This window comes from Salibacterium qingdaonense (assembly GCF_900114715.1).
Classification (GTDB): domain Bacteria; phylum Bacillota; class Bacilli; order Bacillales; family Marinococcaceae; genus Salibacterium; species Salibacterium qingdaonense.
In genome coordinates, this window is the sequence record NZ_FOTY01000006.1 from 57672 (window position 1) to 115342 (window position 57671).

Below are 57671 nucleotides of genomic sequence, written 5' to 3' on the forward strand. Positions count from 1 at the left end.
GAGCTGGAGTCGCTGACATTCCAGCTTCAGATTGACAAGGAAACGTTCTACCCGAAAAAACTGAAAATGAACCTCGACATGAACATGAATAACGCAGAAGGAGAGCCGGATGCCTCGGATCACCTTGTTGTCGCCCGTTATTCTGATTTCAATGAAACAGAACGTGTCGAGATTCCGGCCGACGTCCTGAACGTCGCCGAGGGCATGGAACTGGATGAATTCACCGGATTTGAGCAGATGGAGGAATTTGATTCGGTAGACGGGATGGAAATGGAACAAATTTACGGAGACGACACCACAGAATCCCAGGATGATCCCGCGCTTGACTTCGATCTGAGTGAACACCTGAACGATGGCAGCGGCGGTGGAGAAAGGGAAGATACGAACGAGCAGCCAGCATCCGGAGATTCCTCCGGGTAGGAAGCTGTCCTTTTAAAAGGACGGCTTCTTTTTTTATGGGACGTGGCGCAGTTGGGTGCAGGGACCGGTGTTTCTTGATCAATTTTCTGGATTTCTTGATCGATCCGATGATTTCTCGATCGATTTCCGGCACGTGCGGGGATTTCTTGATCGTTTCTCCGGATTTCTCGATTGTTTCTCCACTATTATCCATCGATTCTCTACTTTTCTCTATGGATTCCGGTAAAAATGGTCCACGATGAGCCTCCAGCAGCGCTGAAAAGCGGGACGCTGCGTTTCTCGATCGCTTCTCCCGATTTCTTGATCGATCCGATGATTTCTCGATCAATTTCCGGCACATGCGGGGATTTCTTGATCGTTTCTCCGGATTTCTCGATTGTTTCTCCACTTTTATCCATCGATTCTCTGCTTTTCTCTATAGATTCCGGTATAAATGGTCCACGATGAGCCTCCAGCCCCGCTGAAAACCACGGCGCTGCGTTTCTCGATCGATTCTCCCGATTTCTTGATCGATCCGATGATTTCTCGATCGATTCCCGGCACGTGCGGGGATTTCTTGATCGTTTCTCCGGATTTCTCGATTGTTTCTCCGCTTTTATCCATCGATTCTCTGCTTTTCTCTATAGATTCCGGTAAAAATGGTCCACGATGATCCTCCAGCGTTGAAAGCCGGGGAGGAAATCCATGGTCAGCGCTGACAGTTTCCATGTCGCAGAGTCCATATCAGGAATAGCGCGGGCTTCTCCCAATTTTTCGTGGAAAGCGTCCATCTCTGCGCCGCGGTCTGCTTTCTGCCCAAACAGATGCATCAGCGTGACGTTACCTTCCGCCAGAGGCGTGAATCCGTCCAGCATCTGCTGCAGCAGACGATCTCCATTTTCGTCCAACCCTTCCCGGTAAAAATATGCGACCGACGCAATACCTTCCTCGACCGTTTCCAGATAGCCGAGATACTGCTTGAGAAAATCCTGTTCTGCCTGATCGAGCAGCATATGCCTCACCAACCCTTCTCTCGTTTTGAGAATAACACAACGATAATACAAAAAAACAGCCGCACGAGGCGGCTGCCCACTTCAATTTTTCTTGTCAAAAAACACACCGTCCACCGTCGTCCCGGAGTACGGACGCGCATAATGCCGGGTAGACTTCTTTTTCTTGTTCAGCTGCTGCATGACAAGCCGCAGTTCTCCGCGCGACGCCTCCATCCAGCGCTGAATCTCCTCATTCATTTTGAACATCTCCGCGCCGAGCTGTCGTTCTTTCTCAGAAAACGACGTCTGCTCTCTCATCTTCTCCAGCAGTTCCGACCGCTGCGCCAGATACTGTTCCAGCTTTTCCACGTACGTATCGCGTTCTTCAATACGTTTTGGCATCGGTTCTGCCATATGATCGTACAGGGCTTTCGTGACATCATACAGCTCTTTCACGACAGCCATATCAAGCCTGGCCTCCGCCGCCGAAGCGCTCCTGCCGGTCCTTCTTAATAACTTCTTTCCACGTATCACGGAAGTCAACGACAAGATCCCGCGCTTCCTGCAGCACATCACGATCGTTCTGGACGTTCGCGTCAATCAGCCGGCGGTGGATAAAGTCATAGAGACTGTACATGTTCGCGCCAACTTCCGTATCAGTCCGAAGCGTCACCATCAGCTCGCGGATAATATCCTGCGCCCGTTTAATGAAATTGTTTTTATCTTCAATCTGCTTGTCCTGCATCGCCTGATCCGCTTTATCAATAAACTTCACGCATCCGTTGTACAACAGCAGCGTCAAATCCCCGCTGGACGCGGTTTCGAGCGCATTCTGCTGATACGGATTGGCCGCTGGTTTCTGCTGCGCGCCCGGCTTCACACTGCCGATTGCTGCGCCCCCGGAGGACGCCGATCCCGGCGTAAACGTCTGATTTGTATTTTTCCCTGTCGATTTTCTATGGTCTTCCGCCTGTTTCATCGTCTGTTGGTAGGCCGTCTGTGCGTTTTGAAAGGACATGATGCCGTTCCCCCATTTTCTTAATGAAAAAATGTTCTAAAGCTTATATCGGCGGGAATCCGTAATGCTTTAGGAGAAATTTTCGCAAAAGACGGGCCGCCAGATAGAAGCATACAATTTATTGCTCTTCCCACTGCTGCCGGGCAAGCATGGGGAGCAGGTTGTCAAAAATATGGGTGTTATCGTCATGGATGGAATATCCGCCGTAATACAGGCTCGTCCGGCGTGTCACCTGAAATGCTTCCATCCGTTCATACAGCGTCTCCGCCAGCTCCGTCTCGCCGATTTCAATCGCATACAGGACAAGCAGCGCGTAAATCGCAGGAGATTCGTAAGAAACGACCGGTTCTGCTGTGTCCAGGTCATACATCCCGTGGACGAGCCCGCGCTCTTCCAGTTCCGTCTCCACAAACGCGAGAAACGGTTCCGATACAGTGCCTGCTTCCGCCTGATGCAGCGCCGCAAGTGCCTGGTCGAGAATATTCACCTCTTCATCATACTCATATTCCCCGCGTTCCACGTTGTACGCTTTTGGATAAAACGGACCGGACAGCGGTGCATCCATCAACAGCGCACCAGTCGCTGCCGCCGGTCCGGCCGACAGCATGTCCGCTTCAGCAAGATCCTGAAGCAGCGCGGCATCAATATAGGACAGCGTGATGGTATCTTCTGCATACTTATCCCGTCGCTCATAAAAATCGGTCAGCACCCCGTCATACATGTTATGGGTCTCCACAAACGTCAGTATCTCCCGGGCGGTTTCTTCATAATAGTCCTTACCCCAGCGTTCGGCCGCCTTCATCAAAACCCCGGCAATCCGGATATCATCAATCAGAGCATTCGACGTCACCTCCGCTGTTCCGTCCTCCTCCAGTTTCCAGTACACAAACCCGTCTTCAGCGAGAAACAGACGGCGGAACTGGGAATAAGCACGGTCGAACCGTTTGTCGTCCTCTTTTTCATACACATACTCCATCCATAACCCAAGCGTTTCCGCCAACGCTTCACGTCCCCTCACCTCATCTTCTTCTTCCTCTCCGCCTTCCTGGATATAGGTCGCAAGCGTCCCGTTCTCATTCGTCAGCCACCGCGTGAGAAAACGTTCCGCTGCTTCTTCCGGGAGGCTGCGTGTGTTGTCATAGAGCCGGTACAAGCCCGCCGCTGCCGCCACTACCAGCACCAATACAAGGAAGAATACCGTCACCTGCTTCACCCCCGCTGCCTCCTGTTTCTACCTGGATACAACCTTCTGTCCTCCGCTTGCTGCGGCTTGACCCTGCAGCACATCAATAATTCGGCGCGCGGCGTCTCCTTCGCCAAACGGATTGCGCACTTCGGCCATGCGCCGGTACGCCGTTTCATCCTCAAGCAGCGTGCTGCATGCTTTAACAATCCGCTCTTCCGATGTGCCGACAAGTTTCAGCGTCCCGGCTTCCACTCCTTCCGGCCGTTCCGTTGTTTCCCGGGCGACAAGAACAGGCTTGCCAAGCGCCGGAGCTTCCTCCTGAATCCCCCCGGAATCGGTCAAAACGAGAAAGGAATGCTTCATCACGTGCACAAATTCCGCGTAGTCGAGCGGTTCTACCAGGTGAATCCGGTTCCGTCCGGTCAACAGCTGCATGACGCTGCGGCGGATAGCCGGATTTTTATGCACAGGGAAGACGACCTGCACATCGTCATACTGATCTACGATCCGCTCCAGTGCCCGGTAGATGTGCTGCATATCCTCCATGTTTTCACGCCGGTGCGTCGTGACGAGAATCGTCCGCCGCCCGTTTGCAAAAATCTCCTCCAGCTCCGTACGGCACCGGACCGGACGCTCCGAAATTTCAAGCAGGGCGTCAATAACTGTATTGCCGGTGACCGTGATCGAAGCGGGATTAACATTCTCGTTTATCAAATTCTGCCTGTTTGCCTCCGTTGCCGCGAAATGATACGCCGCCATCCGGCCGACAAGCTGCCGGTTCAGTTCTTCCGGAAACGGGGAGTAAAGGGTGTTCGTGCGCAGTCCGGCTTCCACGTGACCGACGGGGATCTGCTTTAGAAAGGCAGCGTACGCACCGACAAAAGTGGTGGTTGTGTCCCCGTGCACGAGCACAACATCCGGTTTTTCCTGCTCCAGTACAGGCTGCAGCCCTTCAAACAGACGCATCGTCAGTTCCTCCAGCCCCTGTCCCGCCTTCATCAAATCGAGGTCGTACTGCGGTGTGAGACCGAATAATTCAAGCACCTGATCGAGCATCCCGCGGTGCTGGGCGGTATTGATGAATACACTTTCCATACCGGGAGTGTCCTGCAGGCCTTTTATAACCGGTGCCATTTTAATGCCTTCCGGTCTTGTACCGATAATCGTCATCACTTTCATAATTAAGAAACCTCCTTCGATTAAGATGATTTGGCCCGTTTTTCTTTTTTTACCGTTTCACGTCCGCTCGTCTGAAAACGCTGTGTCTTGTACCAGGTCACTTCCTGTTTCGTAAGCATCCGTTTCGCTTCAAGAAAAGTGGCGTGAACAACGAGAGCGAGCCACAGCTGCGAGTAGGTGAAGTACATGAGCACCGCGGTACCGGCGTTTTTCAGCGTCAACTGCCCCCGTTCAAGACTCAGCGCCAGCAGCACTTCTACAAGAAAGAGCAGAAAACCGGTGACAAGCAGGACGTAGGACACCATGCCGATCGTTAAATCAAGATCAACAAACAGATTCGTAACAAAAATCGCATGTGACAGCAGAATACCTGTGAAAAACAGCAGATACGTGAACAAAAAGTAGAACAGATCAAGGGTGATTTTCCTGTGTTTCAGCCGGTGCAGACCGAGCAGGTATTTCCCGATCACGTATTCATTGCCCCTCGCCCAGCGCATCCGCTGCTTCCACCATACGTTCAGGGTTTCCGGCTCCTGCTCCCACGTCACCGCCGCCGGAAAAAAGCGGATGTGCCAGCCGAGGTTGTAGACGCGGAAACTGAGTTCTGTATCTTCGGAGAGCGCCTTTTCATCCCAACCCCCGAGTTCATCGAGAATCTCCCGGCGGATCGCAAAGTTCGTTCCCGGGATCGTCGCCATGCGGAACCAGAACCAGCGCCCGGCCTGGGCGAGCCACTGAAAGGTCAGGGTTTCCATATTAATAAGACGGGTGAGCAGATTCCGGCCGCCGTTTTGTACCCGGAACTTGCCGACAACTGCGCCGGCATCCGGATCCTTGTTCAGACCAAGCGCGAGATACCACACCGCGTCCGGCTCCGGCGTGTTATCCGCGTCATACACGGCAATCACATCTCCGCTGGCGCGCTTCAGGCCCTGGTTCAGTGCTCCAGACTTCCCTTTTCCACCCTCGGGCGGACGCGTATGCACCGCGTGGATAAATGAATAGCGCGCTGCAAAGCCTTCGACAATCTCTCCCGTCGCATCGCTTGAGTTATCATTTACCACGATCACTTCCAGTCTGTCTTTTGGATACTGCAGCGCCGCCATCGCTTTCAGTGTGTCGGCGATAACCATGTCCTCATTATGCGCCGGAATGAGGATGCTGAAGGAGGGGAGTTCCCCGGGATCTTTTTCCCATGCTGCTTTCAGCTCCCGGTGCCGCCGGTGGTGAAGGTAACCGCCCTGCATAAGAAACATGTGGTAAAACAACATGAACCATATAATGAAGAGAGACATATACAGGAGAAAATCAGCCATGATGAATGTCCTCCTCCTTTTTACGCTGCCGGACGGCATAGACACCGAACAGCAGCACCGCCGACATGCCGACCCCGGCTATGCCCCACATCGACTTCTGCACCAGAACTTTGGCGTGGTACGCGGGATAGTCGAGGGACGCTGTCATCAATCCGGTTCGGTCAATAGTGGTATCAATGGTTCCGTCTCCGCTTGAGATCACGACGTTCTCCGCACTCGTCGTATTCTCCATCTCTTTCAAATCCATCCATTCCACATTCGGAATCTGTTCCATTTCCCCCAGCAGCTTCTCCAGCCGCTCCACCCCGAGATAAGGATGGTAGAAACCACCTGCCATTCCGCCATCTGTAACCTGATACTGATGCGCGCGGTCCATCATCTTCTGCACCGCCTGCTCATCGTCCGGGTGCACGTAGCTGAGCGTTTCCGGCAGCAGGTTCATCCCGTGGAAAAACGTAGGATTCGAGGCAAGCGGTGTCGTTTCCATCGTGCGCCAGTCCTTGTCATGCAGCTGCACCTGACCGACGTACGTCGAAAAATAATCAGATACAACGTTATAACCATTCTGCGACATCGTATAATGCGGCGCTTCAAACGCAAGCGGGTACAGCCCGTAATTCGCAAGCTCCTGAATGCCGCGGGTCAGGCGTTTTTCAATATACTCCCGTTCAAAAGCAAGGTTCTCTTCCTGCCACGCTTCATAATCCTCCGGGCTGTCAAAATCCGCTTCCGTCCGCATATCCGGCGTTTCCTCCTGCCCGTGGTAAATCGGCATATCGTGCTCCACGTCCCAGAATTCAAAGCCTTCCCCGGTTTCACTGTCACGGAACTGATGGGTATAGCCGTGCAGCACGACGCTCCCGCCGTTGTCCTGCATATACCGAATCGCCTGCAGCACCTTCGGAGAATCGCTGAAATGCAGTTCCTCCCCCGTCTCCGGGTGCGTATACACCGGGATAACCGCCATCATATACGGAATATTACGCTCTTTCAGCAGCTCTGCCACATCCATCAGCTGCTCTGGATCCGCCATCGGGTGAATATCTTCCAGGCGGATGAACGCCGGCGTGTCGTCCGGTGCCTCTTCATCAAATATTTCATACAATACCTGGCTGAAATACGTCGAGAACGGCGGCACAAGAGAATTAACGGCTACATGATAATGACCCTGGTTTTCCACGATGACCGGCTGCTCCGTCTCCGCTCCGAGTCCCTCCACAATCACCCGGGTTCCTTCCTCGATCGTGATCCCATCCAGTTCATGCGGCTCAATCTGCCGCGTTTTATCCGGCTTCCCGGGCATCGACAGAGCCGTAACCGTTCCACATATTGCCGGACCGACAAAATCAAATCCTTCTCCAAGCCCCGCCGTGTTATAACCGATGGCCGTGACCGGTCCGTTAAAGGTGTCGATTACCTCCGCCGTCCGGCCGGGAAGTGTTTCTTTTGTGACACCGTAATAAAAGATGTGCGACTTTCCTTCAGTGTCCCCTGCTTCAACGTCCGCAGCGTTCTTAAAAGTAATCGTGTCAGCAAACGCCCCAAGCGCCATATCGAGAAGGCGCACATCCGCATTCACTTCTCCATCCGTCGTCGTATACAGAACCAGTACGTCCTTTTCCTCCGCCGCCTCTGTTAAAGCTGGTTCGATCCATAACATGATAATCATTGCAAAAACCATCAGACGTGCCTTCCCCTGCATCATGCTCCTCCTCCGTTCTTTGACGTTGTTTTTGTTCTTAATAAAGAACATAAGATATTTGTATATAGAACACAAATCCCATAGAAACCGCCTTGCTATGTTTATTCGCTATTAAGAACATATATGCATCGAATTTCGTCGATTTTCTTTTATTTTTAAAATAATTAAAAACAGACCGCTCCTTATACAGGGGAAACACCCGTAAAATGGCTTTTTGCATATGTTCACTATAACGCACATGAAACATAAAAAAAGAAGCCTTCCGATGCGTTCTGTCATCGAAAGGCTCCTTTTTCATGGATGGCAATCCTATTACATCATTCCCATACCGCCGAGCTGCTGCTGGATCTGCTGGGCCTGCTGGTTGGCTTCGGCGATCGCTTGCTCCATCCGGGTGAACTGATCATAATACCGATTTTCGGTACGTGTCATACGGCGTTCAAAATCACTGATTTCGTCGTCCATCTGATTCATTTCCCGGCCTATCGTAAACTGACTCGGATCAAGTGTCGACGGCCCCCCGGCGCGCTCAGAAATATTATCCACTGTCTTGTCCACTTCTTCCCGGAGACGGCGGGCCAGCCCTTTATCTTCAGCATTTTCGCCGTCCGAGGCAAACAGCTGATACACCGATTCCGCATCCTCGGAAATGGCCTGCTCCAGCTGATCTTCATCCACTTCAAGCTTACCTCCGTCCTGGTAGTTGCTCGTTGTCGTAATCCCCAATTGTGTCAGCTGGTTAAAAGAACCACCGGTATCTACTGTGTCATAAAGACTGCGCCGCATCGACGTAGTTGCATTAGACAAAATGTCATCACTGCGGAGATACCCGCTCTGGGATTTTTCCTCCCAATTGGAGATTTCTTCGTCGCTCATCTCACTGCGCTGGTCATCGGTCAGCGGCGGATACTCCCGGTCCCGCTCTTCCGACAACTTGTCATTTGTTTTTTCAATCAGACTATTATACTCATCCACGAAATTCATAACCGTTTCCTTGATGCCCTCTGTATCCGGACTGACCTGCAGGGAAGCTGAATTACCGTTTTCCGCACTTGTTCCATTCAAGGTAATTTCGATGCCGTTTTCTGTAAATGTATTGGATCTTCTATTTGTTTCAATACCATTCAATGTAAATTCAGCATTTTGTGCTCCTGTGTATTCTGTATCAGCAAAGGAATTGAGGTTCAGTTGATTAGTTAAAAAATCTCCTTCGAATGCCATTTCATTGCCGCCCTCATTGAACACTCCCGTTTCACTGCGGGTGACGGAAATATTCCCCGTCTGTTGATCATAGAAAGCACTTACTCCGGCATCAGACCGGTTCACCTCTGACAGCACATCATTCAAGGAATCGGATCCCTCGAAGCTGAATTCTTTTTTCTCTGCTTCACCATTTTCGTTGTACGTTGTGATACCGAACTCAATGGTTGAACCTTCATTGTAATCGTCAAACTGGTCTGCCAGCGATGCTTCAGGGTCAACATTTCCATCGCTGCCACCAGTTATAGATGAACTTGACTGTACAGAAGCCGCCTCCGCAAGCTGGGTGACATTGGATACCGTGAAGGTCCCACTTTGTGCATCCGACGCCGCCGATGCCGATACCAGGCTTTCGTTAGTGCTGGTAGTCTGTTTGGCGGACAAGCTCGACCGCATAAACATATTATCAAAAATCGAGGTGCTGAAGGAGCGGTACTCCCGGTTCATCTCCCGGTAATCTTCCATTTTATACTGCATTTGCATCTGTTCCTGCTCCATCTTAATCAGCGGCTGACGCTCCGCCCGCATCAAATCGCTCACCGTCTGGTCAATGTTCATGCCGGATGCAAAACCTGTAATTCGATTCGTATTGCTGCCCATACCACTATCCATGATTGGTTCCTCCTCTTGTGATAGAGAACATCATATCCCGAGTTCATTTCTGTAAGTAATATCGGATAAATCTTCATAAAATGAAGAGAAAACTGGAAAATAGGTAGAAGGTCGGAACGAAGAAAGAGGAACAGCTTTAACACTGCTCCCCTTCTTCTCACCGGTCAGGCTTTTTCGTCCACAATCAGTCCAGCCTGCTGAAGGATTGCTGCCTTCATATCCAGAAACTTTTCCGGAGGCACTTCGCGGATGACTTCATCGGTGTCCCGATTAAGTACTTGAACATACACCTGTTCCAACTTATCGTGAACATTGAACTTCAAGTCGGTAAACGTCGTCTCAAGCAGTCCATTCATCTCATCGGCCTGCTCCTGCAGCGTTTTCATATCGGGCATCATCGAAGACTCATCCTGCGCTTTCTCCGAGACCGTTCCTGAAACGGAGTCACTCATGGACACCTGTCCCCCGGCAGCCTGACCGGCCCGCATCAGATCGGATACTACGGTACCCGACACATGAGCACCCATAACCCTTCCTCCTCCCTATACAGGCTCATGCATTATATCGGATAATTTTTGAAAAATTGCACGTCTCCATACAAAAAAAGCCTCCCCTTTTTGTAAGAGAAGGCTTCCATCATTCCATTAGACGGAAAGATCAACTGATGCACCTTTGTGCGGCTGGGCCGCCTGTTGAATAGCCTGGGCACCAGACTTGTCCAGCATCTCGTTCATCAGATTATTCTGCTGCTCACTGGTGTCCATCGCTTTCTTCATGATCGACATACTCGCCTGTTGCTGCACCTGCGCCTGACTCTGCGCAATCGAAGCTCCTGCGATATCCATTGAAACACCTCCTAGATATAGAGAATTCACTGCTAATATCGACAGATTAATAAAATATTACAAGATAACGATAGTAAAACTTATAAATTTTATTTTATTGGGGGATTGATTTTGAAATCAATCCCCCTCATTAATAAACACTCATGACACTTTATATTAAAAAATTCGTACAATAAGTAAAAATACTACAATAAGCCAATACGTCACAAACAATAGTTTCATTAATAATACTATAGTTTTTGTTAGTTCTTTGATGACTACATCTAGTCCACGTTTGAAACGGTTCAAAAATCTTGACATTTTACATAAAAATCTAATATTCTTCGCTCCTTGAATGCATGTCAAGGGGCTATATTAATGAGAGTCTATTTCTGATAGCCTATAATAGCACATTCTAATATATTATACAAGATTAGGTCTTCGTCGGTATGCGTCAAGTTTTTCTCGGTAAGACTGAAAGAAGGCAGTTCCCGGACCTCTCTTGTTGTACACCGTGAATCTCCTACCGCGCTCCGCTTGGTGGCCTCGCTGGAAGGTCAGGAAAGGCCCTTTACCATATGGCTCTGTGGAATGTGCGGCATGTAGCGGTATGGCCCCGGGGGTTGTCTCGTTGGATGTCCGGGTCGTATTCAGGAGAATTTCAGTCATCCGCATCATGCGGGCCCATTGGCGCTGCTGTCTCACCGATCGTGGCTGATACCGGTTCAGGTACGCCGCCCGCAGGGTTTGATTCAGAAGACCCTGTTTAATTTTCACCATGGCCTCTGCACCCCGGGTGCTCCAGTGCATTCCCCTTCTTTTCATCCGGAAGGTGACATGGCGCTGGTTCGACTCCATAGCCCCCCAGAGGGCAAGCTCCTTCCGGCGGCTCTTCCAGCGTGCTTTCAAACGTCTCCAGCCAAAACCGGAAATACGTTATGTTAGGCTGAAAAATGTCGGGAATATTTCCACGTCATCATGCCGCTTATTTGTTACACTTAAAAACGCCTGACGGCAAAGAAAAAATTCAAGATATACATTCGAACACGTGATAAACAAGCCCCGTTGGAGAAATCATCCGGAAATAAGGCGTGCATACGACAAATCTGCGGTAAATCGAAAAATCCGTGGAACATTAGTCGATTCACGGCCGAGCATATGCTGCTTAAACAAAGACATACCGGAATAACAGGTAATCTCACGAATCAGCATGTGAGCGGAGAAGATCGCGCTCCCCTACTGGACATCATCGCCTGGGCGTGAAACGAAGGACTCCCTCAATACAAAGCATGCGAGGTCTTAGCCCTGCAGAAAAACGCATACAGCGCTGGTGCCGGCAGGAACAGGAAGAACCGGAAAACCCTCATGAACGCCGGGCCTATACAAAGTGGAAAGCCCCCCCTAAAACAGTCTAACGCCGGAAGAGCGCGAGCTGATGGACGATATAATCGCTTCCCGCGAACACGCCGATAACAGTTGTCGGGTTCTTCGTACCGAAGCGATCGATTAGCACAGGGTCTCTATCTCCCACGTTACTTTTTAGGTAACGATAAAAGCAAAGAATCTGAACGGTCCGGGCGGTGTACAGGCCCGTCGGAAAGCCTCCCATAACAGGCCGTATATAGGAGAAGTAACGGAACCGAATCAAGTGTGGTTATAGGAAATTTCGATCCTGTGTACGGTGCGACCCTATGAAAAATACTATCTCTATGCGCTCTTAGACCGTTTCAGCCGCAAGTTCGTAGCCTGGAGAGTTAGTGCCTCCCTGGAGAGTGACGAAGTCCAGTCTCTCTGGGATGAAGCTCTGTTAATCGAAAAGCTTCTCTATTAATCGCAGAGCGAGCTTCCTGTATCGCTTAGTAATTGCGGTACGCAGATGCGTTCCCACAGCACCGAAGCTTTTTTCGCAACGCTCGGGATTCAACAATACTTTTCCTGGTCGCTAACGCCGAACGATAACCCGCAGATCGAAGCGTTGTTCAGCACGGTGGAGAACGTGCCGGACTATCCCGGGCGTTTTGAAAGTTTCGAGGAAGCTGATCACCATTTTCAGCGCTTCTTTGCCTGGTATAACCAGGAGCACTATCATACGGGGTTGAACATGGTCCAGTCAGTCCGTGTGCACGCAGGAGAGCGGGAGACGGTGCTCGATGAACGATATCGGGTGCACGAGCAGACAATGGCCGGACATCGAGCAAGGAACGTCTTATCGGAATCCTGAGGAATCGCCGAAGGGCTACCCTGGACAACTGCGCCCACACCCGGCAAGCGGTTAAAGGGGCGGGGTCCCGGCTGCCGAGATGCGGTAGCCTCGTGAGACCATGAGTTGGCGGCCAGCTTCCTTCGGGAGGGAGAGACATTTCCCGCCCCCCAGCCGCCCTCTCTGCTCACGAAGTCAAGTAGCTGCCCAAGGCGACATCGAAAAATCATCACGGTTTCATCACTTATTTGAACGACATTTATTGACTAACTGAACCAGACCTCCCGCCCAGATGGAAGTTACGCGGCTTCATCCAGCTCGGTAACCAACCCTTTGTCTGCTTCAGTCAGAGCCTTTCCGACCCGTTTCACCATAGCTCCCACCGTTTAGTGAGAGAGGCACACCGGCGTCCATTCCTTCAAGAACCTTTCTACTTCCCGATAGAGGCTATCAGCCGCCATTTCCGCCATCTTCACCTCCATCAAAGGGATGTACCGCTGATTCGGCTGGAGGCCAGTCGTTCATCCAGCGGATAATGAGAAGTCCCTTCCTGATCGGTCATCAGGGTGCGCAAGTACTGAACCGGCCCGAATAAAAACAGGACGGTCCTCGCATCGCGCTTCTCAACGTCCCATCCTTCGTCCTTTTTCGCTTCTCCCACCAAATCACCGAACCAGCTGATCATCAGTTGCTACAGCTTTTCTTCCATGGCCAGGACATTCGTTGTCTCTTTCACTATCTGGGGCATTTCTGTTATAATGATTGTTATGATAAGATTTCTTTTCACTTTGTATTTCCTCGTTAGGCATACATTGATAATAGAGGATCTTCTCTTTTTTGCCACCAATCAGCTCCCATTACTATCGAGAACTATTTCACACATACCATCACGAATTTAGGTATGTATTTTGGTGGATATTTATGTAAAATCAACAGCCATGGTTCTGCATATAAGTAGCACCTGTTTTCATCATTCTATATGTATAAATCAATGTCCAAGTTGCACTGCCCCCTTAAAGGATAAAATTTTATTGTTTTTCACCATACACTTAATCCGCCGTCCACAATAATATTTTGACCCGTGACATAAGATGACGCATCAGAAGCTAAATATACTACTGCTCCGACCATTTCCTCCGCTTTTGCCATTCTCCCTAACGGAACCCTTTCGCTATACTTGTGTTTGAATGTATCATTCTGACCACTTTCAATCCCTCCTGGAGTAATAGCATTAACTCTTATGCCACTTTTTCCCCAATAAGCAGATAAATATTTGGTCAAGCCAATCACACCGGATTTGGCTGTGGAATATACAGCAGGAGTATTAATTTCTCTATCTAGATAATAAGAACCTTCATAAATTCGTTGATCCGGCGCTACCACTGCGTAAATTGACGCAGTTTGAATAATTGACCCTTTTATTTCTTGTTGTTTCATCACTTTTCCGACTTCCCTGGCCACTAAGAACATGCTGGTTAAATCTGCGTCCATAATATCTTTCCATTGCTCCAGATCATATTCTTCGAATTCTTTAAAAAAGGCATCCAGATCATTAGATTTACCTGCAGCATTATTGTGTAAAATATCAATGCTGTTAAATTTATTTTGGACATAGCTCACCATATTTTGTACCGATTCCTCTGATGTAACATCAACAAAGCAGGAGTAGGCTTTATTCGCATTTAATTCTATATTTAACTCCTGCGCCAAAGATTCTCCCTTGTCTTTATTAATATCTGCTATGATTACGACAGCACCGAACTCCGCAAGACCTCTAACCACTTGGCTTCCAATTATGCCAGCTCCTCCTGTAACAAGAGCTATTTTGCCTGTTAAATCAAATATTTGTCTCATCAAAGAAAACCTCTCTTATTGGCAATAAACTCTACAAATTCAAAATCCAATGGTGAATCTATATCAATAGATCGTTCCTCCGGCATTTCATATAATAGTGTTTTCGATTGAAAAATAGAGTTTTCATTTACAAAAGACCCCCGTTTCCAAGCATATATGGAAGCATTCATGTCAAAACACTCGGGGGCATCCTGTCTTCGCGTCACAGTTTCAGGCAATGACTTTGATAAATAAACATAACCTTCATCATTTCTTTCAACCAAATTGAAATATGGATTTCTACGAGCAGGCATTCCTGTGATCACATTAGAAGCGGTAGTGGTTTTTAATAAGTCCACCGTATTTATGATATCTATATCTTCTCTGAGCGGGGAGGTGGCATCTAAATCAACGATTATTTCCGCTTTGCTTCCACTATTTCTTTCTATTTCTTGTACACAATGTTGAATAACAGGGAGCTTTGCTGATTTGTCATCAGCTAACTCAATGGGTCGCTCAATTAGAAAATCAGCACCCCATTCTTCTGATATTTTTAGTATCTCTTCACTGTCACTACTAACTGCTATATGTGTGAAAATACCGGCTCTTTTGGCTTGTTCAATAGAGTGGGCTACTAAAGGTTTATCTAATAGCATTTTTATATTTTTATTTTTAACTCCTTTTGAACCCCCTCTAGCACATATGGTACATATATTACTCATTTTTAATCCACTTCCCTTCTCTATTTGATTTTTCGATTTTATCGATTAAATTCACACTTTGCACTGCTTCATCAAATGTGCACAAATACTGTCGTTTATTTACCAGATCAAGCAATTGATCTTCATATGTTTTATTTCTAGTAATATGAACTTCTTGGATGATTTCCCCATTTTTTAATAATTTTCCTCGAATCAAATCCAGTTTATAAGTATCATGAAATGTATTAACAATAAGAAAACGTTCGGTAGACCGATCTAAATAATTCAACATAACTTGGACCTGGGGTACCTTATCCATTTTTAATAGTATAGATACAGAGTCTTCTGTCTCAATGTCTAAATCACCTATTTGACCAGTATTTGAGACTACACTATTCCAATCTCCAAACAACCATAAAATATAATCTAATTCATGACTCAAGTCTCTTAATACCCCGCCTCCTTTTTGCCGGGATGCTGAATAACTTTGAGTATAGTCCGTACCCGGTCGCCATTCCGGTAAATACTGGCCTGCATATACATTCACAGTCAGTACCTTTTCTTTTTGAATCAATTTATAAAGTTCCATCATCAACGGATGAAAACGCAGATTATAACCTACATACACTTGAAAACTTGAAAAGTTATACTTATATGAAACCTCTGAAAATAAAGGTTTTTCTACCAATACTGCTCCTTTAAAATTCTCGTTATCGATAATGCGTAAGGTTTGTAAATGTTTATTGGTTTCGTTAGCTATAATAATTACATTTGGTGTTAACGTTCGAATAGCCTCTTCTATATTATAAAAAAAGTTTTCATAGGGAAATTCTCTTTTTGTGACTACTCCAACACCCCACTCTTTACTTTTAATTAAGTTATAGTGTCTTTGTCCAATAGAACCATATCCTATAATCAAAATCATTCAAATACCTCATAAAAATCATTATTTGCCTGCTGATAATCATCGTACCTTCCAATATCCAGCCAGTATTCACGCAAAGGAAAAGCAGATAACGAATAATTTTGCTCCATCATTTTTCTAAAGAGCTCCGGCATGTCATAAAATTGGTTGTAGGGGATAAGATGCAGTAGTTCAGGATCAAGCACATAAATTCCTGCATTTACGAATTCTTTGTGTAGAGGTTTCTCTTCTATACTTGTAAGTTGATCACCATTGGTCCGAATAACCCCATACGGCACCTGATATTCATATTCTCTGACACACATCGTACCGTAGGATTGATTATCTTTATGGAAGCGGAGTAGCTGCTCAAAATTAATCGTGGTTAATAAATCCGCGTTCATAACAAAGAAAGGTTCATTAATTTCATCTTCAAGTAACGATAAGGGACCGGCTGTGCCGAGATTTATCGATTCATCTATGTATGTGATAGAAACTCCAAACGACCGCCCGTCCTGAAAATAGTCTTTAATTAATTCGCGTTTGTAATTAACGCATAGATATATGTCTGTAAAACCATACATTTTAAAACTTTCAATAATTATTTCTAAAATCGGTTTTTCGCCTATTTTTAAAAGCGGCTTGGGCATTGTTTCTGTTAGAGGACGCAGGCGTGTTCCTAATCCTCCAGCCATTAGTACTACTTTATTCGGTTTTTTCGGAGCTTTTTTTACTTCTTGTTTAGAAATAACTTTTATTAATTGGTAATCATCGTTAACAACAGGAAGATGCTCCACGGTTGAATGTTGAAAAATAACTGTTGCATTTTCATCATTTACAGCAATAGTCGGGTTTGTATTCATGACTTGATCCACTTTTTCTTTAAGACTAACACCTTTAAGAAGTCCACGTCGCACATCACCATCTGTCACTGTTCCTAATAAATAATTGTGTTCATCTACTACAACTGTGAATTGACTTGCTTCTTGATCTATTATCTTCATTGTTTCCAATATTGTTTGGTGTTGGTTTACTACAATTTTCTCCCAATTTTGCACTACAATCATCCTTTGAAAATAACTATTGAAACGATGGATTCACTTTAAAACGATCTCCAATAGTTAACGCGCGTTGCTCGGTTTCTTTTTGAAAAGCATATTCAGTTACCTTGAGCATTGTGTCTTCAGTTTTCACAAAAAAACAGTAATCCTTTTTATTAATAATTTCACCTTCTTGTCCAATATATTGAACGGACTCTCTTATTAATTCTGCGTAATTTATAATTAATGTTTCACCCGTGGTTAAAACTGCATGTGCACCAGGAGCCGGTGGGGCAATGCCACGGATAAAATTATAAATTCGTTCACTAGACCAGGACCAGTTAATAAATTCATCACCTTCCCTTCTTTTGGTGCAATAGGAACCAATAGGATGGATACTTGTTTGTTTCACAGGATTCTCTGTACCAGAATCAATCTCATTTATTGCTTCGACCAATACTTCCGCACATAAGATATGGGCATTTTTCAACACCTCATTGTAAGTGTCCTCGCGTTCTATACTACAGAATTTTTGTTTTATAATATCTCCTTCATCAACAGCTTCTTCCATATAGTGTGCTGTTACACCAAAACGTTGTTCGCCATTAATAATAGCCCAGTTTAATACATTTCGCCCTCGATAAAAAGGGAGTGCTCCGGCATGACAATTAATAGAACCAAAAGAGGGTAATTCTATCAGCTCTTTTTTAAAAATTTGGTCAAACGACATAGAAACGTTTAAATCTAATTCATATGATCGAAAGATAGACATTGAATATTTATCATTTACATTTTTTAACGAAAAAACCGGGATACTATATTGATTTGATAGTTTTTCCAGATCCTTATCTGGTGTAGAGTATCGTAAGACAACAAACGAAATGGAAAAATTGCTGCGAATGAGTTTATCAAATGCTAATTGCGCCCACTCACCATCGCCAAAAAATCCAATTTTCAATATAATAAATCTCCTTTTCTAAAATCTGAGTCAGAAACAGCATATAAATATTTATAATAGTTGTTAGGTTTTATTCCGTTTCCCGGTCTTTTGACAGCCATATTTTCTGAGGTTAATCTTTCTCCTTTTTTTATATCTGTTTTAGCTACCAAGCTTTTCATAGCAGGGTTTTTATTTTCCTTTTCTAGACTTGTCAATGCTTTTTGATAGTTTCCCTGTGCTCGTTCAGCTAATCGAACTCCTGTTACCAAGTCCTTCAATTCGTTTGGTTCAAGAGAAGCTAAATGGTCAGGACCAGGCAGATTTCTGTCTAATGTGAAATGTTTTTCAATTACCGCGGGGTAATAAGATACTGATGCGATCGGTACAGCTGTTCCTTCAGAATGATCGGAAAATCCAGTGTCAAGACCAAACGTATCTCTTAAATAAGGTATAGATAGCAAGTTCACACTTTCAGGCGGTGTGGGGTAAGCTGTTGTACAATGAAGAAGAGTCACATAGTCTTTTAATAACTGCTGGGCTTCTTGAGTGTGATAAAAATCGGCGATTTCCTCTGGTTCCATATTTATTTCCCCTGCGTATCCGTAAGCAATATAAGAGAGTGCTTCCTGAATTTCATGAATTTCGGCCATACCTGTTGATAAAATAATCGGTATTTGTTTTGTTGCAATATGATACAAAAAGGGCACATTGGTTAAATCGCCGGATCCGATTTTGATTCTCTGCACCCCAATATCTTCAACCAGAAAATCCACACTGTCTTCATCAAATGGCGTAGATAGAAATTCGATCTCTTTTGAATCACAATAGTTTTTTAGATGTACGAAATGATCACGAGTAAGTTCAAGCTGTTTCAGCATCTCATATTGCGATAACGTTTCACCCATGTTGTCTGTTTGATATGATGCCTGTTTTGCATCCCTCGTCACCAGCTTTTCAGCTTCAAAGGTTTGGAATTTTACCGCATCAGCGCCTGCTTCTGCAGCAGCATCTATCAATTTTTCAGCAATATTTATATCACCGTTATGATTCACACCGGCTTCGGCAATAATCTTAATCATGTATTGGACACCTCATGAAACGATTTTTTTAATAAAAAGGAGCATTTATCGTATTTTTTTATGAAACTATAAATTTTTTGAGAACTGTCTCCTTCACCATATGGGTTTGTCACGTTTCTACAATCCAATCTTTTAGCATCTTTTATAGACTTATGAATAGAATCTGCTGAAGCATCACAATCTAACACAGAAAGTGCTTTCAGCCGTCCTTTTTGTCTATCCCCTATGTTTACCGTTGGTTTTTGAAATGAAGGAACTTCGTATAAACCGCTGGAAGAATTTCCAATAACCACGTTTACCTGTTGAATCATACTGAGGTACTTCAACTGCCCCAATGACTCAAACAAATAAGCATTGCTTCGATTCAAGCAATATTCTTCAATCATATTATTGATGATTCGCCCCTCGCTATCTGCATTTGCCTTTGTGAAGATAAGAGTAATAGATTCATAGCTACATTCCAAATCTAAAGCCGTCAGTAGACTCTCACATTGTTCTTCTGCTTTTCCTGGAGCCAACGTGGCAGGATGCAGTGTAATCAAAAACGATTGATTTCCAATTGAAATTCCCAGGTTATTTTCAAGTTCTTCCCTACTTAACAGAGATAGATTCTTTATATTATCAATACCAGGACTTCCAACATTATATACGTGCTTAGGGTTTTCACCCATTTGTATAACATTTTGATAGGATTTATCATTAGTTACAAAATGTAGATGAGACATCTTTGTAATGGCATGACGTATACTTTCATCTATCGCGCCTTCTGTTGTATCTCCACCAGCTATATGAGCAACCGGTATATTAGCCGGTAAAGCTGCCTGGACAGCTGCCAGTATCTCGTAACGGTCACCTAAGACTACTATAAGATCCGGCTGCAGCTCTTCATATGCGTCGGCAAAACCAATCACTCCCAGTCCGATTGATTTGCTGATGCCTGCCGGGGTATCACTTGATAACAGCATTTCCACTTTTCTTGTAATAGTAAATCCATCTTCTTCAATCATTTGGTAAGTCAAACCGAATTCCGGAGATAAATGCATTCCTGTTACAATAAGTTGAAATTCAATCAAATCATCGTATTGTAATTTTTTCATTAAGCCATAAAGTAGTCCATATTCTGCCCTGGTGCCGGTTACGACAGCTATTTTCATTTACATCACACCACTCGGTAAATTAATGATTCTCGCATAAAGACTCTCCGTCTGAGTTAAGTCCATTTTCGGCATATCCCGGTACATCTCTAAATAATGCATCGGCTTCCAAACCGGTCTTGCCAATATCTGATGGTCATGAAGTTTCTTTATTATATGGTCTCGTTGTTCCATATCCGGATCATTCAGTAACAACCCATTTAACCAATAGTTACTCTTCGTCCCTTCTCTTTCTTTAATAAAAGAAATGCCTGATATTTCGCTTAAAGCTTCAGCATACTGCCCGGCCAGCTTCCGTTTTGTCTTTAAAAAGAAAGGCAGCTGTTCCAATTGCGCACACCCTAATGCAGCATTGATGTTGGGCATTCTGTAATTATAACCAACTTCATCATGAACAAATTCAAAGGAGTGAGAAACCTTCGCAGTGGAAGCAAGGTGTTCGACTTTGTCTGCCATGTCTTTATTATTGGTGAGCACAGCTCCCCCGCCTCCAGTAGTTATAATTTTATTACCATTGAAGCTTACTGCTGCTACGTCTCCGAGTTGGCCGATATGTCTGCCGCCTTCATAAGATCCCAGAGCTTCTGCCGCGTCCTCAACAATTTTTAGATGGAATCTGTCTGCTGTTGATCGCAGTTGATTTATAAATGCTGGGTGACCAAAAGTATGCATAGGTACAACCGCTCGAATCCAGCGGCCGGTATGTTTATTGTAGCTGCCCTCAGAAGTAACAATTGCATGTTGCTTTAAATACGTTTCTAACTTTGACACATCGATACCTAGCGAACTCTCTTCTACATCTACAAAATGAGGAACAGCTCCTGTGTGGGAAACAGCATTGGCTGTTGCAACAAATGTCAATGCCGGCACCAGCACTTCATCACCCTGTTCTACACCTGCTGCAAATAAAGCCAGCTGCAGAGCAGCGGTCCCATTGACAACAGCAACGGCTCTATTAATTCCTGTGAATGAACAAAGATCCTCTTGGAGCTTGTTTACATAAGTACCGGCGGACGAAACCCACGTAGACTCTATCGTTTCCTGAACATACTTCGATTCATTTCCCTGAAAGACCGGCGCGTGCAGCGGTTTAGGTTCACCATTCTCCGGCAGTACACGCTGGACTGCCTGCAGTATTTGCGATTCCAGTGTCATATATTATATCTCTCAGTTCTATAGTTCTTTAAGTTCTGTTTCTGCAAAAACCAGTCCGCTGTCTGTTTTAATCCACGTTTCAATCCTTCGACGCCTGAATAATTTGGTTCCCAGCGGATGAGTTCTTTAGCTTTCTGATTGGCTGCCCATAATCTTTCCACTTCACTTTTGGCAGGACGGATTCGTTGATCTTCTGTTTCAATAGTCAGAGATGATACATCCATAACCTCAACTATGTAGTCTACCAAGTCCCCAATCGATACCTCATAATTACTTCCGATGTTAATAACCTCACCAATAGAAGCTTCATGTTTCATCATATGAATAAAACCAGTTACTGTATCGTCGATATAATTAAAATCCCTGGTTGGATGGATGGATCCTAACTTTATATCGGTTTTTCCTGCGGCTAATTGTGTAATGATCGTTGGAATGACAGCACGTGCAGACTGCCGGGGGCCGTACGTGTTGAATGGACGGATGACTGCCACAGGAAGGTCAAAAGACCGGTAAAATGATAATGCTATTTGGTCAGCACCGATTTTAGATGCCGCATAAGGGGACTGACCCTGGATAGGATGATTTTCATCAATCGGAACATACTGAGCAGTGCCATACACTTCACTTGTAGACGTATGAACAACTTTTTTTACATTCTGCTCGCGGGCTGCCTGCATGACATTCAACGTTCCCTTAATATTCGTGTCCACATAAGTATCCGGAGAATGATACGAATACGGAATCGCAATCAACGAAGCCAAATGCAGGACAGCATCACATTCCTTGACCGCTTCTTTTACACCGTGGGGATCCCGGATATCCCCACTGAATACGTCCAAACTGTGCTGTAATTCCTCCGGGCTGTCATCCAGCCATCCCCAAGAATTAAACGAATTATATTGAACAAAAGCCCGGACATCGTAACCGGCTCGAATCATTGTTTCCGTTAAATGAGAACCTATAAAACCATCTGCACCTGTGATTAAAATTTTCATATTATTCCTCCAATAATCAAAAAAAACTTCATAATATGAATATCGGACATGCAAGGGAATATACAATTCCGGTTGTAACTTCTCCATGAGACTACATCTAAAAGCATTATTTACCGTGCAAGTTTTATTGCTCCAGCTAGTCTTTAAAATATCTAAATTCACTTTGTAAAGCTAAAGAAGTAATAAGAGATAAAAATAGAAAACAATATCTAAAAAGAAAAGCACTTTCACCATTGTAATTTGAAACATGTACCAAGCAATGTTAGCTGCAAAAGTTTAGTTTATTAATTTGCAAAATTAAATTGTATCCATTCTTTTATCTTATCATTAACTTCATATTCAAAAATATCTTTAACTAAAATTATATCATTATTCTGCAGTGCTTCATTTATATCGTTTAAATATTGCTTAAAATTATCATACTCTAAATACTTTGTTTGATGAGATAAAGTCAAGTACGTGGCTTGCATAAACCATTCAAGTCCTTCAACAATCGCGGGAAGCAAGTTCATGGCGTCATCAAAGTTTTGTCTATCAATATAATCAATGAATGTTGTAATACCCTCCGTTAAATTGTAGGCATAACTTTTTGCTGTTTCCAGTGTCTCAACTTCAAGTTTTTTCTCATTCATATATTTCCTCCATTGTCTCTTCAATAAAAAAATCATTATTGTCCACATTGTTATTTAGTTGATTAAGTATGACAGCCTTTCCTCTTTTATATTCCTCACGCAAGATTGGCATGAGTTGCAGTAATTGACGTACCTTTCCCCACAAAAATTCGTAATACTTTATTATTTCTTTTCTTGTGCTAATTACATTTATATCGTGTCCATGTTGATTCAATTGAAGAATAATCGGCACAACTATAGAACGGAAATGATCATATTCCCAAACTTGATCCATATATTGAATACATTGTTTTAGAATTCTTTTAGCTAAATCTTGTTTTAATACATTCTTTTTTATGGACACAATATCATGAATTATTTCAATCTTTCTATCAATCTTCTTTAATAATTTCTCTATCTCCTCAAAATTAGACAGTTGAAAATCTATGAAATCGGCGAAATTTTTCATATCCTCATTAGTTGAACCCGGCTCTAATTTGCCCATATCTTCTATGAAACTTCTTTTTTTATTCGACGAAATATATCTTTCTACAGTTTCTTTCAATGAAATGTGCTCAGCTCCATGGATAAACGCCCCACCTTCAGTAGCGTTTATAATTCTGTTTGGTGTTTGAGAAATTTGTTCCTCAAACCAATTACGAAACAAATTCCATGTAGCATGTGTTTTCACCTTGCTGACACCGTCATAAGCGATTGTATACTCTACATTTTGTTTTGCCTCTTCGATAGTCTTTCCTTCCATGTATGTTGAATTAGCGTGGGAATATCCTTCTTCACTGTAAGCCAAGTCTTGCCCCAATAATATTATCGGGTCACTTTTTAGACGCTTTGCCATTGCGAAACTCATATGGGCACAACTTGATCCAACGTCTTCAATATTCGTAGATTTAAAAAATTCTCCAAATCGATTCTCTACATACTTAGTTGAACGAAAAGTTATTGCTTTTGCATTTGGAAATTCTGATAGTATTTCAGGGTAAACTAATCCTTCAGCAAACAGCACAGTATTAGGATGAAACGTTTTATTCTTATAGAATAAATCATAAACCTTTTTCATTCTTTCTGTAGTTGATACCGCATCGGGAATAATACTATAATTTAAAAGTTTCTCATAACTAGTATCCGCACAAAAAATAAGAACATGCTCTTGAATATTATAGAGTTCATTTATATTTTTATCCAAGGATGGCCCTGATGCAACACACACAATCGGCATCCCTTTGTAATATTTCTGTAACTCTTCAATATTCTTAGAGTAAGGAAAATGTGGGCTGTTTGTAAACATATGACGTATTCCAATCAGCGTATCCTTTATATCGTTTCCTGCCGAGGTATAACGCGCAATTATTGTGGTTTTTATTAATTCAATAAGTTCCTTCAGATTGGATTGCTCATATAAAGTAAAGGCATAATGATTTACGAATAATTCTATTTCTTTTGAAAAAGGGAAATGTTTTTTTACTTCATGAAGCTGCTCATTTATTTGGATTTTCGATCCGCTTATTATCAATACTCTATTATCGTTAAATAGGTCCTGGAGATTGTAATTTGAATTTAATGCCGCTGCCAGAATACTCGGGTTTGGCTCTATTATAATTATGAATGCATTCTTTTTTTTGTTTCTATAAAGCTCTTCAAACTCATACCCATATCCAATTCCTACTTGAAATATAGTGGGACTGTTAACGTTTACTTGCTCAATACGTGTTCGTGCTTCTTTCTTTGGATTATATTTACTGTTTAAATATATTTTCTTTTGATTGTATTCCGCTACAAGAATTGTATCTCCATGTTTAGATTGCTCATAATTAATATTGTTTATACTTGTAGAATTCAATAAAGAACATAGGTAGGGGTTCTTATTTTTTATTATTTGATAATTCTCCTGCATAACTCTCATCTCCATAATAATTCTACTAGTAATATCGGCAAATAATTTATATTATTAAACCAAAAAAAAGCCGGCATTAGCCGGCTTTTTTTTATTGCAATAGTTGCAGTACTTGTTGAGGCTGCTGGTTTGCTTGAGCAAGCATAGATTGTGATGCTTGAGCCAATGTGCTGGCACGAGTTTGTTCCATCATCTCTTTTGCCATATCCACATCTCTAATACGCGATTCAGCAGCCTGTAGATTTTCCGATGAATTATCTAGATTAGAGATAGTGTGATCCAAACGATTTTGATTTGCACCAAGTTTTGAACGTTCAGCTGAAACACTTTCAATCGCACTATCTATAGCAGTGATTGCAGATTCAGCGTTTTCAGCTGTATTGATATCAATACCTTTCGTCGCTGAAACTTCAAGACTACCACTAGCTCCTGATTCTACAGTTACGCTTCCATGTGTAAGGTTCTCACTAGTACCACTAAAGGAGAAGGCAGCACTGCCTTCAAGAGAAGCATCGCCACTTCCAAGATCATCAGTTGTGATTCCAGATGCTGTTTGTGCTGTGAAGCTACTTCCATCTTCACTTACTGCAACAACGTTTCCATCGGTATTTTCAAGCGCATATTCTACACCAGAAAGACCATTACTCCCACTAGAAGTGTCGCCAACTTCTGTGGCTTCATTTAATGCTACAACGTTGTATTGACCTTCTGTAATATCACCACCAACACCTGAAGCAACGGTTCCACCATCTAAATTGTGACCTACACCAAGAGCTTCAGATCCCATATCTTTAATACTGAGAGAAATATTCTGCCCTTCGTTCGCACCAGTCTGGAACTGCTCTTCGAATTCGCCATTGAGTAGTTTTTTCGTATTAAACTCTGTATTTTCAGAAGTCTGGGTAATTTCCTCAGTCAGCTGGTCTACTTCTTTTTGAAGTTCTGCACGGTCTGCGTCGGTGTTGGAACCGTTGGCAGACTGTACGGCGAGTTCACGCGTACGCTGAAGCATGCTTTGGGTTTCTGATAGGGAACCTTCTGCTGTCTGGATCATGGAAATTCCGTCCTGGGAGTTACGGCTCGCTTGATCCAAACCGCGGATCTGACCGCGCATTTTCTCGGAGATTGCAAGACCTGCTGCATCGTCTCCTGCTTTGTTGATGCGTTGACCGGATGAGAGTTTCTCCATCGAGTCCTGCATGTCGTTGTTGTTCTGGCTCATCTGATTGTAAGTATTCAACGCCGGAATATTACTGTTAATAATCATAAAATAGTTCCTCCTTGAGTTTGTGTTTTACGTTCCGCTGCCACGTCCTTGTGGCGGAAACGTCCGCTTGGGTGCTCGGAAGATCCTGTCGGCCGCCAGGGTCTTCTGCGCCCTTACATACCTTATATCGGCATCTGTTCTCTATGTTTAAGGATATTTTTCATTTTTTGTGATGTTCTTTTTGAAAGGAGGTTTTCCTTCCTGTCTGCACATCTTTGCTATAATAATGCAACATTGTTAGAAAATGATGGATTTTTCTGTAAGGCTGTGGTTATATAGTAGGTATAGATTCGACATCAAGACCTTTCAGCTATCTTGAAATGAAGGAGGAGAAAAATGGAACATATGCTGGAATTTAGAGCGGTGTACGAGGTGACAAAGAGTACAGTCGGGATAGTATCGATGCTTGATGGGGAAGTTAAAACGAGAGTGTATGAAACAGATGGGTCGACCATTTTCACTGCACAGCCGGCAGAAAGCATTATGGAAGAAGCCTGCCTGGAAGGCGGGTCGTCCATGGCAGGGCGGCTTACATACGTGAGGAGGAAGCTTGGATTTAAGTACCGGCGTCCGGTTCCGGTGAATGAGAAAGAGGGACTCTATGCGTTTCCACTGCATGGAAGCCCTGGAAATCAAGACAGTTGGTTTTTCTATTCCCATATCCTCCGGGTGGAAGTGGACAAATATGACCAGCGGACCTACCTGGTGTTTCGGAACGGACAGCGCGCGGAGGTGAATGCCTCCTATTACCATGCGCAGCAACAGATTCTGAAAACGAGCCGCTGCATTACGATGATAAAAGGTAAGGAGGAACAGGTGCATTAATCAAGATATGAGAATCCAGCCTTTTTCAATCGCGCGTTTTATCGTGTGGGTGCGGTCGTTCGCGCCCATTTTTCTCGTCAAGTGACTGACGTGGTTATTTACGGTGGCGACGGCGAGAAAGTTTTCCTCCGCTATTTTGCGGTTGCTTTTGCCCTCGACGATTTTCTCAAAAATCCGCAGTTCCGCATCTGATAAAATGGTGCGGATTTTTTCGATATTCAGATGAAGTTCGCGGATGGTTTCTTCGCGTTCTTCATGCAGTTCGCGGTACTGTTTCACCAAATGCGGCTGGAACATTGGATCGACATATATTGGGAACTGCTGGGACTGCTGAAAGTGCTTGAACCACTGGCTTTCCTCCCGGTCGGAGGCCAAAACGATGGAAATATCATACGGAAGAAGGTGTTTTACCAGTTCCTTTTTGTCCGACGGAAGATTGAGCCCCAATCGGAAATACGTTTCTGCCGCCTGCAGTTCGTGGACTTTCTCATATATTGTCTTTTCATTACAGGTCGATTGATAGATGGTGTTTTTCTTCAGTCCATCTGTTAAAGCATCCATTAAATGAGATGCTTCTGCTTCGACCAGTGGCTTGTCCAACTGCGCCGCAGCCCTTTTCATCCGGTCAGACCCATCAAAATCGAGAAAAAGGGTTGGGAGTTTCGCCGCTCCATAATCGTTCTGATATACGGTCCTGGCCATTCCTTGATTCCCCCTGGTTGTTATCCTGGCTTCATGAGAGTGTTGGTTCACATCTGCGTGTCGATTTATAGCAGTATTTACTCTTCTTACGTAAATATTACCTTCCAACGGGGTTTTGCGCAAGGAACGACAGTACCTTTCTTCCTGATTATAATCATGCCACAACCCAAAAAATCCTACCTTAAGCCTAATCAGCCACTATTCGACGAATTTTTTACTTTTTCATTTGTTGGGAAAGAGCTTCCAGAATGGATAAATTATCATAGCCGGCGGCTTCGTTGTTTTCTTCCTGAATGGAAAGATAGACTTCATGCCGGTGGATGTCCACATGACCCGGGGCATTGATGCCGAGTTTGACCTGGTCGCCTTCGACAGCGATGACCTTAATCTCAATATCCTCCCCGATTTGAATCGACTCGTTCGGTTTTCGCGTTAATACGAGCATATCAGCGGGCCCCTTTCTGCTCCGCATGATGGTTATGCGGGAAAATGAAATGTTTTCTCTCGTACGGGGATTCGCTGAGAATGTGCTGCTTGCCTTTCTGCGCGGCCATGTTCAAGAGGATCGGGGCCTGTAGATTGGCTGTGGTTTTGGAAAAAGGCTCTTCCAGTGTGAGTGTAACAAAAAGCGCTACATCTTCCTGTCTTTCAATAGCCAGCTGTTCGACGACCGAATCCGGGACTTCCACCTGGTAATCATTGAAAAACTGAAACGGATCTGTCACGACGAAGCCAAGCTGCGGGGTGTGAACAGACTGCAGAATAAAAAATACCTCATCGCTGCTGAAGGGGAGCAGTACGAAGGCTGTCTCTTCTTCAAACGCGGGGAGGCCGTGGTCAAAACGTATAATACGATTGTCGTCAATGGTTACTTCTCCAAAATATTTCGTCTGGATATTCAAGGATTTATCCCCTCTTTATCGGTTGTGATTACAACGCACGGTTGACTTCAAGGCCGCGGACGTTAAAAGAAATGTCGGAGCGCTGGCGCAGGTAGTGCTGTACTTCCCAGCGTGGAATGTTGATGTCAGGTTCGTGTGTCTGTACATCATAGCGGGTCTGCGGCCGCTCCACATCAAAGCGAACCTCATGCGGTTTCACGTCGAAGTTCACCGCGTCGATGCTTTTTGGAATCCATCCCGGTTCGATTTCGTGCTCAAACATGCGTCCATTCTCTTTGGCCAGCTGTGCGAACACTTTGCCGCCGCCCCCGTTTTCATGGATAGCTTTTATCTGTTCGCCTTCGCGAGCGGTCTTGGCCATGTATTCCGATACGTTCTGTTTCGCTTCCTGCAGCCACTGTTTGTGCTGTTCAAGCGGAGGCACCATACCCTTCTGCCTGCGCGCTTTTGACTGGTCGATATGCACTTCCGCCGGTGTAATGGAGATATCGACCGTATCCCTCAGATTCTGCTCGATCCTCACCTCCGCCGGGCGCTGCTCCAACTGCATCGGCGGCCGTGATATATTCGTGCCGATTCTGGCATCTGTTGTGCGTATTTCAACCATCGGCATGTTCATAAATCAGACCGCCTCCTTTGAGATCAGCGCAGGAAATCCATCAGCGTCGGCTGAATGATACGTGCGCCCGAAGAAAGGGCCGCCTGATGCACATTTTCCTGACTCATCAAGTTCATGATGACTTTCTCCATATCGGCATCTTCGTTTTCCGACATGATTTCTTCCGCTGTTACTTCCTGATTACCGAGCCTGTTTTCAATCATCTCCACCCGGTTCTGGCGGGCACCGACTTCCGCGCGCTCGTTCACAATGTTGTCGATGTGCTTGTCCATCGTGTCGAGATGATTTGAGATTTCTTCCGACCCGGCATTTTCATCACGAAGAGTAGCGCTCAGGCTGGTGAGATCCTGAAAAAGACCATTCTGGAATGTGTTTTCCGGATTGGAATTGACCGGCATTTTCACGCCCTGCATGACTTCTATTTCCACGTCATTGTTGTTGGTACTTTCTTTAGTCACAATGATTTCTTCCTTGTCAATGGAATTACCACCGCCGTCTGTGATGTTTTCCAGGTTATTTTCGTTATCATAATTCAACGTTATGGATGAATTAGCAGGATCTCCACCTACATGGAAGGTGTATTCATTTTCAGCTGCATTTGTATTGGTGTGTTCGTAAACGTCACCATTGTTCGTTATCTGATAATCTTCAAGGTTCTCCTCCCCTGGATTTTCCGGGTTAAGAACAGGGGGGGTTGTAGTATCTGTCCCGTTAAATATATGTTTCCCGTTCACCTCAGAGTTCGCCATGTCCGCAACATGCTGTGTCAGCTGTGTAACTTCTTCCGCTATATTTCCACGCTGTCCTTCTTCATAGGAACCATTCGCAGCCTGTGTCGTCAGTTCACGTACACGCTGCATCGCGTCTGTCGCTTTACCCAGCGCGGAGTCGGTGGAATCCATCCAGTTATTCACTTCCCCGACGTTACGCTGAAACTGCTGAATCTGATTCGTTTCCCCGCGGTACCGGATGCCGCTCATCGCAACGACCGGATCCTGGGAGGCTTTTGTGATCTTTTTTCCGGTAGAGAGCTGTTCCTGCAGCACGCCCATCCGCTCAAAACTCTGATTGAGGTTATTAAGCGAATTCTGTGCCAGCATCGATTGAGTTACCCGCATAGGGGTCACCTTCCTTTATTCACGTATTAGATTCCAACACGTCCCATGTTATTGATGATCCGGTCGAGCATTTCGTCCACCGAGGTGATGTTTCTTGCTGCTGCGTTGTACGCCTGCTGGAACTGAATCATATTCGTCATCTCTTCGTCGAGCGACACACTGCTCACTTCCATCCTGCGGCTGTCGACGTTTTCGCGAAGCGTGGCGCTGTTGTCCATCATCTGCTTTGCTTCCGCCGTCTGTACTCCGTACTCCCCTATAAGGGACTGGTAATCCTCGTCGAAATGATCTTGTTTAATGTTCGAAAGTGCTGTCGCATTGGAACCATCACCGGCATTACCATCCAAGGAAGCTGCGATTTTATCTGTATCATTTTTTATGGTATCTGTGACTTCTATAGCAGAAGCTGCGCCTTCCGTATCCGTTGGAATATTAAAAAACGCTGTATTGCTTGTTCCATTCAAACCAGTTCCCTGCTGATGCTGCTCGTTAAAAGAAGTAGCAAAATCATGAGCAAGCTGATCGAGCTGATCGTTTAAATCCGGATATGTGCCGCTTAAATCATTCCCTTCAGCGTCCACTCCATCATGCATCTCAAGCATCCCGGCAAGTGACCCCGGGGAATTTTTAATATCAATATCCGCTGCAGAGCCAGTTCCTGATTCCCAATTCAGTGTTACGTCTCCTATTGTTTCGGAGTCTTCGCTGATACTAACTGTGCGATGATCCAGACTATCACCATCAATCAGTTTAATATCGTCACCGCCATTTTGCATCCGTTCCCCATCACCGTTAAGAAGATAGACGTTCACTTTACCTTCCGCGACATCGCTTGCGAGGCCTTCGGGTTCCATCTTTTCCACTTCGATATTCATACGCTTGGACAAATCGTCAAGCAGACGGTCACGCTCGTCGTACATATCATTGGGTACCTGCCCGTTCGGCTCGACATTACCAATCTGTTTGTTCACGCTGTTAAGATTGCTGAGCAGGGAATTAATTTCGCTTTCATTGGTGCCGATCTGGTTGGAAAGATCCGCTTTGTTGGACTCGAGCGTATCCGACATATAGTTGAATGAATCGGCAAGTGCGATACCCCGTTCTTTCACCACCGCCCGGGCTCCGGAATCTTCGGGGTTCGTCGATAAATCCTGAAGGGCATCGTAAAACTGGTTCATCCGGCTGGAGAGACCCTGATCCGACGGTTCATTCAGCAGTTCTTCCATCCGCTCAAGCGACGAGTGACGGGATTCCCAGTAGCCGGACTGGGCGTTTTCGCCGCGGAACTGCTGGTCAAGATAGCCTTCGCGGATGCGCTGCACGGATTCGGCTTCCACACCGGTTCCAATCTGGCCGGGCATCTGCGGCGCATTTCGTGCGGCGGCAGGATACGGTTCGGTCTGGCCGAAATTGACGCGCTGGCGGCTGTACCCTTCTGTATTGGCATTTGATATGTTGTGGCCGGTCGTATGCAGAGCTGCCTGCTGGGTTCTCATTCCGCGGGCTGCTGTCTCTAATCCATGAAACGTCGACGTCATGCTCTCTCCTCCTGTTTTTGGGATTTAGTTATGCTTTGGAATCAAAAAACGAAAAGCCGTCTCTCTTTTTTTGTTTCTGTTCATCCGGATGGCTGTAATGTACGGCTTCGGGGTCCGGCTGAATCATATCCAGGGTCATCTGCACGAACTGGCGTGAGTCCTCCACCATCTGCCGGTTCAAAGCTTCTTTGCTGCGGAGGGAGGCCATTTCCTGCAGAAGACCCTGCTGCAGCTGCAGGAGCGGCTCATGATGACCTTCGGGCAGGTACTGAAGAAGAACACTGACTGTCCCTTCCGTTTCACCGGCCTCCCGGCTTTCCAGATAGGAAGCTACCGCCTCCTGCCGTTCTTTCTCCGTTTGTTCAATCGCGCGGATCTGACGGCTCTCCTGTTTCAGAAGCTCTGTCAGTTCTTTCGTCTGGTTCGTCTTGATCAGTTCCGTTTTCCGGGCGGAAATAGTATTCAATTCTTTGTGCTGCTGCACAAGACGGGCCATCGTCTCAAAAATGGCTTTTACGGACATACGCTACCCCGCTTTCTATCCAGAACAGACACCGATTATTTACCGGACCAGAAATCCAGGAATTTCTGCGCAGACTCCTGTGCATCAAACTTGTAGCTTCCGGAGCGCACTTCGTTTTTCAGTTCCTCGATCCGTTCACTGCGCGCCGTTTCTATATCACCGCTTTGCTGCATCTGTTTGGCCTGGTTTGATATTTCCACTTTGTCTTTTTCCTGCTGCTGTGTTTCCGGTTTTCCTTGAGGCTGGGCATCGGCTTGTTTTTGATACGGGTTGTTGACCGATCCTAGTGGATTGATATTCAACACGCTCACCTCCCTGTATCGTTTCATCTATAATAAAGTAAATGGTATCTCACCTGTATCATTTATTATATCGGATACAATGCGCCGGTTTTAACCGGTACAAATGTCTCAATTCCAGCGGTTGCCCATGGAATGATAGGTCTGGTGGCGTTTTCTTTCTTCTTCCTCTTTCTCCAAGCGCTCTTTTTCCCGTTCCTCTGCCTGCAGTCCGCTTTCGATACCGCTTTTGCAGGAGGAACATATCCGGCCTTCTCTTATGGGACTTCCGCACGACTCACACGAATATGTCAGATTCGGGAACTGGTTCAGGTGAATCCGGCCTTCTTTAATAAAACGGGTGATGTCCTCTTCCGGTACACCCGTACTTTCCACGACTTCCTCCATTTTCGCCTGTCGGTTATCGCGTTTTCGGATGAATGTATATACTTTCTGAAACATATCTTCTACTTCTTTGTGGCATTTATTGCATACCGACCGCAGGGATTTAACGAAGAGATCCCCGCAGCGCGGGCAGTTTTCCAGGCTCTGCACGTTATGTCCTCCTTTTATTACCCTCTTATCAATGTAATGGAACATACATCGGCCGCACCGTTTTCCATAAGAGGAAGCGCTGCTTTTCTAAGCGTTGTTCCTGTAGTGTAAATATCGTCAAAAAGGACAAAATGTTTACCTTCGATGTCTTTTTTATCCCCTTTCAACTCAAACGGCCGTGACGTAGAAGAGAGCCGCTCCGCCCTCGATTTCTTGCTTTGTTTTTCTTCGTGGGTGGAGCGCAGGAGAATGTCGGAGGGGTCCGGGGTGCGGTGGAGCGAAAAGCCGGCAGCGGCAGTAAACGAGGCAAGGATAGCAGCCTGGTTAAACCCTCGTTCCTGCAGGCGCTGCGGGCTGAGAGGCAGCGGAACCGGCACCGCACCGGCAGGATAGGTAAGATACAGTTTACGGATCCGGTGGCGGAACGATTCAGCAAGCACAGCGTCTCCCCTGTATTTCCAAAGCGCCGTCCAGTCTTTCATCGCATCATTGTACGGAAAAAGGGAAACATTCCGGCGGAGAATCCCGCGCCAGCACGGATCGGCTTCCCAGCGTTCGCAGTCCACGCATGTGCCGGCATGTTCCACCGGCCGGTTGCACGTCTTACAAACCGGCTCCTGAATCGGCGTAAAGAGAGACCGGCACTCCCGGCACAACCCGGAATTTTCAGGGAACAGCAAGGTTCTCCAGCTTGCGGTGGATGTTTCAGACTCCCCGCAGTACAGACATTCTGCCATATCAGCGCTGCACCTCTTCTCTGTTCATCGACGTAATATGACGTTTCGCCGCGGCCATTGCCTCCGTTTTACCTGCGTGAAAAAAGACGACATCCCCATCTGGATAGTCTGCACTTCTCCCGGCTCTTCCGGCTATTTGAACGAAGGCACTTTCGGTGAAAATGGCTGCTTCTGCGCCGAGAACGGCAACGTCTGCGTTTTCAATTGTCACACCACGCTCCATGATAGTCGTTGTCACAAGAAGAGGCACCGTACCTTCCCGGAAGCGGCGGACGGTTTCATGGCGGTTGTCGTGGGTACTGTGCACTCCTTCGATGAATGGCTCTTCTTTTTTAAGAATGGCTGTCACCTGTTCGAGTACAGAAACGGAAGGAACAAATAAAAAGGCTGGTGTTCCGCTGTCGATGCGCCCGCGGCACCAGTTTTTCACCGCGGCGGGAAAGCGGCCCTTTTGAAGCAGGCGCTTCCACGAAGCGGCCCACTGGAAACGCGGCACCGGGAGCGGAAAACCGTGATAACGGCGGGGGATACGTACGCATGGAAGCTGCTTTCTTTTCACCTGACGCTGGAGAGAGGCAGGAGGTGTTGCCGTCAGGCGGATTAAAGAGGCGTCGGGTCGTGCTGCTTTTCTGACGGCGTATACAAGCGATTCGTCGGCAGAGTAGGGAAAGGCGTCTACTTCATCAATGATAACCGTGTCAAAGGCTTCCGTGAATCTCATCGCCTGATGTGTGGTCGACAGGACAAGCTGTGCCGGTTTCTGTTTGTCTTCACTGCCGCCGTAGAGTGCGGCAAGAGCGACATGGGGAAAGGCTACCTGAAGTCTAGGGGCAAGTTCAAGAACCACATCGGTACGCGGGGCGGCGATCAGAACGGTTCCGCCGAGTTCCAGCGCCCGTGCGACACCTTCGAAAAGCACCTCTGTTTTGCCTGCTCCGCAGACCGCCCAGATTAAGATTTCTTTTTTTTCTTCCACAGCCTGTACGACGGCACCGGATGCTCTCTGCTGCCCGGGGGACAGCGTTCCCTTCCACTGCAGCACCGGTTCTTCCAGCCTTGGATACATAGGAGGAGCTGTCCAGGAATAAAGAATGGAGCAGGCACAGATCCTCCCCATCTGCACACAGTGGCGGCAGTAGACGCATGGTCTGCCGCAGCGGGCACACGAAATCGTGCCGAAACGGTGCCGGTTTGTGTTCCCGCAGCGCCGGCATTGATGTTCTGTTTTGAAGGGGATGAGACCGGGACGCGCCTGCATCCAGCCTGTCAGAAGGAGGGATTTCAACATGTCGGGATGGATGTCTATTTCTTCGAAAAGCAGTTCTTTTCCGCTGTCGCGTTCCTGTAGATGGTGATACGCGGCAGGGAGAGGCGTACCGGGGGCAGAAGAGGAAGGCAGTAAGGGGAGACGGCTGATCACGTCCGGACCGGCGGTAATCTGCATGGACTCCTCCACCCAGGGGGCGGGCAGACAAACCGGATCCGGACGACCGGAAACAACCGCATGGATAACGTTCATCGGCATCTTCCTTTTTTATTGGGATAAAAGACAGGATTCAGAAGGCAGTCTGCACCAGCCGATGCCAAGACCGCCTTCTCCCAGATGTGTACCGATTACGGGACCGAACCAGCCGGTATCGACTTCGACATTTGGATACGTTTCAGCCAGATGTTCCCGGAGCTCCTCTGCTTTCTCCGGGCGGTTGGCATGAATGACCGTGGCCCGTACCGGTTCACCGCTGCGGGCGTCTTCATCAAAAAGCTGAAGAACGCGGTTCCACGCTTTTTTTTCGGTTCGTACTTTTTCAAACGGAACAATCAGCCGGTCATCAAAATGGAGGATAGGCTTTATCTGAAGCAGGCTGCCGACAAGAGCCTGCGCGCCGTTCAAGCGTCCTCCGCGGTGGAGGTGGTTCAGGTCATCCACGATGAAATACGCCCGCGTCCGCTGTTTCATTTTATCGAGCCGTTTGAGAATCGTTTCCGGATGCTCGCCTGCGCGCGACATCGCAGCCGCTTCCAGCGCAAAGTAACCCTGAGGCATACAGCTGATTTCAGAATCAAAGACATACACGTCCAGGCCTTCGACTTCCTCTCCGGCAGCAGACGCGGTCTGAAAGGTGCCGCTGATGCCGCTTGAAAGCGTAATGACAATCACAGCATCGTACTGCCGCACCAGCGTTTCAAAGGTTTCGATAAACAGGCCGGGTGCAGGCTGGGAGGTCGTCGGCATGTTGGATGTTGTTCTCAGTTTTTCATAAAAAGCCTCCGTGGAAAGCTCTACTTCTTCCTGAAAAGCCTGTCCGTCAAAAATGACGTGCAGCGGGAGCACCGTTATACCGTTTTTCTCTGCTTTTTCTTTCGGCAGGTATGCCGTACTGTCTGTCACAATGGCAGTCGAAGTCATAGCAGGACCCTTTCTCTTTTCCATCGGATCGGTATTACCTTACCTTTACCCAGCCTTTTTTAATGGACTCTACAACGGCCTGGGTGCGGTCATTGACGTTCATTTTCTGAAGAATATTGCTGACATGGTTTTTGACGGTTTTTTCGCTGATGTAAAGGCTCTCGCCGATCATCCGGTTGCTGTAGCCATCCGTCATCAACTGAAGCACTTCACATTCACGACGTGTAAGAATGTGGAGCGGTTTACGGTATTCGACTTCTTTATAGCCGATTTCTGCCGCCTGAGCTTCCACATCGGCATCACCGTAAGCCAGGCGCCGGTATTCCTTGATCAGATTATGGGTTACTTTCGGGTGGATGTAGGCACCGCCGCGGCCGACTACTTTCACAGCTTCAATCAGGGCATCGGCATCCATCTCCTTCAACAGGTAGCCTGCTGCTCCCGTTTTCAGAACATGGGTCACGTAGGACTCATCATCATGAATCGAGAGTATCAACACTTTCACATCCGGATATTTCTCGATTAAATCGCGTGTTGCTTCCACGCCGTTTGTCCCCGGCATATTCACGTCCATCAGGACAACGTCCGGATCGTTTTCTTCAACGAGAGATACGACTTCGTCCCCGTCGTCGCCTTCTGCAACCACTTCGAAGTTCTTCTCCATATCGAGAATGCGCTTGACTCCTTCTCTAAACAGCTGATGGTCATCTATAAGTATTAATCGTATCATCTGTTCTTCCTGTTCCTGCATGGATCGTTTCATCCTTTCCTGTTTTCGTCTCTTTTGTTTTTTTATTCTATTACATTTAAGCGGAATCACTGCCTTGTCCCGCCGAACCGTCGAACGTTAAATGGAGCATAATGACGGTTCCTTTACCGGGAGCGGAATCAATCGTCAATTTTCCGCCAAGGGCGTTGATACGTTCCCTCATTCCCATCAATCCAAAAGAATTCTCATTCCCGGCGGATGGGTCAAATCCTTTCCCATCATCCTTTATGACGATAGAAACGTAGGAATGTTTCAGTTCGATTTTCACTTGAACATCCGTTGGTTCTGCATGCTTATAAGCGTTCTGAACGGCCTCCTGGACAATTCGGAACAACCCGACTTCAAGATTTGGAGAAAGACGGATGTCACTCTGCCCGAGAGAAGAGAACCGCACATTCATGTTCGTCTCTTCTTCCAGGTTGCTCAAATACTTATTCAATGTAGGGACAAGACCGAGATCATCGAGCGCCATCGGACGCAGGTCATAAATAATCCGCCTTACTTCAGCAAGGCTGGACTTGATCATCGTCCGCAGATCCTGAATTTCTTCCAGTGCTTTGTCCATCCCCTGTTCACTTTTCACTCTTTCCACGAGTTCAGAACGAAGAAGAACATTCGCAATCATCTGGGCCGGCCCATCATGAATCTCCCGTGCCACACGTTTTCTTTCTTCTTCCTGTGCTTCTATAATCTTCAAGCCGAATTGCTGTTTTTCTTTAGCATCTTCGACCATTTCCCCTACTTCTTTGAGATCACCGGCCAGAAAATTGTACACAACCGTCACCTGGCTGACAAGCGCTTCTGCGCGCTCCATCGTACCTTCAAGCTGGAGAAGACGCCGCTCAATCGTATCACGACGCTCGCGCAGCTGCTTTTCCTCCTGCTCGAGTACCGCAAGATTCACCTGAAGTTCATTCGCCCGTTCATAGGCTTTTTTCACATCTTCATTCGTGTAGTCTTTAAAATGACGGCTGACTTCGGCGAGGCGGTTTCTCGCAAAACGAGCCTGCATTTCCGTTCTTTCCGTTTTATCAATGACCGATGATACGTTGTCGCGTACTTCATTCAGTTCTTTCTGAAGCGATTCATACTCTTTCCTCGACTTTTCGCTGATTTCAAAAATCTGTTCCTTGCTGTCACCAACAGTGCTCAGCATCTGGTCGATAATTTCATCCAGTGATAGCTTTGTTGACAATAGTGTCACCACACTTCTATTGTTTGACAGAACCTCACAGTTCGTTATGATTATTTTAGCACACTCTGAAGGACCTATAACCCTTTACCGAGAAAAAATCAAACTTTTCCATATTCTGCGTTTATCTGAGAAAATACTTTCTCTTCCTACAGGATATCATGTCTGGTGCTTTCATAGTTTTACAATATGATTATAGTATAATTACATCAAAAGGAGGAATGCTCCATCATGCCGGATACCTATTATACCGTAAAACAACGAAAAACGAATGAAATAACCATTAATAAGTCCCGTTTCATTGCCCACATCGCTCGTGTTACAACCGAAGAAGAGGCACAAACCTTCATTGATGCTGTAAAAAAAGAACATGCCGGCGCGACACATAACTGTTCCGCTTATCTGGCGGGCGAAAATGATGAGATTCAAAAAGCGCACGATGACGGCGAACCATCCCGCACCGCCGGAGTTCCTATGCTGGAAGTATTGAAAAAGAAAGAATTGAAAGACACCTGTGTCGTTGTTACCCGCTATTTCGGCGGAATCAAACTCGGTGCAGGCGGGCTTATCAGAGCTTACGGACAAGCGGTCAGCGAAGGCCTCGAAGCTGCCGGAATAGTGCAGCGGACACGTATGAAAGTGATGAGTGCTTCTGTGGATTATACGCTTCTCGGAAGAATCGAAAACGACATCCGTCAGTCTTCTTATTTACTGAAAGATATTTCTTATGAAGACATTGTGACATTCTACGTGTATGTGCCGGCCGACGGAGAAGAGGCATTCACTTCATGGCTGACAAACACCGCAAACGGACAAATCGAGATAACCGAAAGCGAAGAAACATACCTTGAACAGGATGTATCGACATAAACCGGCATTATTTCCCCGGAAATAATTTTTTTGCCCTCAGCATGTAACCTCACCGATGTATATGCCGTCTTATATTTTAGAGGCATATAATGCCCTTTTCTTTGAAAAAATATTATATTTACGAACCACGCGCAGTTATGTAAAATGATGGAGTCTGGACATCCGGGAATTTACTTTACTGAAGGAGAATACTATGGCTGAAAAAGAACAAAATACAAGATTAGCACGCCGCAAGCGGAAAAAACGCCCCGTGCTAAAGGCATTTATGATTCTTGGGTTGGTTTCCTTCGTGCTTCTGGGCGCGATGGTCGGCTACTTCGCCTGGAAGTTTACCACGGTCGCAGCAGATACCCAGGAAACATTGGAACGGGGCGATAAATCGGAAAAACGCGAAGTCGCTGTGGATCCAAACGAAGACAATATTTCGGTTCTTTTTATGGGCGCTGATGACCGGGACGGCAAACTCCAGGGGCGTACCGACGCGATGATTTTCGCCACGTTCAACCGGGAAGAAGGATCGGTCAAAATGACAAGTATCCCTCGTGATTCTCTGGTGGATATACCGGGCCATGGCGAAGATAAGATTGCGCATGCCAATGCATTCGGCGGCACCGACCTTGCTGTTAAAACAGTCGAAAATGCGTTGGATGTGCCGGTCGATTATTATGTGAAACTGAATTTTGAAGCATTTATCGAGATTATCAACGCGCTGAACGGCGTGGAAGTCGATGTTCCGTTTGATTTCACGGAACAGGACAGTGAAGGCAATAAAGGGGCAATTTCTCTTGAGGAAGGCACGCATATGCTGGACGGCGAAGAAGCTCTGGCTTTTGCGCGCATGAGAAAGCAGGACCCACGCGGTGATATCGGACGTGGCGACCGTCAGCAACAGATTATTTCTGCGTTAATTAAGCGCAGCGCTTCTATCGGCTCCATTCATAAGTACGATGATGTGATGGAAAGCGTGCAGGACCACATGAAGATGAACTTCACCGTCGGCGATCTCGTTTCCTTCCATAAGTATGCCGGTTCTGTCGATAACATTGAACGTCTGCAGCTGAAAGGGTCGGATGTCAGATACGATGGCATCTATTATTACCAGCTGCTCCCGGAAGTAACCGAAGACGTATCACAGGAACTGCGGAACCACCTTGAACTGGACGAAGAATCCTCTTCGGACAACAGTGCTGAATCTCCTTAAAGGAGGTTCAGCTTTTTTTTGGTTGTGGGGAGTGGGTGCTGGCTGTTGGTGCTGGGCGCGCGGTTGTGTTTCTCGATCGATATTGCCGGTTTATCGATTGATTCTGCTTTTTCTCGATTGCTTTTCCCCCATTTTCGATTTTTCTTGATCGATTCTCGGAATTTCTCGATCGATACTCCGGATTTCTGCATCAATTCGGGCGTGGACCGCTTTATACCAGCGAACCCCTGCCTCGCTTCCGGAAACAGAGGAGCTGCAGTCCTTTCTCGATCGGTTCTCCCGATTTATTGATTGATTCTGCTTTTTCTCGATTGGTTTTTCCCCATTTTCGATTTTTCTTGATTGATTCTCGGGATTTCTCGATTGAGGCTCCAGATTTCTGCATCGATTCAGGTGTGGATAGCTTCACACCAGCGAACCCCTGTCCCGCTTCCGGAAACGGTGCTGCCTGCGCCCCTTTCTCGATCGGTTTTCCCGATTTATCGATTGGTCCTCTCGTTTCTTGATTGATTCTCCACCTATTCTCCAGTTTCTCGATCAATTGTCGGCATTTCCCCGTTGATTCTCTAAATATTGGTCAGGTCATAGACCCGTCCTTTGTTTTTCCGGTTATGCGGAACGTTCAGGGACTGGAGCAGCCGGCGGGTGACTTGGCTGGAGGGAAGGTTAAGAAAATCGCAGCATTGCTCGGTGGTAAGGAATGGATGGATAAGGGCATTATAGTCCTGAAGCGCAGACCGGGGCGCATCTTTTGAGCTGAAGCCGCAGAAAGGACAGCACCAGTGCCCGTTTCTGCCTTTTTTCATCGGCAGTTTCGCGCACTCCGCGCACTGGACCCCGCGTTGCACATCGGCCGGGGTGAGGTCGAATTCCTCGAGAATTTCCACTTCTTTCGGACGACAGGCTGAGATCAGCTTGTCCGAAACCCTTTGGATGGATGAAAACGGTGTGGCTGCCTTTCCTTCCCTGCGCTTGTATGTTTCAATTTCAAATGGAAGCTGGGCGGCGTGAATGACATTGGTGAGAGGAGCCTGAATAATAGTAGAGGGAAAGCTGATGACAACAAGGGGATAGATGGGCGGAAGAACGAGGGAATGGTGTTTCAGCCACTCTTCCAGCTGCAGCTTATGCCGCTGCACTTGCAGACGCGGGTCCGTAAATCCTTCCTCTTCTCCGTGCAGGCGCCGGGTCATCTGATATCGGTGTTCGTCAAAGTGAAGCGTACCGGCTAGATTTTTCACTTCTATTATTAATGTGAAGGTCGGGGTGAGCAGGAGGGTATCCATCTGGAAGTGGGACGTCCGGCTGAAGAGGCGCAGGTCATGCAGAATAAGATGAGGGGGATCGAGAAACGATAAATGATAGTCGATGGCTTTTTCCCCGCGGTAGCCTGCCGCATAACGCAGGTACTTCTGTTTCACCTCGTCCCGTTTTGGGTGCAGCTCCGGCAGCCGCCGCTGCAGAACCTCCAGTTTCTCGAGAATCTCCGGTTTCGTCCGGTGTTTTTTGATCATGGCCTCTTCTCCTTTTGTATGAGTCTCTTTGATATTCGACGATTATTCGCTCGTTCCTTCTTTTTTCTCAATCGATTCTGTCGATTTATTGATTGATCCGCTCTTTTCTCGATTGATTCTTCTCGCATTCTCCATTTTCCCGATTGATTCTCTGAGTTTCTTGATCGATGCTCCGGATTTCTGCATCGATTCAGGTAGGCATCGCTTCACATCAGCGATCCCCTGCCCCGCTTCTGATAACGGAAGGCCTGCGTTCATTTCTCGATCGGTTCTCCCGATTTATCGATTGATCTGTTCTTTTCTCGATTGCTTTTCCCCCATTTTCGGTTTTTCTTGATCGATTCTCGGAATTTCTCGATTGATGCTCCGAATTTCTGCATCGATTCGGGTGGATACCGCTTCACACCAGCGATCCCCTGCTCCACTTCCGAAAACAGAAATGCTGCGTTCATTTCTCGATCGTTTCTTCGGATTTATCGATTGATCTGTTCTTTTCTCGATTGCTTTTCCCCCATTTTCGATTTTTCTTGATCGATTCTCCAAGTTTCTTGATTGATGCTCCGGATTTCTGCATCGATTCAGGTGGATACCGCTTCACACCAGCGATCCCCTGCTCCACTTCTGATAACAAAGGAGCTGCAGTCATTTCTCGATCGGTTCTCCCGATTTATCGATTGATCTGTTCTTTTCTCGATTGCTTTTCCCCCATTTTCGGTTTTTCTTGATCGATTCCCGCCGTTTCTCGATTGATGCTCCGGATTTCTGCATCGATTCTCATAAAAATGACCAAAAAAAAGCTCCCTGCCGGAAGCAGGGAGCGGGATTTATGGTCGTTTCGGTAGGTTCAGCTTATTCATCAGGCGCATGACCGGCCGGTATTGTGTGTTGACGAGACCGACGAATTCGGCCATCAGTTCAATCGCGATCAGAAGAAGCATCATAATCACAAGCGATACCCACAACGTGGAAATGGTGAACATGACCGCAGACATTCCGAAAAACAGGCTCATCGCGTAAATAATCATAACCGTCTGCCTGTGGGTATAGCCGAGCCGCAGCAGGCAGTGATGCAGATGCGACTTATCCGGTGCGGAGAGAGGCTGTTTGTTCACTACCCGGCGTATGATTGCAAAAAACGTATCAGAAATCGGCACCGCCAGTATAATGACCGGTACGACGAGTGAAAATATCGTTACATTCTTAAACCCTAAGAGCGAAATGACGCCGATCATGAATCCGAGAAAGAGCGCTCCGCTGTCCCCCATGAAAATTTTGGCGGGGTTGAAGTTGTGCACGAGAAATCCGAGTGTCCCGCCGAGCAGCGCAATGCCGAGGGCGACGATGAAAATGTCCCCCTGTATGATGGAAAGTACTGACACGGTAGCCAATACGATGGAGGATACTCCTCCGGCCAGCCCGTCGAGGCCGTCAATCAGGTTTATTGCGTTTGTAATACCGATAATCCAGATCAGTGTAAGCGGAATGCTGAACCAGTTCAGGTAAAGCCGGCCGTCAAACGGAAGGTTGATGAACTCGACCTGGACTCCTCCCATAATGACAATGACAGCTGCGGCAATCTGACCGAGCAGCTTCCATTTTGCGGATAACTCTATAAGATCATCAAGAAATCCTGTGATGAAAATAATGCTTCCCGCCGTCAGAATATACGGCATATAGGCGTTTTCCGGCTGCAAAATGAGCAGGCCGACAAGAAAGGCTGCATAAATTGACAGTCCGCCGAGACGGGCCATGGCTCCTTTATGAACTTTCCGGTGATTCGGCTGATCCGTCGCCCCGATTTTAAACGCCAGTTTCCTGACAACCGGAGTCAAAATGAGCGAAAGAAGAAAACAAGTGGTCAGCGCCAGTCCAGTTATCATTTTGAACCTCCTCCATTACCGTTACCTATTCTGCGATGTTTTATGTATGTTGTATATCACAGGGCAAATCGTTCAGATTTTCACCTTATTTTTTCTAATCAAAAACGCATTCCACCGAATTATATCATATTTTGCATAAAACCGTACCATATCTTTATAAAAATCTTTGATTTCTTCTTTCTACGTATTAGACGTCCTTTTTTCCATTAAGGTTTCATATCTATTTTTAGTTCGGAAGAAATCTTTTTTCTTCCGCTTAATATTGGTATAATTTTCTCCAGCACATGTTTTCATATTTTACGACATATTTCCTGTGAACCGTGATGTTTTTTTCATAGTTTCATAGGAGAGAAGGAGGATGAAGATATAATGAAACGTTATTTTCTGGCAGGGGCGGCGAGCTCTATTCTTGCTGTAGGCGCTGTTGTGACCACTCCGGCACTTGCTCAATCGGAACCGGTTCTTGCGAGCGTGGACTGGGTCGTTTCCCAGATTGAACCACTGGAGGAACGGATCAATGATCTGGAAGAACGTATCGGTGAACTGGAGAGCGACGTCGAAGAGCTGCAGCAGCAGGAAGAAAACTAGGTATCTATTTTGAATCTGTACATAGAAAGAAGGATCTTTAGATGTATAAAAAAATAACCGCAGCCCTTCTGTCGGTTCCGATTGCCGCGTTCGCTGCGTCTGCGGCCGACGCGGCGGAACCGCAGGATTTGTACAACGAACCGATGACGATTAAACTTGTTCCCTCTTCCAACTTTAACGCCGACATTCACGGCTCCTACCAGCTGATTGACCAGGCAGATGGAGAAACCGTTGAAATGGACAATGACATTCAGTTTCGGTACGGCGAGGACAATGTGACGGTGAAAGTTTCGGATGATGACAGTGTGATGCACACCTCTTCGGAAGGTTTTATCCTTCAGGAGGACGGAGTATCCGACAGTAATTACGTGGAAATCAGTTCTGTCAAACGCGCCGGAACGTCCTTCCAAACGACGGCGTATCGGGGATCTTTTGTTGTAGACCCGGCGGAGGAACGCAGTCCCGATGAGGCAGCGGGCGATGAACAGAACCGCAGTGACAGCGAACAGCCGGATACAGTGGAACGCCTCCAGTTATTCAACGTGCTGGATATGCAGGATTACTTAAAAGGTGTCGTGCCAAGAGAGATGTCAGCACAATGGCCGATGGAAGCGTTGAAAGCCCAGGCGGTTGCCGCCAGGAACTATGCGAAAGTTAACATGGACGCGAACGAGTTTCTGTATGACACGACCACCCATCAGGTCTACCACGGTTTATCCGGGGAAAGCAGCCGTCCCAACCAGGCGATACGGCAGACGGATGGAATCTATGCCGAATACAACGGCAGACTGATTAATGCCTATTTCCACGCTAGTTCCGGGGGGCACACCGAAGACAGCGAAAACGTCTGGGCCAATGAAGTGCCTTACATCCGCGGAGTGGACGACCCGTACGACACCCACAGCGCCAATCCAAACACGGAGTGGACCGAAGAAATTAACCAGGAAGCTGTCAGCGAAGCCGTCTTTCCTGATAGCAGCTGGGTATTGTCGGATCTTGAAATTGTTTCAAAAAGTGAAGCCGGCCGCGTGCAGCAGATCCGTGCTGTCGGTGTAAATGAGGAGTCAGGAGAAACGAAGGAGAAGATGCTGCCGGCAGGCTCTAATTCTGCCGATTCGATCCGCTGGGACCTCGGATCTACGCTGCGCAGTACGATGTTTGATTTATCCAAAGATACAAACAGCGTTTCCGTGAAAACAGCAGACGGCTCCGAACAGTCTTTTGATTCTGCTGTCGGCATGAAGATCCGCCAGTCCGACGGATCCGATGAAGCGGTGGCCTATGATAATGTGGCCGTCCAGACCGGGTCCGGTGTTGAGTACCTAAAGGCCTCTGCCTCCGCTTACACATTCACCGGAAGAGGCTGGGGACACGGCCTCGGCATGAGCCAGTGGGGGGCCTATAACATGGCCCAGCAGGGAATGAGCTACCGCGACATTCTCACCCACTATTATACGGATATTGATATTGTAGAGCGCTGAGATTAAACGACCCCGGGCGGTTCATTGAACCGCACCGGGGTTTTTTTGTATGGGGGGGGGTTGGAGGGAGTGGGGATTTCTCGATCGATACTCGCCGTTTCTGCATCGATCCCGGCGGGCGCCGCTTCATCGCAGCAATCTCCTTAAAACGGAGCCGCCGGTGCCCTTTTCTCGATCGGTTCTCCCCATTTATCGATTGATCCGCTCTTTTCTCGATTGCTTCTCCCCCAATTATTCATTTTCTTGATTGATTCCCGCCGTTTCTTGATCGATTCCCGGGATTTCTCGATCGATTCTCCCGATTTCTTGATTGATTTTCTCTTTTCTCGATTGCTTCTCCCCCAATTATTCATTTTCTTGATCGATTCCCGCCTTTTCCCGATCGATTCTCCAACTTTCTCTATCAAAAACCCCGGCGGGCACACCCGGCCGCCGGGGTTCGTCTTATTCTACTGCTCTATAAAATAATCATTCATCGTGCGTGACATAAAGAGGGCGAACTGGGCACGGGTGGTCGTTTCATTCGGACGGAAGGCGTCACCGGCTTCCGATGTAATCTGCTGATCGGCGATGATGTTGATTTCCTCATAGTTCGGGTAGTCTTCGCCGATATCGGTGAACGAATGCTGCGTCCCGGCGTCCGGCAGGTCATAGGCTTCGACGAGCAGTGCTGCCATCTGGGAGCGTTTCAGGCCCTCCCCTGCCATCATCTCGCCGCCGCTTCCGGTCATGATGCCGTGATATTCCAGCGCGGCAAGGGCATCATACGCGTGATGATCCGGGCTCACGTCCTCCGCCTGAATCTCATAGTCTTCCGGGGCTTCAAGATTCAGCTCGGCTGTCAGCATCTTCGCAGTCTGAGCGCGGGTGATGGTCTCCCCGGGTTCAAAGCTGCCGCTCGGATAGCCGCTGATGACGCCCTGATCGGATAAGTATTGAATTTCTTCAAAGGCGAAGTAATCAGAGTTGACATCCGGATAAATCGGCTCTTCCGGAATGGTCGGTTCCCCGGCACCAAGACTCTGAATGTCGCTTTCGAGTTCAGCCATGCGTTCTTCTGTCTCAGCAATACTGCCTTCTGTTTCAGCGAGCCGCTGTTCTGTCCATTCCACACTTGCGGCGTTTTCAGCTTGATCAGCCTGGGCCCCGTTTCCGGAACATCCCGCCAGAACTACCGCGCCGAGCAGGCTTCCGCCGAGCATGGCATACTTCCACTTCATTCCCATGATGATCTCCTCTCCTTCCAGTCGCTTATTTTCTTCCAATTCCGTGATAAATGATACCTTCGGCTTTCATGATGCCGGGATCCAGTGCATTGCGTCCGTCAATCACAACGGGGCGTTTCAACTGCTCCTTGAACTGGGAAGCGGTGAGTGCTTTGCATTCCGCCCACTCGGTCACAAGAAAAGCAGCATCTGCATCTTTCAGTGCCTCGAGCGCCGTATCCGCATAGTACACATCCGCCGTGATCATCTGTTTCGCGTTGTCGACGGCCACCGGGTCAAAAGCCTGAACGTTCGCCCCTTTGGCGTCCAGATCTTCAATGATCTTAAGCGCCGGCGCTTCCCGTATATCATCGGTGTTCGGTTTGAAGGCAAGCCCAAGCACCGCAATCGTCAGACCTTCAATGTCATCGTCGAAAATCCGCGTGAGATGTTCAATCATGCGGCGGTTCTGCTGTTCATTCACATCATTGACCGCCTGCAGCAAAGACGGGTGGTAGTCTTTTTCCTCCGCCAGGTACTTCAACGCCTTCACGTCTTTTGGAAAACAGGAACCGCCGTAGCCGATTCCCGCTTTCAGGAATTTCGGTCCAATCCGGTGATCAAGACCCATGCCGCGTGCCACGGCGTTCACATCCGCATCATAGATGTCACAGATGTTTGCCATCTCATTAATAAATGAAATTTTCGTGGCGAGAAATGCATTGGAGGCATACTTGATCATTTCCGAACTGCGCGGATCCGTCACCACAATCTGTCCGGTGAGCGGCTGATGAAGTTCTTCAAGCATATCAGAAGCCCGCGTCGAGGAAGCCCCGATCACCACACGATCCGGATGGAACGTGTCTTTCACGGCAGAACCTTCTCTCAAGAACTCCGGCACGGAGCAGACATCGATATCGGCCGCCGGCTGCTGCTTCTCTATAATCTGCTGCACAGCTTCGGATGTTCCGACCGGAACCGTTGATTTATTGACGATGACTTTATACGTATCATTTACTGCTCTGCCGATTTCCCCGGCCACTTTATAAACAAACGACATATCAGCAGCTCCGGTTTCGGTTTCCGGAGTTCCGACAGCAATAAGAATAATATCGGACTCCCGGACAGCCATCCCAATATCGGTGGTAAAGGAGAGTCTGTTTTCTGCTTTATTTTTTCCGACAAGTTCTTCCAGACCCGGTTCATAAATCGGTATTTCGTTTTCGTTTAACCGGTCCACTTTTTCCTGAACATTGTCGACACATATCACCTGATTGCCAAGCTCCGCAAAACAGGTTCCGGAAACAAGTCCGACATATCCTGTTCCAATAACGGCTACATTCATTTTGTTTTCACAACCTTCTTTTTTGCGTAATCCAGCAGATCATCGATTTCCCGGAACCGCAGCAGTTTCATGAATACAATCAACAATACGGCTGCGGCTGCTCCCCCGGAAAGTAAAGCTATGTAGGGGTTCATGCTCCCAACGAGCTGTTTAACGGCATACAGCCCTCCCGCCATCAAAAGGAGGAGCGCGGCGGGTTTTGCGATTGTTGTGACCCATGGTACATGAGACACCTGATATAATTTTAACACAGATCGGGTGCCGAACAGGAGAAGACAAAAGTTGCATATCGATGCGATGGATGTTCCCCAGGCCACACCGGCGGCACCAAGAGGATCAAGAAGCAGCAGAGCAATGCCTGTGTTAATACCGAGCACCGACAGAAGACTGACGACAACCGGATAAATGGAATGTTCATAGGCGTAGAAAAACCGGGTTACATACACGTTCGCCGCATGGAAAAACATTCCGATCACAAGAATCTGGAGAAGCGGCACCGTCATCGCTGTCGATTGATCGGTAAAACTCCCGTACTGAAACACAACGCGGATGATGTCTTCCGCGAAAAAGACAACAAATACCGCGACGGGGAGAATCGACAGCGCCATCCAGCGCAGCCCTTTGCCGTAAAGATTGCTGATACCTTCCTGTTCGCCGGCGGCAACTTTTCTTGACAGCATCGGATAAACAACCGTCGTCACCGCCATCATAAGAACGCTCTGCGGCAGCTGCACGATTTTGGCCATGTAGTTCAGGGCGGATATGCTGCCTTCCTCGAGAAAGGAGGCAAACACCCGGTGCATCAGAAAATAAAGCTGGAGGGTTGCCCCTCCAAGGAGGATGGGGACTCCCAGTTTAAATGTGCGCCATACTTCCGGGCTGCGCCTGAAACGGAGTCCAAAGTGAAAGAACCGTTCCCGGCGGATGAGATAAACGAGAAACGCACACATAAGCGCCGCGCTGATCACCGCTCCCCAGGCGTGGGAAAAAGCACCGAGCCACGGGAAAAAGACGACGGCGATCGCAAGAAACGATCCGTTTAACAGCAGGGTCGCGGCAGCCGACCAGGTAAATCGGTCATTCACATTTAACAAACCGGTCAGCCACATGGAGATCATTAAAAAGAATGTCGCAGGCGCCATTATCCGGAACAGATCTGTTGTCAGTTGAAACTGCTCCGAAGAAAGGCCGGAGAACAAAAGGCCGATAACCTGATCCGAAAAAACAACCAGCCCGGCGCTGAACAGGACAAGTCCCAGCCCGAGCCATGCAAATAGCTGCTCCAGATAGTCCCGTCTGCCAAGCGGTCCTTCTATCTTTGTATAGACCGAGATAAAGGCGGTTGTCACCGCTCCCCCGACCACGACATAAAAAAAGTTCGGAAGGGTATAGGCGGTGATAACACTGTCGGCCGCTTCGTTTGTTCCAAACTGATAACCGATAACAATCTCTCTGAATATCCCGAGAAAACGGGACAACAGATTAATAAAGGCGACCGCGCCGATGACCTGGATAAGCCTTTTTCCTTTCATGTGTTACACGTTCCTTTCAGGTGCAGGCGTCATACCCGGTTAATGAACTCCCGCAGGATACCGAGGATGTGATCCCTTCCGCTCACAAACGGAGCCGGTTCAAATGTCCGGGCCTCCTCGAGCGCCTGCTCCAGACCCGTTGGATGATCGATCGCGATAATATGGCCGGTCGACTGAAACTGTTCCACAATTTCGGTCTGATGGTCGTCATTGTGCTCGCCATGCGCAGAAAGACGCGGCACAGCGATCACCGGTTTTTCTTTCTTCACACCAGTGATAATCGAACCGGTGCCGCCGTGGGAGACAATGACACGGGCTTCATCAAACGTTCGTTCCATTTCATCAAACTGCAGAAACGGAGTCAGGTTCATGCTGCTTGTTGAATAGTTGGTATGACCGGACTGAACGACGACGTCCTCTGTCACGATACCGTCGTCAATGAGGCGCTGCATTTCGTCCAGCAGCCTTGTGAAAGGCAGTTCATGGGTTCCCAGTACGACAAAAATCAATAGATCGACCCTCCATGCACCGCTTTCGGGTAGTGTTTGAGCATCGTTTCCCACTGTACGATAAACAGATCGGCAATGGGATACACGAGACGCCCGGATAACGTCGGCGATGAGGTCTTGGCAAAGCTCTCAATAAAGACGACCTTACGCCGGAAAAGTTTCGCAATCCAGCACATCGGCACCGCGGTATGCACACCGGTGGTGACAACGACATCCGGCCTCTGTTTCAGAAAAATCCCGAGTGATTTGAGGCAGTTGAACGAAAACTTGAACAGGTAGCTCAACGGATAATTCCGCGCTCCGTAAACGAGAAAGGACATCGGGTGCTCTGTTTTCATTCCCTGTGTGACAACGGTCTTTTCCGTTACAAGATAATAATCATATTCCTGAAACAGCGGCTTCAGCTGCATCAATTGCGTCAAATGGCCGCCGACAGAGGAAATAAATAATACGGATTTCTTTTTTTTACTCATAAATATTCGTTCCTTTGCTGTGCCTGCCGGTAAATCTCAAGCACTTGATCGGTGATGGCTTCCGCGTCATTTGCGGCTGCCTTTTCGTACCCTTTTTCGATCATTTCCGTACGTTTGTGCCTGTCTTCCAGCACGTGTGCCATCTGCTCGGCAAGAGATACCGGGTGTTTGGGTTCTGTCACCGCGCCGGCACCTCCGGAAAGGACCCGGCCGAGGCCGCCGGTGTTTGTCCCGACGACCGGCGTTCCGCATGCCATGGCCTCTACTGCAACCAGGCCGAATCCTTCCGTATGGGAAGGCAGCACGAATAAATCGGAAGCTGCCATCCATTCCGCTACTTCCTGCTGGGTTTTTGCTCCGTGAAAGGTAACAGCTTCCTCTGCTTCAAGCTCTGTCAGCCGGTCTTTTAGTTTCTGCAGGTAATCTTCCTGCCTTGCCGGCCCTATGACATGCAGGCGGGCATTCGGCAGCTCATACTTCACTTTAGGAAAAGCCTCTACCAGGTCTTCGATCCCTTTTTCTTCAATGACATTACCGACGTACAAAATATGTTTTTCGTAAGGAGATAGTTCCAGCACTTCCTGCATATCCATCTGCGGCCGTGGATAAAACACCCGGCTGTCGACGCCCATGCTGAACATCGAGACCTTGTCTTCCGGGACATCGAAATCATCCACCACCTGCTGCAACAGGTCCTCTCCCACCACGATGACATGCGCGGCATCCTGAAGAATGCGCTTCGTCTGATTTCTGATAAAGCGGCCTTTTTTGGCCATTTTATTCAAGTCGCCCCCGTGGCAGGTCACAACGTAAGGAATATCGTACCGTTTGGCCATCATCCGTGCCGGTACGCCGGAAGGAAACGCGTAATGAGCATGAATGACATCGACATCCTGTCCGGAAGCGCGCAGCCTCCGGAATGTGCTCCACATCCAGGAGCTGTATTTTTTAAGAGCATTCTTTCTGCCTGCTTCCGGGTTGGTAACGGCTGCGACATCCACCTGGTTTCCTTTATTCATTAAGGCTTCGACCTGGTTTTTGACGAAAATCCCAAATGTCGGAGCAGAATCGGAAGGATACATGTTGCTGATCACAAGAATCCGCATAGCTCATTCCTCCGTCTTGTCGTATTTATACCAATTCACCGCCACTGCAAGAAACAGCCAGAACAAAAGGGCAATTTGGTGATTTTCCCAGGCTGTGGAGAGCGTCCCCATCAACAGCCAGGCAACGGTAAACGTGATGATGAAGAGCCCGACCCACCTGTGCTTCGGATCAGCTGCATGGGTCATTTTTGCCATTGTCTTTAAAATCGCCACGAATATGAGCGCCAGCAGAAGGACTCCAACCACTCCGTATTCAACAAGGACGTAGAGCGCGTTATTATCTACGGTTCCCATCGTCGTCGGCAGGTCTTCATGCATGAACTGGTGCATTTTCGCGTTGAATACAAAGGCGGCGTTGCTTCCGAACATGCCCGGACCGACTCCGATAACCGGACTGAAGGTGAAGACGGTAAGCCCGCTTAACACAATCAGGTAACGGTAATTGCTCGAGAGGTCAAACGTGTTCGCGTTGCGCTGGGCGAACCCTTCAAACATGAACAGAGCCGCCACATACACCACGGCAAATACGATGAATAACCCTATTGCACCATAAAGCATCATCCGGAACGCTTTGTTTTTTCTGAAAATAAGGCCGACCAGACCGAAACAGCCGATCATAGCGAGGAAGGCCTGGCGGGAAAAAGTCAGTCCCAGTCCTGCAAGCAGGAACAGTCCGATCACACTGTAGATCAGCAGTTGTTTTTTCGTCAGCTCCTTGCGGTACACAAACAGGTAGATAACAAGCAGCAGAATAATCCCCATGAGATATCCACCGAGGGTGTTACTGGAATCCATGAATCCAAAGGCGCGGACTTCTTCTCCAATGGACACGCTCCGCCGTTCTTCCACGTCCCGGAGCGGAAGCGGGATTTTGAAAAGAATCTCAAAGATTCCCGCCGCCGACTGAAGAACACCAAGGCCGAGCAGAACATGAAAGACCTGCCGCACAAATCTGCCTGGAATGTCGACAGCAAGCAGAATGAAAAACAGGATCAGGAACTGAAAGATCGCGCGGACTCCGAATACCCCTTGCGCAAAGGGAACATTGTTGACAAACATGCTGAACAGCGCAAAAACAAAAAATACGATTAAACTGGTGTTCAGTGGATTTTTAAAGCGCTGCAGCAGGCGCCGGCGTCCGATATCCGGGTGCAGGAGCACGACGGCGGCCATCAGCATCAGCAGCCCTTCGGTGACGTAACCGAGCAGGGTGGGGATAATAGGCAGCCAGTTCGACCATATTCTTGTGAAAAGCAGCTCAAACGACGTCCATATGACAATCGCCATCGTTGCCATAAGAAGCAGTTGATTCGTCCTTTCTGCCGGCAGGTATTGATAAAATAGGTTATTCAGCCTCTTCATCCTAGTCTCGTCCTTTCAGGCGGAGCAGATTCATGCCTTCAACCGCTTGTTCTTTCAATGCTTGGGAAACAGTTCGGATCTCCACCTGCAGGCGTGCCCAATCCTGTTCCGCTTTTTCAAAAGCCGGCAGAATCTGCGTTAAATCTTCTACATCCGCTGTATAATCCTGGTGATTGATTTCTTCCATAAAGTCTTTTACTTTCTGGTGGTAGGCTACGCCGATGACCGGTGTCTCTGCAGTCACTGATAGAATCAGGGAGTGAAGCCGGGTTCCGATCACAAGATCCATACCGGCTGCTTCACGTGCAATTTCCTGCGGAGACAGGTTGGCTTCCTGAATATGTACATCATTTTGGCGCTGCATCCGCCCGGCTATGTCTTTTGTTACTTCTACATCTTCGGGGTACTTCGTAGAAAAAAAGGTGATCTCCACCCCTTTTTTATCGATAAGTTCATCAAGCGATGCCGCCATCCCGTCCAGATACGCTTCATATTTCGCCGTATCGGACTGCGGCCAGTACCGGGTGCTGAAGTATGGAACAGCCGTGACTCCCACCTTTCGTACCGCCGATGACGTTTCATGAACCGAGTCCACCGGTACAGAAAACGCCGGATCGTAAATGACGTGAATGTCCCCCGGTGCACCGATCTGGTGCAGCAGCCGGCGTGACTTCTCATCCCGGACGGCAACAGAAGAAGCGGCACGAAGCAGCCGCTTAATAAAGAATGCCCCTGTCCTTGTCTGAATCGGACCGGCTCCAACGCCGTGAACCGCTACGCGGCAGCCTGCCCGCTTTGCTGTCAGTCCAACAACGCTGTATAACGGAGCGTCCCGTTTATACATGTCCATTAAGAGGCCCCCGCCGCCGATGATGACAAGATCCAGCTGTTTCATCACTTTCCGGCTTTCACGAATCGTTTTCAGTCCGGACTTAAGCGTCCCGCCTTCTTTGTACAAAAGAGGATGGGATACCATGCCGTGGCGCTCTTTCGTATTGGCGGGGTCATTGCTGAACACCACAATGTCTTCTTTTTTTATGCCTCCCTCCGTTGTCAGTTGATGGAGGAGTCCGGCAAGAATCGCTTCATCGCCGTTGTTATTATGCCCGTAATTGCCGATAATTCCAACCTTCATATGTATACGTACCTGACCTTTTCTTATATGTAGAATCGTAAGACAGTGACAGTGCTGCGCACATGTTCACGCACGCAGCACATACATTCACCTTTTTTTCCATTATACACCCGAAATCTGTTCAATCCTAGTTTTGATTTTTTTACAATAAACGCGCAGGTGTAAAAAAAATGACGCATGCAACAATCGCTGGGTAAAAGGGTTCAGTACCAGCACTTTAACTAAAAAGAGCTGCTCCCATTATACTGGAGCAGCCTGCTTATTCTGTTCTTTACCTGCTATTCAGAAAAACATCGACGTCCTGCCGTCCGGGCATACCGCCCTGCGCTCCTATTTTCTGCACAGAAAGAGCAGCAGCGGCGTTTGCCCAGCGGCAGGCGTCCGCAAGTGGATACTGCCGGGTCAGTGCAGCCGCAAGCGCCCCGTTAAACGTGTCCCCCGCCCCTGTCGTATCCACCGGTTCCACCGGGTAGCCGGGGATATGCTTTTCCTTGTTGTCCTGGGTGAACAGCACACCGTCCGCCCCTTTTGTCATAATACATCTCGAACGATAGATGGATGGATCGGCTTCATTCTGAAAAAGGTGCAGCAGCTCATGTTCATTCGGGGTAAAATAATCGACGTTATCCAGCAGCGCTTTAGGAAGATGCTGGACCGGGGCTGGATTCAAAATGACAGTCGTGCCATGCGCAGCCGCCAGTTCTGCCGCTTTTGTTACACTTTCCACCGGAATTTCAAGTTGCAGCAGCAGAATGTCACTGTCTGCAATCACATCTTCATGTGCTGCTGCAACCTCCGGAGTAACAGCGTTATTCGCGCCGGGAACGACAATAATGCGGTTATCCTGTTCGGCCAGGATAATGGATGCTGTCCCGGATGATTCATTTGGAACCTGTTCCAGATATTCGGCCGAAACACCCTGCTCTTCCATATGTGTGATCAACCGTCCGCCAAACACATCACTGCCGACACGGCCGATAAAATGAACATCTGCTCCCAGTTTCGCAGCTGCTACAGCCTGATTCGCGCCTTTTCCTCCGGGGATTACGGAAAAATCTTCCCCAAGAATGGTCTCCCCCTGCTCCGGCATACGGCCCGTACTTGTCACCATATCCATATTAATGCTTCCCACGACTGTAATTTTTTCCGGCATGCCTATCACCTCTGCATGATTATTGCTTTCTTCTTTTCAAATAAAAAGGAGCCTCTCTGTGAGAAAGGCCTCCTTTCACCGGAAAATGCCGCCGCGTGGCATGCATTTATTCCGGGGTGTAAAAATTCTGGGTGTAATACGGCTGCTTTCGTATTTCGTCAAAAGCCACGCCGACACCAAGACGCTCGTACTCACCCAGCAATGCTTCGCGGTGCCCTGTATCAGAATTCATCCAGCTTTGATGCGCCTTAATAGGACTGACCTGGCCGTAAGCAATGTTCTCTGCCGCATTCCTGTACTCGATACCATCTCCGGACATCCGGTCAAACGGATCTTCTCCGTCCTGATTTTCATGAGAGAAAAAGTGGTTCGAAGCCATATCAACACTGTGGGATCTTGCTGTCGAAGCCGCCTGGTCGTCCCATGTCAGAATACCTCTGCTGTAGCGCTGACGCTGGGCATTGGCCAGATGAAAGGTGAGGCGTTCAAAGCTCTCTTTCAGACTCTGATCCGGCTCAGCGTAGTATTTTCGAAAGCCTTCTTCCACCCGGCTGTCGATAACGAGCACCGCTGTAATCCGGTGGTCGCGGTGTTTGTCGTAGAAAAAGGTTTCATACCGTCCTTCTTCTTTATACGTACCTGCTTCCTGGGTATCTATACTAAAGCGGGCACCGCCTTTTTGAATATGGGACAGCGGTTCCCCGTATGCATCGATCACATCCGGCTTCGTGTCATCCATTTCGATATTACGCGCGCCCTGCCATGTATCCTGGTTCGAATAGGCAGCCACCACTTCGTTATCTTGAATACCAAACTGCACGTACTCATCATACCGGGTATGATACAGGTACCAGTCAAATCCGTAACGGCTCTCAAGCACTGCCTTTTCCTGCCCGAGTTGTGCTTTCATGGAATCCTTGGAGTCTCCCAGCGCAACGCCCCGGAAGTGCCAGACTTCCTCTTCACTGTCCACTCCTGAAGAAGGCATGTGAACCTCATCCACCCGGAACTCCTCACTTAATGCCCGGGATAAAAAGACAGAAAACTGAGCTCTTGTTGTGTCTTCTCCGGGACCGAAGCTGCCATCTTCACGGCCGCTTGTTATCCGCTTTGCTCCCAGCGTTTCAATGGCGTCAGCTGCCCAGAAATCCTCGGAAACATCGGAAAATGTTTGTTCCATGCTTCCTTCAAGACCAAACGCGTTCGACAGAACCACAGCCATTTCGGCCCTTGTCAACGAATCGCCCGGCTCAAATGTATTACCGCTGCCGGTCATAATACCTGCTTTGGCGACTGCTGCTATATAAGGGTACATCGCAGCCCCTTCTTCAACATCCTGGAACGAAGGACCACCTTCTTCCACCAGCTCCAGACCAAGTGCTTCCGTCAGCATTTTTGCAGTCTGGGCGCGGCTTACGTCTTCCTGGGGCTGGAAGGATCCATCTTCATATCCATTTATAATACCCTGATCCGCAATATACTCGACCTCTTCCGATGCCCAGTAGGTTTCATTCACATCGTCAAATGCTTTGGCAGAAATCGAAAATAGAGACAATGCCAACACACAGGCGGCGGTGATAGATACATAGGTTTTTGGTTTCATCTGTATTCCTCCGTTTCCCCGCTTACAAGATATCTTCTTCTCCTCTATCTTGGTTATGTACTATTACCTTCATTTTACCATTAATAAACAGGAAATGTAGGGTCATTTCTCTTATTTTTGCTTGTCATTTGTTTTAATAGGTTGACTTTTTTAATTTTTAGTTTAAAATTAATTATACAAATTAAACAAACTAAAAATATTAAACAATTACAAAAGGAGGATCCTCATGTCTTCCGAATGGGATAAGCTCGAAGAAACACGCGATGTAAT

The 57671-nt window shown here is 47.3% G+C and carries 65 protein-coding genes and 1 pseudogene (2 of these 66 cut by a window edge); 8 read left to right on the forward strand and 58 right to left on the reverse strand.

Annotated elements, in window-relative coordinates; translation table 11 throughout:
* Positions 1-420, forward strand: the 3' end of a protein-coding gene (locus BM058_RS07025; RefSeq protein ID WP_090926321.1) for a DUF6612 family protein. The gene continues 699 nt to the left of window position 1, outside the view; only the last 420 of its 1119 coding nucleotides appear in the window; its start codon lies beyond the left edge, outside the window; its stop codon occupies positions 418-420.
* A 200-nt stretch (positions 421-620) separates the two neighbouring features.
* Here BM058_RS07025 and BM058_RS07030 read toward each other — a convergent pair whose 3' ends face one another.
* The 13 genes and pseudogenes from BM058_RS07030 to BM058_RS18575 form a co-directional block, all read right to left on the reverse strand.
* On the reverse strand, positions 621-818 hold the full coding sequence (locus BM058_RS07030) for a hypothetical protein (protein WP_090926322.1): 198 nt from the start codon (positions 816-818) through the stop codon (positions 621-623).
* Positions 811-1023: a hypothetical protein gene (locus BM058_RS07035; RefSeq protein ID WP_090926323.1), complete on the reverse strand. Its 213-nt coding sequence runs from the start codon at positions 1021-1023 to the stop codon at positions 811-813. The genes BM058_RS07030 and BM058_RS07035 overlap by 8 nt, the downstream gene beginning before the upstream one ends.
* A gap of 17 nt (positions 1024-1040) precedes the next feature.
* Entirely contained in the window at positions 1041-1421 is a 381-nt protein-coding gene (locus BM058_RS07040) for a hypothetical protein (RefSeq protein ID WP_143082987.1), read from the reverse strand.
* A 72-nt stretch (positions 1422-1493) separates the two neighbouring features.
* Positions 1494-1856, reverse strand: coding sequence for a hypothetical protein (locus tag BM058_RS07045; RefSeq protein WP_090926325.1), 363 nt, complete (start codon positions 1854-1856; stop codon positions 1494-1496).
* Between the two features lies 1 nt (position 1857).
* Positions 1858-2409 (reverse strand): flagellar export chaperone FliS, encoded by a 552-nt coding sequence (gene fliS, locus BM058_RS07050; protein WP_322787875.1) that lies wholly within the window; start codon positions 2407-2409, stop codon positions 1858-1860.
* A gap of 118 nt (positions 2410-2527) precedes the next feature.
* Complete coding sequence (locus BM058_RS07055) at positions 2528-3622, reverse strand: hypothetical protein (protein WP_090926326.1); 1095 nt, start codon at positions 3620-3622, stop codon at positions 2528-2530.
* A gap of 18 nt (positions 3623-3640) precedes the next feature.
* A complete protein-coding gene (wecB, locus tag BM058_RS07060) occupies positions 3641-4774 on the reverse strand; it encodes a non-hydrolyzing UDP-N-acetylglucosamine 2-epimerase (protein WP_281244682.1) in 1134 nt (377 codons plus the stop codon).
* Positions 4775-4794: 20 nt separating this feature from the next.
* The gene (locus BM058_RS07065) at positions 4795-6090 is read right to left on the reverse strand and encodes a glycosyltransferase family 2 protein (RefSeq protein WP_090926328.1); all 1296 of its coding nucleotides are present in this window, start codon (positions 6088-6090) and stop codon (positions 4795-4797) included.
* Positions 6083-7795 (reverse strand): polysaccharide deacetylase family protein, encoded by a 1713-nt coding sequence (locus BM058_RS07070; protein WP_177195459.1) that lies wholly within the window; start codon positions 7793-7795, stop codon positions 6083-6085. Before BM058_RS07070 ends, BM058_RS07065 begins: the two co-directional genes overlap by 8 nt.
* Before the next feature lie 309 nt (positions 7796-8104).
* Complete coding sequence (locus tag BM058_RS07080) at positions 8105-9664, reverse strand: flagellar hook-associated protein 2 (RefSeq protein ID WP_090926331.1); 1560 nt, start codon at positions 9662-9664, stop codon at positions 8105-8107.
* Positions 9665-9828: 164 nt separating this feature from the next.
* Positions 9829-10191, reverse strand: a complete 363-nt coding sequence (locus BM058_RS07085) for a flagellar protein FlaG (protein WP_090926332.1) — start codon at positions 10189-10191, stop codon at positions 9829-9831.
* Between the two features lie 117 nt (positions 10192-10308).
* Positions 10309-10509 carry a putative motility protein gene (locus BM058_RS07090; protein ID WP_090926333.1) on the reverse strand — a complete coding sequence of 67 codons (201 nt, stop codon included), beginning with the start codon at positions 10507-10509 and terminating at the stop codon, positions 10309-10311.
* A 639-nt stretch (positions 10510-11148) separates the two neighbouring features.
* Positions 11149-11352: pseudogene (locus tag BM058_RS18575) on the reverse strand (ISLre2 family transposase); the annotation flags it as partial.
* Positions 11353-12364: 1012 nt separating this feature from the next.
* On the opposite strand from BM058_RS18575, the gene BM058_RS07100 reads away from it, so the two are divergent.
* Entirely contained in the window at positions 12365-12709 is a 345-nt protein-coding gene (locus tag BM058_RS07100) for an integrase core domain-containing protein (protein WP_090926335.1), read from the forward strand.
* A gap of 460 nt (positions 12710-13169) precedes the next feature.
* Here the strand turns inward: BM058_RS07100 and BM058_RS07105 are convergent, their stop codons facing one another.
* From BM058_RS07105 to BM058_RS07160, 13 genes are all read right to left on the reverse strand, one after another.
* The gene (locus tag BM058_RS07105) at positions 13170-13373 is read right to left on the reverse strand and encodes a hypothetical protein (protein WP_090926336.1); all 204 of its coding nucleotides are present in this window, start codon (positions 13371-13373) and stop codon (positions 13170-13172) included.
* A gap of 353 nt (positions 13374-13726) precedes the next feature.
* The gene (locus BM058_RS07110) at positions 13727-14542 is read right to left on the reverse strand and encodes an SDR family oxidoreductase (RefSeq protein WP_090926337.1); all 816 of its coding nucleotides are present in this window, start codon (positions 14540-14542) and stop codon (positions 13727-13729) included.
* A complete protein-coding gene (locus tag BM058_RS07115; protein WP_090926338.1) occupies positions 14542-15243 on the reverse strand; it encodes an acylneuraminate cytidylyltransferase family protein in 702 nt (233 codons plus the stop codon). The genes BM058_RS07110 and BM058_RS07115 overlap by 1 nt, the downstream gene beginning before the upstream one ends.
* The gene (locus BM058_RS07120) at positions 15236-16147 is read right to left on the reverse strand and encodes a Gfo/Idh/MocA family protein (RefSeq protein ID WP_090926339.1); all 912 of its coding nucleotides are present in this window, start codon (positions 16145-16147) and stop codon (positions 15236-15238) included. Before BM058_RS07120 ends, BM058_RS07115 begins: the two co-directional genes overlap by 8 nt.
* The gene (locus BM058_RS07125; protein ID WP_090926340.1) at positions 16144-17184 is read right to left on the reverse strand and encodes a nucleotidyltransferase family protein; all 1041 of its coding nucleotides are present in this window, start codon (positions 17182-17184) and stop codon (positions 16144-16146) included. Before BM058_RS07125 ends, BM058_RS07120 begins: the two co-directional genes overlap by 4 nt.
* Before the next feature lie 22 nt (positions 17185-17206).
* Complete coding sequence (locus tag BM058_RS07130) at positions 17207-18124, reverse strand: methionyl-tRNA formyltransferase (RefSeq protein ID WP_090926341.1); 918 nt, start codon at positions 18122-18124, stop codon at positions 17207-17209.
* Positions 18121-19185, reverse strand: a complete 1065-nt coding sequence (neuB, locus tag BM058_RS07135) for an N-acetylneuraminate synthase (RefSeq protein WP_090926342.1) — start codon at positions 19183-19185, stop codon at positions 18121-18123. Before neuB ends, BM058_RS07130 begins: the two co-directional genes overlap by 4 nt.
* On the reverse strand, positions 19182-20339 hold the full coding sequence (neuC, locus tag BM058_RS18170) for a UDP-N-acetylglucosamine 2-epimerase (RefSeq protein ID WP_177195460.1): 1158 nt from the start codon (positions 20337-20339) through the stop codon (positions 19182-19184). Before neuC ends, neuB begins: the two co-directional genes overlap by 4 nt.
* Entirely contained in the window at positions 20340-21494 is a 1155-nt protein-coding gene (locus BM058_RS18175; RefSeq protein WP_177195461.1) for a LegC family aminotransferase, read from the reverse strand.
* Positions 21491-22489, reverse strand: coding sequence for an NAD-dependent 4,6-dehydratase LegB (locus tag BM058_RS07145; protein WP_090926343.1), 999 nt, complete (start codon positions 22487-22489; stop codon positions 21491-21493). Before BM058_RS07145 ends, BM058_RS18175 begins: the two co-directional genes overlap by 4 nt.
* Positions 22490-22773: 284 nt before the next feature.
* Positions 22774-23121 (reverse strand): hypothetical protein, encoded by a 348-nt coding sequence (locus tag BM058_RS07150; protein WP_090926344.1) that lies wholly within the window; start codon positions 23119-23121, stop codon positions 22774-22776.
* Complete coding sequence (locus BM058_RS07155) at positions 23114-25012, reverse strand: motility associated factor glycosyltransferase family protein (protein ID WP_177195462.1); 1899 nt, start codon at positions 25010-25012, stop codon at positions 23114-23116. The genes BM058_RS07150 and BM058_RS07155 overlap by 8 nt, the downstream gene beginning before the upstream one ends.
* A 91-nt stretch (positions 25013-25103) precedes the next feature.
* On the reverse strand, positions 25104-26279 hold the full coding sequence (locus tag BM058_RS07160; RefSeq protein ID WP_090926346.1) for a flagellin N-terminal helical domain-containing protein: 1176 nt from the start codon (positions 26277-26279) through the stop codon (positions 25104-25106).
* Positions 26280-26615: 336 nt separating this feature from the next.
* Here BM058_RS07160 and BM058_RS07165 point away from each other — a divergent pair, with 336 nt between their 5' ends.
* The gene (locus BM058_RS07165) at positions 26616-27104 is read left to right on the forward strand and encodes a competence protein ComK (RefSeq protein ID WP_090926347.1); all 489 of its coding nucleotides are present in this window, start codon (positions 26616-26618) and stop codon (positions 27102-27104) included.
* Here the strand turns inward: BM058_RS07165 and BM058_RS07170 are convergent, their stop codons facing one another.
* The 14 genes from BM058_RS07170 to BM058_RS07235 all read right to left on the reverse strand — a co-directional run bounded on the left by BM058_RS07170 (position 27105) and on the right by BM058_RS07235 (position 38447).
* Positions 27105-27806: a response regulator transcription factor gene (locus BM058_RS07170; RefSeq protein WP_090926348.1), complete on the reverse strand. Its 702-nt coding sequence runs from the start codon at positions 27804-27806 to the stop codon at positions 27105-27107.
* Positions 27807-28020: 214 nt separating this feature from the next.
* Entirely contained in the window at positions 28021-28251 is a 231-nt protein-coding gene (gene csrA, locus BM058_RS07175; protein WP_090926349.1) for a carbon storage regulator CsrA, read from the reverse strand.
* A 1-nt stretch (position 28252) separates the two neighbouring features.
* On the reverse strand, positions 28253-28708 hold the full coding sequence (gene fliW / locus BM058_RS07180) for a flagellar assembly protein FliW (RefSeq protein WP_090926350.1): 456 nt from the start codon (positions 28706-28708) through the stop codon (positions 28253-28255).
* Positions 28709-28736: 28 nt separating this feature from the next.
* On the reverse strand, positions 28737-29327 hold the full coding sequence (locus BM058_RS07185; RefSeq protein WP_090926351.1) for a DUF6470 family protein: 591 nt from the start codon (positions 29325-29327) through the stop codon (positions 28737-28739).
* Positions 29328-29350: 23 nt separating this feature from the next.
* Positions 29351-30445: a flagellar hook-associated protein FlgL gene (gene flgL / locus BM058_RS07190; protein WP_090926352.1), complete on the reverse strand. Its 1095-nt coding sequence runs from the start codon at positions 30443-30445 to the stop codon at positions 29351-29353.
* Positions 30446-30471: 26 nt separating this feature from the next.
* A complete protein-coding gene (gene flgK / locus BM058_RS07195) occupies positions 30472-31983 on the reverse strand; it encodes a flagellar hook-associated protein FlgK (RefSeq protein ID WP_090926353.1) in 1512 nt (503 codons plus the stop codon).
* A gap of 28 nt (positions 31984-32011) precedes the next feature.
* Positions 32012-32506, reverse strand: coding sequence for a flagellar protein FlgN (locus tag BM058_RS07200; RefSeq protein ID WP_090926354.1), 495 nt, complete (start codon positions 32504-32506; stop codon positions 32012-32014).
* Positions 32507-32541: 35 nt separating this feature from the next.
* Positions 32542-32808, reverse strand: coding sequence for a flagellar biosynthesis anti-sigma factor FlgM (gene flgM / locus BM058_RS07205; protein ID WP_177195463.1), 267 nt, complete (start codon positions 32806-32808; stop codon positions 32542-32544).
* Positions 32809-32916: 108 nt separating this feature from the next.
* Positions 32917-33339: a TIGR03826 family flagellar region protein gene (locus BM058_RS07210; protein ID WP_245736879.1), complete on the reverse strand. Its 423-nt coding sequence runs from the start codon at positions 33337-33339 to the stop codon at positions 32917-32919.
* 17 nt (positions 33340-33356) lie between these two features.
* Positions 33357-34076, reverse strand: coding sequence for a ComF family protein (locus tag BM058_RS07215; RefSeq protein ID WP_090926357.1), 720 nt, complete (start codon positions 34074-34076; stop codon positions 33357-33359).
* A gap of 1 nt (position 34077) precedes the next feature.
* Positions 34078-35595, reverse strand: a complete 1518-nt coding sequence (locus tag BM058_RS07220) for a DEAD/DEAH box helicase (protein ID WP_245736880.1) — start codon at positions 35593-35595, stop codon at positions 34078-34080.
* A gap of 15 nt (positions 35596-35610) precedes the next feature.
* Complete coding sequence (locus BM058_RS07225; protein WP_245736882.1) at positions 35611-36507, reverse strand: DegV family protein; 897 nt, start codon at positions 36505-36507, stop codon at positions 35611-35613.
* A 10-nt stretch (positions 36508-36517) separates the two neighbouring features.
* Positions 36518-37234 (reverse strand): response regulator, encoded by a 717-nt coding sequence (locus BM058_RS07230; RefSeq protein WP_090926359.1) that lies wholly within the window; start codon positions 37232-37234, stop codon positions 36518-36520.
* 55 nt (positions 37235-37289) lie between these two features.
* Complete coding sequence (locus BM058_RS07235) at positions 37290-38447, reverse strand: sensor histidine kinase (protein ID WP_090926360.1); 1158 nt, start codon at positions 38445-38447, stop codon at positions 37290-37292.
* A 228-nt stretch (positions 38448-38675) separates the two neighbouring features.
* Between BM058_RS07235 and BM058_RS07240 the strand changes: the two genes are divergently transcribed.
* A complete protein-coding gene (locus tag BM058_RS07240) occupies positions 38676-39314 on the forward strand; it encodes a YigZ family protein (RefSeq protein WP_090926361.1) in 639 nt (212 codons plus the stop codon).
* Between the two features lie 193 nt (positions 39315-39507).
* Positions 39508-40515, forward strand: a complete 1008-nt coding sequence (locus tag BM058_RS07245; protein ID WP_090926362.1) for an LCP family protein — start codon at positions 39508-39510, stop codon at positions 40513-40515.
* A 211-nt stretch (positions 40516-40726) separates the two neighbouring features.
* Here BM058_RS07245 and BM058_RS07255 read toward each other — a convergent pair whose 3' ends face one another.
* The 7 genes from BM058_RS07255 to BM058_RS07280 are packed head-to-tail and all read right to left on the reverse strand — an operon-like array spanning position 40727 to position 43909.
* A complete protein-coding gene (locus BM058_RS07255; RefSeq protein WP_090926364.1) occupies positions 40727-41056 on the reverse strand; it encodes a hypothetical protein in 330 nt (109 codons plus the stop codon).
* Between the two features lie 25 nt (positions 41057-41081).
* Positions 41082-42029, reverse strand: coding sequence for a nuclease-related domain-containing protein (locus BM058_RS07260; RefSeq protein WP_090926365.1), 948 nt, complete (start codon positions 42027-42029; stop codon positions 41082-41084).
* Between the two features lie 42 nt (positions 42030-42071).
* Complete coding sequence (locus BM058_RS07265; protein WP_090926366.1) at positions 42072-42287, reverse strand: hypothetical protein; 216 nt, start codon at positions 42285-42287, stop codon at positions 42072-42074.
* Positions 42284-42481 (reverse strand): hypothetical protein, encoded by a 198-nt coding sequence (locus tag BM058_RS07270; protein ID WP_090926367.1) that lies wholly within the window; start codon positions 42479-42481, stop codon positions 42284-42286. Before BM058_RS07270 ends, BM058_RS07265 begins: the two co-directional genes overlap by 4 nt.
* Positions 42478-42675, reverse strand: coding sequence for a hypothetical protein (locus BM058_RS07275; RefSeq protein ID WP_090926368.1), 198 nt, complete (start codon positions 42673-42675; stop codon positions 42478-42480). Before BM058_RS07275 ends, BM058_RS07270 begins: the two co-directional genes overlap by 4 nt.
* Positions 42676-42696: 21 nt before the next feature.
* A complete protein-coding gene (locus BM058_RS18730) occupies positions 42697-42819 on the reverse strand; it encodes a hypothetical protein (RefSeq protein WP_281244683.1) in 123 nt (40 codons plus the stop codon).
* A gap of 34 nt (positions 42820-42853) precedes the next feature.
* Positions 42854-43909, reverse strand: a complete 1056-nt coding sequence (locus BM058_RS07280) for a glycosyltransferase family 4 protein (protein ID WP_090926369.1) — start codon at positions 43907-43909, stop codon at positions 42854-42856.
* A gap of 369 nt (positions 43910-44278) precedes the next feature.
* Between BM058_RS07280 and BM058_RS07285 the strand changes: the two genes are divergently transcribed.
* Positions 44279-44497 carry a hypothetical protein gene (locus BM058_RS07285; protein WP_090926370.1) on the forward strand — a complete coding sequence of 73 codons (219 nt, stop codon included), beginning with the start codon at positions 44279-44281 and terminating at the stop codon, positions 44495-44497.
* Between the two features lie 41 nt (positions 44498-44538).
* Positions 44539-45978 (forward strand): SpoIID/LytB domain-containing protein, encoded by a 1440-nt coding sequence (locus BM058_RS07290; RefSeq protein WP_090926371.1) that lies wholly within the window; start codon positions 44539-44541, stop codon positions 45976-45978.
* Between the two features lie 143 nt (positions 45979-46121).
* Here BM058_RS07290 and BM058_RS07295 read toward each other — a convergent pair whose 3' ends face one another.
* From BM058_RS07295 to BM058_RS07345, 11 genes are all read right to left on the reverse strand, one after another.
* A complete protein-coding gene (locus tag BM058_RS07295; RefSeq protein ID WP_143082989.1) occupies positions 46122-46385 on the reverse strand; it encodes a hypothetical protein in 264 nt (87 codons plus the stop codon).
* Between the two features lie 42 nt (positions 46386-46427).
* Complete coding sequence (locus BM058_RS07300; RefSeq protein WP_090926373.1) at positions 46428-47204, reverse strand: S-layer homology domain-containing protein; 777 nt, start codon at positions 47202-47204, stop codon at positions 46428-46430.
* A 25-nt stretch (positions 47205-47229) separates the two neighbouring features.
* A complete protein-coding gene (locus BM058_RS07305) occupies positions 47230-48528 on the reverse strand; it encodes a UDP-glucose dehydrogenase family protein (RefSeq protein WP_090926374.1) in 1299 nt (432 codons plus the stop codon).
* Positions 48525-50060, reverse strand: coding sequence for a murein biosynthesis integral membrane protein MurJ (gene murJ / locus BM058_RS07310; RefSeq protein WP_090926375.1), 1536 nt, complete (start codon positions 50058-50060; stop codon positions 48525-48527). The genes BM058_RS07305 and murJ overlap by 4 nt, the downstream gene beginning before the upstream one ends.
* Positions 50061-50089: 29 nt before the next feature.
* Positions 50090-50569, reverse strand: a complete 480-nt coding sequence (pssE, locus tag BM058_RS07315; protein ID WP_090926376.1) for a PssE/Cps14G family polysaccharide biosynthesis glycosyltransferase — start codon at positions 50567-50569, stop codon at positions 50090-50092.
* The gene (pssD, locus tag BM058_RS07320; protein ID WP_090926377.1) at positions 50566-51042 is read right to left on the reverse strand and encodes a PssD/Cps14F family polysaccharide biosynthesis glycosyltransferase; all 477 of its coding nucleotides are present in this window, start codon (positions 51040-51042) and stop codon (positions 50566-50568) included. The genes pssE and pssD overlap by 4 nt, the downstream gene beginning before the upstream one ends.
* Positions 51039-52148 (reverse strand): glycosyltransferase, encoded by a 1110-nt coding sequence (locus tag BM058_RS07325; RefSeq protein ID WP_090926378.1) that lies wholly within the window; start codon positions 52146-52148, stop codon positions 51039-51041. Before BM058_RS07325 ends, pssD begins: the two co-directional genes overlap by 4 nt.
* A gap of 3 nt (positions 52149-52151) precedes the next feature.
* Complete coding sequence (locus BM058_RS07330) at positions 52152-53510, reverse strand: O-antigen ligase family protein (protein WP_090926379.1); 1359 nt, start codon at positions 53508-53510, stop codon at positions 52152-52154.
* Position 53511: 1 nt separating this feature from the next.
* Positions 53512-54645, reverse strand: coding sequence for a polysaccharide pyruvyl transferase family protein (locus BM058_RS07335; protein ID WP_090926380.1), 1134 nt, complete (start codon positions 54643-54645; stop codon positions 53512-53514).
* A 271-nt stretch (positions 54646-54916) separates the two neighbouring features.
* Entirely contained in the window at positions 54917-55798 is an 882-nt protein-coding gene (gene rbsK / locus BM058_RS07340; protein WP_090926381.1) for a ribokinase, read from the reverse strand.
* Positions 55799-55904: 106 nt separating this feature from the next.
* Positions 55905-57401, reverse strand: a complete 1497-nt coding sequence (locus BM058_RS07345; protein ID WP_090926382.1) for an S-layer homology domain-containing protein — start codon at positions 57399-57401, stop codon at positions 55905-55907.
* 226 nt (positions 57402-57627) lie between these two features.
* Between BM058_RS07345 and BM058_RS07350 the strand changes: the two genes are divergently transcribed.
* Positions 57628-57671, forward strand: the beginning of a protein-coding gene (locus BM058_RS07350; protein WP_090926383.1) for a GbsR/MarR family transcriptional regulator. Its footprint extends 496 nt past the window's final position; the window shows 44 of its 540 coding nt (coding positions 1-44); its start codon is at positions 57628-57630; its stop codon lies beyond the right edge, outside the window.

Coding starts and splice junctions, on each gene's coding strand:
- BM058_RS07170 (WP_090926348.1), bottom strand. CDS start 27,806: ATGGCCAGGACCGTATATCAGAACGATTATGGAGCGGCGAAACTCCCA.
- BM058_RS07145 (WP_090926343.1), bottom strand. CDS start 22,489: ATGAAAATTTTAATCACAGGTGCAGATGGTTTTATAGGTTCTCATTTA.
- BM058_RS07045 (WP_090926325.1), bottom strand. CDS start 1,856: ATGGCTGTCGTGAAAGAGCTGTATGATGTCACGAAAGCCCTGTACGAT.
- BM058_RS07165 (WP_090926347.1), top strand. CDS start 26,616: ATGGAACATATGCTGGAATTTAGAGCGGTGTACGAGGTGACAAAGAGT.
- BM058_RS07240 (WP_090926361.1), top strand. CDS start 38,676: ATGCCGGATACCTATTATACCGTAAAACAACGAAAAACGAATGAAATA.
- BM058_RS07105 (WP_090926336.1), bottom strand. CDS start 13,373: ATGATCAGCTGGTTCGGTGATTTGGTGGGAGAAGCGAAAAAGGACGAA.
- BM058_RS07030 (WP_090926322.1), bottom strand. CDS start 818: ATGGATAAAAGTGGAGAAACAATCGAGAAATCCGGAGAAACGATCAAG.
- flgL (WP_090926352.1), bottom strand. CDS start 30,445: ATGCGGGTAACTCAATCGATGCTGGCACAGAATTCGCTTAATAACCTC.
- BM058_RS07260 (WP_090926365.1), bottom strand. CDS start 42,029: ATGATCAAAAAACACCGGACGAAACCGGAGATTCTCGAGAAACTGGAG.
- BM058_RS07120 (WP_090926339.1), bottom strand. CDS start 16,147: ATGATTTTGATTATAGGATATGGTTCTATTGGACAAAGACACTATAAC.
- wecB (WP_281244682.1), bottom strand. CDS start 4,774: ATGAAAGTGATGACGATTATCGGTACAAGACCGGAAGGCATTAAAATG.
- BM058_RS07280 (WP_090926369.1), bottom strand. CDS start 43,909: ATGATAACTGGACTGGCGCTGACCACTTGTTTTCTTCTTTCGCTCATT.
- BM058_RS07305 (WP_090926374.1), bottom strand. CDS start 48,528: ATGAATGTAGCCGTTATTGGAACAGGATATGTCGGACTTGTTTCCGGA.
- BM058_RS18175 (WP_177195461.1), bottom strand. CDS start 21,494: ATGACACTGGAATCGCAAATACTGCAGGCAGTCCAGCGTGTACTGCCG.
- BM058_RS07090 (WP_090926333.1), bottom strand. CDS start 10,509: ATGGATATCGCAGGAGCTTCGATTGCGCAGAGTCAGGCGCAGGTGCAG.
- BM058_RS07100 (WP_090926335.1), top strand. CDS start 12,365: ATGCGTTCCCACAGCACCGAAGCTTTTTTCGCAACGCTCGGGATTCAA.
- BM058_RS07330 (WP_090926379.1), bottom strand. CDS start 53,510: ATGAAGAGGCTGAATAACCTATTTTATCAATACCTGCCGGCAGAAAGG.
- BM058_RS07285 (WP_090926370.1), top strand. CDS start 44,279: ATGAAACGTTATTTTCTGGCAGGGGCGGCGAGCTCTATTCTTGCTGTA.
- BM058_RS07035 (WP_090926323.1), bottom strand. CDS start 1,023: ATGGATAAAAGCGGAGAAACAATCGAGAAATCCGGAGAAACGATCAAG.
- flgK (WP_090926353.1), bottom strand. CDS start 31,983: ATGACGTCGACGTTTCATGGATTAGAGACAGCAGCCCGCGGAATGAGA.
- rbsK (WP_090926381.1), bottom strand. CDS start 55,798: ATGCCGGAAAAAATTACAGTCGTGGGAAGCATTAATATGGATATGGTG.
- fliS (WP_322787875.1), bottom strand. CDS start 2,409: ATGTCCTTTCAAAACGCACAGACGGCCTACCAACAGACGATGAAACAG.
- BM058_RS07160 (WP_090926346.1), bottom strand. CDS start 26,279: ATGATTATTAACAGTAATATTCCGGCGTTGAATACTTACAATCAGATG.
- BM058_RS07085 (WP_090926332.1), bottom strand. CDS start 10,191: ATGGGTGCTCATGTGTCGGGTACCGTAGTATCCGATCTGATGCGGGCC.
- BM058_RS07215 (WP_090926357.1), bottom strand. CDS start 34,076: ATGGCAGAATGTCTGTACTGCGGGGAGTCTGAAACATCCACCGCAAGC.
- BM058_RS07345 (WP_090926382.1), bottom strand. CDS start 57,401: ATGAAACCAAAAACCTATGTATCTATCACCGCCGCCTGTGTGTTGGCA.
- csrA (WP_090926349.1), bottom strand. CDS start 28,251: ATGCTCGTATTAACGCGAAAACCGAACGAGTCGATTCAAATCGGGGAG.
- BM058_RS07230 (WP_090926359.1), bottom strand. CDS start 37,234: ATGCAGGAACAGGAAGAACAGATGATACGATTAATACTTATAGATGAC.
- BM058_RS07115 (WP_090926338.1), bottom strand. CDS start 15,243: ATGAGTAATATATGTACCATATGTGCTAGAGGGGGTTCAAAAGGAGTT.
- BM058_RS07275 (WP_090926368.1), bottom strand. CDS start 42,675: ATGACTGCAGCTCCTTTGTTATCAGAAGTGGAGCAGGGGATCGCTGGT.
- BM058_RS07110 (WP_090926337.1), bottom strand. CDS start 14,542: ATGAGACAAATATTTGATTTAACAGGCAAAATAGCTCTTGTTACAGGA.
- BM058_RS07220 (WP_245736880.1), bottom strand. CDS start 35,595: ATGAACGTTATCCATGCGGTTGTTTCCGGTCGTCCGGATCCGGTTTGT.
- BM058_RS07200 (WP_090926354.1), bottom strand. CDS start 32,506: ATGTCCGTAAAAGCCATTTTTGAGACGATGGCCCGTCTTGTGCAGCAG.
- neuC (WP_177195460.1), bottom strand. CDS start 20,339: ATGAAAATAGCTGTCGTAACCGGCACCAGGGCAGAATATGGACTACTT.
- BM058_RS07155 (WP_177195462.1), bottom strand. CDS start 25,012: ATGCAGGAGAATTATCAAATAATAAAAAATAAGAACCCCTACCTATGT.
- BM058_RS07270 (WP_090926367.1), bottom strand. CDS start 42,481: ATGAACGCAGCATTTCTGTTTTCGGAAGTGGAGCAGGGGATCGCTGGT.
- neuB (WP_090926342.1), bottom strand. CDS start 19,185: ATGATTAAGATTATTGCCGAAGCCGGTGTGAATCATAACGGTGATATA.
- BM058_RS07070 (WP_177195459.1), bottom strand. CDS start 7,795: ATGATGCAGGGGAAGGCACGTCTGATGGTTTTTGCAATGATTATCATG.
- BM058_RS07245 (WP_090926362.1), top strand. CDS start 39,508: ATGGCTGAAAAAGAACAAAATACAAGATTAGCACGCCGCAAGCGGAAA.
- BM058_RS07150 (WP_090926344.1), bottom strand. CDS start 23,121: ATGAATGAGAAAAAACTTGAAGTTGAGACACTGGAAACAGCAAAAAGT.
- BM058_RS07080 (WP_090926331.1), bottom strand. CDS start 9,664: ATGGATAGTGGTATGGGCAGCAATACGAATCGAATTACAGGTTTTGCA.
- BM058_RS07265 (WP_090926366.1), bottom strand. CDS start 42,287: ATGAACGCAGGCCTTCCGTTATCAGAAGCGGGGCAGGGGATCGCTGAT.
- BM058_RS07225 (WP_245736882.1), bottom strand. CDS start 36,507: ATGGAAAAGAGAAAGGGTCCTGCTATGACTTCGACTGCCATTGTGACA.
- murJ (WP_090926375.1), bottom strand. CDS start 50,060: ATGAAAGGAAAAAGGCTTATCCAGGTCATCGGCGCGGTCGCCTTTATT.
- BM058_RS07185 (WP_090926351.1), bottom strand. CDS start 29,327: ATGAACATGCCGATGGTTGAAATACGCACAACAGATGCCAGAATCGGC.
- BM058_RS07335 (WP_090926380.1), bottom strand. CDS start 54,645: ATGAAGGTTGGAATTATCGGCAATTACGGGCATAATAACAACGGCGAT.
- BM058_RS07325 (WP_090926378.1), bottom strand. CDS start 52,148: ATGCGGATTCTTGTGATCAGCAACATGTATCCTTCCGATTCTGCTCCG.
- BM058_RS07290 (WP_090926371.1), top strand. CDS start 44,539: ATGTATAAAAAAATAACCGCAGCCCTTCTGTCGGTTCCGATTGCCGCG.
- BM058_RS07300 (WP_090926373.1), bottom strand. CDS start 47,204: ATGGGAATGAAGTGGAAGTATGCCATGCTCGGCGGAAGCCTGCTCGGC.
- BM058_RS07065 (WP_090926328.1), bottom strand. CDS start 6,090: ATGGCTGATTTTCTCCTGTATATGTCTCTCTTCATTATATGGTTCATG.
- pssD (WP_090926377.1), bottom strand. CDS start 51,042: ATGAGTAAAAAAAAGAAATCCGTATTATTTATTTCCTCTGTCGGCGGC.